Origin of the sequence: Rheinheimera metallidurans (assembly GCF_036983985.1) — a bacterium.
Classification (GTDB): Bacteria; Pseudomonadota; Gammaproteobacteria; order Enterobacterales; family Alteromonadaceae; genus Alishewanella; species Alishewanella metallidurans.
The window spans coordinates 706,048-763,718 of record NZ_JALAHQ010000001.1; the positions used below are offsets into that span (position 1 = coordinate 706,048).

Annotated in this window: 52 protein-coding genes (2 of these 52 only partly in view); 29 read left to right on the top strand and 23 right to left on the bottom strand. The window is 44.2% G+C overall.

Annotation, left to right across the window (positions count from 1 at the left end; genetic code table 11):
* From MN199_RS03390 to MN199_RS03430, 9 genes are all read right to left on the bottom strand, one after another.
* A protein-coding gene (locus MN199_RS03390; RefSeq protein WP_335738407.1) for a transglycosylase domain-containing protein crosses the window boundary here: on the bottom strand, positions 1–2,308 show its 5' portion. 764 nt of this gene lie to the left of the window's left edge; the window shows 2,308 of its 3,072 coding nt (coding positions 1–2,308); the start codon lies at positions 2,306–2,308; its stop codon lies beyond the left edge, outside the window.
* A 5-nt stretch (positions 2,309–2,313) separates the two neighbouring features.
* On the bottom strand, positions 2,314–3,402 hold the full coding sequence (gene hemH, locus MN199_RS03395) for a ferrochelatase (protein ID WP_335738408.1): 1,089 nt from the start codon (positions 3,400–3,402) through the stop codon (positions 2,314–2,316).
* 191 nt (positions 3,403–3,593) lie between these two features.
* Positions 3,594–4,085, bottom strand: a complete 492-nt coding sequence (locus MN199_RS03400) for an FKBP-type peptidyl-prolyl cis-trans isomerase (RefSeq protein WP_335738409.1) — start codon at positions 4,083–4,085, stop codon at positions 3,594–3,596.
* A 139-nt stretch (positions 4,086–4,224) separates the two neighbouring features.
* On the bottom strand, positions 4,225–5,025 hold the full coding sequence (gene trpA / locus MN199_RS03405) for a tryptophan synthase subunit alpha (RefSeq protein WP_335738410.1): 801 nt from the start codon (positions 5,023–5,025) through the stop codon (positions 4,225–4,227).
* Entirely contained in the window at positions 5,022–6,212 is a 1,191-nt protein-coding gene (trpB, locus tag MN199_RS03410) for a tryptophan synthase subunit beta (protein WP_335738411.1), read from the bottom strand. Before trpB ends, trpA begins: the two co-directional genes overlap by 4 nt.
* Positions 6,205–7,605: a bifunctional indole-3-glycerol-phosphate synthase TrpC/phosphoribosylanthranilate isomerase TrpF gene (gene trpCF, locus MN199_RS03415; protein ID WP_335738412.1), complete on the bottom strand. Its 1,401-nt coding sequence runs from the start codon at positions 7,603–7,605 to the stop codon at positions 6,205–6,207. Before trpCF ends, trpB begins: the two co-directional genes overlap by 8 nt.
* Complete coding sequence (gene trpD / locus MN199_RS03420) at positions 7,595–8,617, bottom strand: anthranilate phosphoribosyltransferase (RefSeq protein ID WP_335738413.1); 1,023 nt, start codon at positions 8,615–8,617, stop codon at positions 7,595–7,597. Before trpD ends, trpCF begins: the two co-directional genes overlap by 11 nt.
* Positions 8,614–9,204, bottom strand: a complete 591-nt coding sequence (locus tag MN199_RS03425) for an aminodeoxychorismate/anthranilate synthase component II (protein ID WP_335738414.1) — start codon at positions 9,202–9,204, stop codon at positions 8,614–8,616. The genes trpD and MN199_RS03425 overlap by 4 nt, the downstream gene beginning before the upstream one ends.
* Before the next feature lie 3 nt (positions 9,205–9,207).
* The gene (locus tag MN199_RS03430; RefSeq protein WP_335738415.1) at positions 9,208–10,806 is read right to left on the bottom strand and encodes an anthranilate synthase component 1; all 1,599 of its coding nucleotides are present in this window, start codon (positions 10,804–10,806) and stop codon (positions 9,208–9,210) included.
* A 362-nt stretch (positions 10,807–11,168) separates the two neighbouring features.
* Between MN199_RS03430 and rnm the strand changes: the two genes are divergently transcribed.
* From rnm to MN199_RS03460, 6 genes are all read left to right on the top strand, one after another.
* A complete protein-coding gene (rnm, locus tag MN199_RS03435; RefSeq protein WP_132586695.1) occupies positions 11,169–12,023 on the top strand; it encodes an RNase RNM in 855 nt (284 codons plus the stop codon).
* A 31-nt stretch (positions 12,024–12,054) separates the two neighbouring features.
* Positions 12,055–12,675: an L-threonylcarbamoyladenylate synthase gene (locus MN199_RS03440; RefSeq protein WP_335738416.1), complete on the top strand. Its 621-nt coding sequence runs from the start codon at positions 12,055–12,057 to the stop codon at positions 12,673–12,675.
* Positions 12,676–12,696: 21 nt separating this feature from the next.
* Positions 12,697–13,524, top strand: a complete 828-nt coding sequence (locus MN199_RS03445; protein ID WP_132582395.1) for a segregation and condensation protein A — start codon at positions 12,697–12,699, stop codon at positions 13,522–13,524.
* Positions 13,524–14,108, top strand: a complete 585-nt coding sequence (gene scpB / locus MN199_RS03450; protein WP_335738417.1) for an SMC-Scp complex subunit ScpB — start codon at positions 13,524–13,526, stop codon at positions 14,106–14,108. The genes MN199_RS03445 and scpB overlap by 1 nt, the downstream gene beginning before the upstream one ends.
* Positions 14,108–15,118, top strand: coding sequence for a 23S rRNA pseudouridine(2605) synthase RluB (gene rluB / locus MN199_RS03455; RefSeq protein ID WP_335738418.1), 1,011 nt, complete (start codon positions 14,108–14,110; stop codon positions 15,116–15,118). Before scpB ends, rluB begins: the two co-directional genes overlap by 1 nt.
* Positions 15,119–15,422: 304 nt before the next feature.
* Positions 15,423–15,797 carry a hypothetical protein gene (locus tag MN199_RS03460; RefSeq protein ID WP_335738419.1) on the top strand — a complete coding sequence of 125 codons (375 nt, stop codon included), beginning with the start codon at positions 15,423–15,425 and terminating at the stop codon, positions 15,795–15,797.
* 33 nt (positions 15,798–15,830) lie between these two features.
* On the opposite strand, the gene MN199_RS03465 is transcribed toward MN199_RS03460, so the two are convergent.
* Positions 15,831–16,595, bottom strand: a complete 765-nt coding sequence (locus MN199_RS03465; protein ID WP_335738420.1) for a DUF2306 domain-containing protein — start codon at positions 16,593–16,595, stop codon at positions 15,831–15,833.
* Between the two features lie 128 nt (positions 16,596–16,723).
* Between MN199_RS03465 and MN199_RS03470 the strand changes: the two genes are divergently transcribed.
* Entirely contained in the window at positions 16,724–17,866 is a 1,143-nt protein-coding gene (locus MN199_RS03470; protein WP_335738421.1) for a sensor histidine kinase, read from the top strand.
* Complete coding sequence (locus tag MN199_RS03475; RefSeq protein WP_335738422.1) at positions 17,859–18,515, top strand: response regulator transcription factor; 657 nt, start codon at positions 17,859–17,861, stop codon at positions 18,513–18,515. Before MN199_RS03470 ends, MN199_RS03475 begins: the two co-directional genes overlap by 8 nt.
* On the opposite strand, the gene galE is transcribed toward MN199_RS03475, so the two are convergent.
* Entirely contained in the window at positions 18,512–19,528 is a 1,017-nt protein-coding gene (gene galE / locus MN199_RS03480; protein WP_335738423.1) for a UDP-glucose 4-epimerase GalE, read from the bottom strand. The two genes, MN199_RS03475 and galE, sit on opposite strands and share 4 nt — an antisense overlap.
* A gap of 23 nt (positions 19,529–19,551) precedes the next feature.
* Entirely contained in the window at positions 19,552–19,851 is a 300-nt protein-coding gene (locus MN199_RS03485; protein ID WP_132582411.1) for a YciI family protein, read from the bottom strand.
* A 190-nt stretch (positions 19,852–20,041) separates the two neighbouring features.
* Between MN199_RS03485 and MN199_RS03490 the strand changes: the two genes are divergently transcribed.
* Positions 20,042–21,454, top strand: coding sequence for a sodium-dependent transporter (locus MN199_RS03490; protein WP_132582413.1), 1,413 nt, complete (start codon positions 20,042–20,044; stop codon positions 21,452–21,454).
* A 60-nt stretch (positions 21,455–21,514) separates the two neighbouring features.
* Here the strand turns inward: MN199_RS03490 and MN199_RS03495 are convergent, their stop codons facing one another.
* The 4 genes from MN199_RS03495 to can form a co-directional block, all read right to left on the bottom strand.
* Positions 21,515–23,242: a proline--tRNA ligase gene (locus MN199_RS03495; RefSeq protein WP_335738424.1), complete on the bottom strand. Its 1,728-nt coding sequence runs from the start codon at positions 23,240–23,242 to the stop codon at positions 21,515–21,517.
* A gap of 60 nt (positions 23,243–23,302) precedes the next feature.
* Positions 23,303–24,370 (bottom strand): Kelch repeat-containing protein, encoded by a 1,068-nt coding sequence (locus tag MN199_RS03500; RefSeq protein WP_132582417.1) that lies wholly within the window; start codon positions 24,368–24,370, stop codon positions 23,303–23,305.
* Positions 24,339–25,049, bottom strand: coding sequence for a tRNA (N6-threonylcarbamoyladenosine(37)-N6)-methyltransferase TrmO (tsaA, locus tag MN199_RS03505; RefSeq protein WP_132582419.1), 711 nt, complete (start codon positions 25,047–25,049; stop codon positions 24,339–24,341). Before tsaA ends, MN199_RS03500 begins: the two co-directional genes overlap by 32 nt.
* Before the next feature lie 78 nt (positions 25,050–25,127).
* Positions 25,128–25,784: a carbonate dehydratase gene (gene can, locus MN199_RS03510; protein WP_132582421.1), complete on the bottom strand. Its 657-nt coding sequence runs from the start codon at positions 25,782–25,784 to the stop codon at positions 25,128–25,130.
* Positions 25,785–26,129: 345 nt separating this feature from the next.
* Here can and MN199_RS03515 point away from each other — a divergent pair, with 345 nt between their 5' ends.
* The gene (locus tag MN199_RS03515) at positions 26,130–26,657 is read left to right on the top strand and encodes an H-NS family histone-like protein (protein ID WP_335738425.1); all 528 of its coding nucleotides are present in this window, start codon (positions 26,130–26,132) and stop codon (positions 26,655–26,657) included.
* A gap of 55 nt (positions 26,658–26,712) precedes the next feature.
* On the opposite strand, the gene MN199_RS03520 is transcribed toward MN199_RS03515, so the two are convergent.
* Positions 26,713–27,456, bottom strand: coding sequence for a YciK family oxidoreductase (locus MN199_RS03520; protein WP_418338067.1), 744 nt, complete (start codon positions 27,454–27,456; stop codon positions 26,713–26,715).
* A 221-nt stretch (positions 27,457–27,677) separates the two neighbouring features.
* Between MN199_RS03520 and MN199_RS03525 the strand changes: the two genes are divergently transcribed.
* The 3 genes from MN199_RS03525 (at position 27,678) to tmpT (ending at position 31,898) form a co-directional block, all read left to right on the top strand.
* Positions 27,678–30,155, top strand: a complete 2,478-nt coding sequence (locus MN199_RS03525) for a VolA/Pla-1 family phospholipase (protein ID WP_335738426.1) — start codon at positions 27,678–27,680, stop codon at positions 30,153–30,155.
* Between the two features lie 97 nt (positions 30,156–30,252).
* Complete coding sequence (gene sohB / locus MN199_RS03530; protein WP_335738427.1) at positions 30,253–31,251, top strand: protease SohB; 999 nt, start codon at positions 30,253–30,255, stop codon at positions 31,249–31,251.
* Positions 31,251–31,898, top strand: coding sequence for a thiopurine S-methyltransferase (gene tmpT, locus MN199_RS03535; RefSeq protein WP_335738428.1), 648 nt, complete (start codon positions 31,251–31,253; stop codon positions 31,896–31,898). Before sohB ends, tmpT begins: the two co-directional genes overlap by 1 nt.
* 44 nt (positions 31,899–31,942) lie before the next feature.
* Here the strand turns inward: tmpT and MN199_RS03540 are convergent, their stop codons facing one another.
* Positions 31,943–33,277, bottom strand: coding sequence for a dicarboxylate/amino acid:cation symporter (locus MN199_RS03540; RefSeq protein WP_132582433.1), 1,335 nt, complete (start codon positions 33,275–33,277; stop codon positions 31,943–31,945).
* A gap of 171 nt (positions 33,278–33,448) precedes the next feature.
* Here MN199_RS03540 and MN199_RS03545 point away from each other — a divergent pair, with 171 nt between their 5' ends.
* Positions 33,449–35,692, top strand: a complete 2,244-nt coding sequence (locus MN199_RS03545; protein WP_335738429.1) for an Ig-like domain-containing protein — start codon at positions 33,449–33,451, stop codon at positions 35,690–35,692.
* 52 nt (positions 35,693–35,744) lie between these two features.
* Here the strand turns inward: MN199_RS03545 and astB are convergent, their stop codons facing one another.
* On the bottom strand, positions 35,745–37,088 hold the full coding sequence (astB, locus tag MN199_RS03550) for an N-succinylarginine dihydrolase (protein WP_335738430.1): 1,344 nt from the start codon (positions 37,086–37,088) through the stop codon (positions 35,745–35,747).
* A gap of 224 nt (positions 37,089–37,312) precedes the next feature.
* On the opposite strand from astB, the gene topA reads away from it, so the two are divergent.
* A complete protein-coding gene (topA, locus tag MN199_RS03555) occupies positions 37,313–39,898 on the top strand; it encodes a type I DNA topoisomerase (protein ID WP_335738431.1) in 2,586 nt (861 codons plus the stop codon).
* Between the two features lie 82 nt (positions 39,899–39,980).
* Here the strand turns inward: topA and MN199_RS03560 are convergent, their stop codons facing one another.
* A complete protein-coding gene (locus MN199_RS03560; RefSeq protein ID WP_132582443.1) occupies positions 39,981–40,745 on the bottom strand; it encodes a hypothetical protein in 765 nt (254 codons plus the stop codon).
* 76 nt (positions 40,746–40,821) lie between these two features.
* Complete coding sequence (locus tag MN199_RS03565) at positions 40,822–41,514, bottom strand: sensor histidine kinase (RefSeq protein WP_132582445.1); 693 nt, start codon at positions 41,512–41,514, stop codon at positions 40,822–40,824.
* Positions 41,515–41,677: 163 nt separating this feature from the next.
* On the opposite strand from MN199_RS03565, the gene cysB reads away from it, so the two are divergent.
* The 13 genes from cysB to purF all read left to right on the top strand — a co-directional run bounded on the left by cysB (position 41,678) and on the right by purF (position 55,617).
* Complete coding sequence (gene cysB, locus MN199_RS03570) at positions 41,678–42,655, top strand: HTH-type transcriptional regulator CysB (protein ID WP_132582447.1); 978 nt, start codon at positions 41,678–41,680, stop codon at positions 42,653–42,655.
* Positions 42,656–42,775: 120 nt separating this feature from the next.
* The gene (locus tag MN199_RS03575) at positions 42,776–43,405 is read left to right on the top strand and encodes a PepSY-associated TM helix domain-containing protein (RefSeq protein WP_335738432.1); all 630 of its coding nucleotides are present in this window, start codon (positions 42,776–42,778) and stop codon (positions 43,403–43,405) included.
* A gap of 34 nt (positions 43,406–43,439) precedes the next feature.
* Complete coding sequence (locus MN199_RS03580; RefSeq protein ID WP_132582451.1) at positions 43,440–43,937, top strand: DUF2271 domain-containing protein; 498 nt, start codon at positions 43,440–43,442, stop codon at positions 43,935–43,937.
* A 35-nt stretch (positions 43,938–43,972) separates the two neighbouring features.
* Positions 43,973–44,773, top strand: a complete 801-nt coding sequence (locus MN199_RS03585; protein ID WP_335738433.1) for a DUF4198 domain-containing protein — start codon at positions 43,973–43,975, stop codon at positions 44,771–44,773.
* 120 nt (positions 44,774–44,893) lie between these two features.
* Positions 44,894–46,012 carry a 4-phosphoerythronate dehydrogenase gene (locus tag MN199_RS03590; RefSeq protein WP_335738434.1) on the top strand — a complete coding sequence of 373 codons (1,119 nt, stop codon included), beginning with the start codon at positions 44,894–44,896 and terminating at the stop codon, positions 46,010–46,012.
* A gap of 17 nt (positions 46,013–46,029) precedes the next feature.
* Positions 46,030–47,049 carry an aspartate-semialdehyde dehydrogenase gene (locus MN199_RS03595; RefSeq protein ID WP_132582457.1) on the top strand — a complete coding sequence of 340 codons (1,020 nt, stop codon included), beginning with the start codon at positions 46,030–46,032 and terminating at the stop codon, positions 47,047–47,049.
* Positions 47,050–47,274: 225 nt separating this feature from the next.
* A complete protein-coding gene (locus tag MN199_RS03600) occupies positions 47,275–49,782 on the top strand; it encodes a FimV/HubP family polar landmark protein (protein ID WP_335738435.1) in 2,508 nt (835 codons plus the stop codon).
* A gap of 61 nt (positions 49,783–49,843) precedes the next feature.
* A complete protein-coding gene (truA, locus tag MN199_RS03605; protein ID WP_335738436.1) occupies positions 49,844–50,629 on the top strand; it encodes a tRNA pseudouridine(38-40) synthase TruA in 786 nt (261 codons plus the stop codon).
* A 140-nt stretch (positions 50,630–50,769) separates the two neighbouring features.
* The gene (accD, locus tag MN199_RS03610; RefSeq protein ID WP_132582463.1) at positions 50,770–51,645 is read left to right on the top strand and encodes an acetyl-CoA carboxylase, carboxyltransferase subunit beta; all 876 of its coding nucleotides are present in this window, start codon (positions 50,770–50,772) and stop codon (positions 51,643–51,645) included.
* A gap of 7 nt (positions 51,646–51,652) precedes the next feature.
* A complete protein-coding gene (gene folC / locus MN199_RS03615) occupies positions 51,653–52,930 on the top strand; it encodes a bifunctional tetrahydrofolate synthase/dihydrofolate synthase (RefSeq protein ID WP_335738437.1) in 1,278 nt (425 codons plus the stop codon).
* Positions 52,927–53,538 carry an SPOR domain-containing protein gene (locus MN199_RS03620; RefSeq protein WP_335738438.1) on the top strand — a complete coding sequence of 204 codons (612 nt, stop codon included), beginning with the start codon at positions 52,927–52,929 and terminating at the stop codon, positions 53,536–53,538. The genes folC and MN199_RS03620 overlap by 4 nt, the downstream gene beginning before the upstream one ends.
* Positions 53,539–53,597: 59 nt before the next feature.
* A complete protein-coding gene (locus tag MN199_RS03625) occupies positions 53,598–54,086 on the top strand; it encodes a CvpA family protein (protein ID WP_132582469.1) in 489 nt (162 codons plus the stop codon).
* 19 nt (positions 54,087–54,105) lie between these two features.
* Complete coding sequence (gene purF, locus MN199_RS03630; protein ID WP_132582471.1) at positions 54,106–55,617, top strand: amidophosphoribosyltransferase; 1,512 nt, start codon at positions 54,106–54,108, stop codon at positions 55,615–55,617.
* Between the two features lie 58 nt (positions 55,618–55,675).
* On the opposite strand, the gene MN199_RS03635 is transcribed toward purF, so the two are convergent.
* Both MN199_RS03635 and MN199_RS03640 read right to left on the bottom strand, forming a co-directional pair.
* Positions 55,676–56,275, bottom strand: coding sequence for a Yip1 family protein (locus MN199_RS03635; RefSeq protein ID WP_335738439.1), 600 nt, complete (start codon positions 56,273–56,275; stop codon positions 55,676–55,678).
* 177 nt (positions 56,276–56,452) lie between these two features.
* Positions 56,453–57,052, bottom strand: coding sequence for a Yip1 family protein (locus MN199_RS03640; protein WP_335738440.1), 600 nt, complete (start codon positions 57,050–57,052; stop codon positions 56,453–56,455).
* A 195-nt stretch (positions 57,053–57,247) separates the two neighbouring features.
* On the opposite strand from MN199_RS03640, the gene miaE reads away from it, so the two are divergent.
* Positions 57,248–57,671 carry the 5' portion of a tRNA isopentenyl-2-thiomethyl-A-37 hydroxylase MiaE gene (gene miaE, locus MN199_RS03645; protein WP_335738441.1) on the top strand. Its footprint extends 341 nt past the window's final position, so 424 of the gene's 765 nt are visible here — the first part of the coding sequence; the start codon lies at positions 57,248–57,250; its stop codon lies off the right edge, out of view.

The following is a 57,671-nucleotide window of genomic DNA, read 5'->3' on the forward strand; positions in this document are numbered from 1 at the left end:
ATAGCTCTAATGGGTGGCTACGTGATAAATACGCGCGGTCGGGTAGGCTAAAGGCATTAGGCTGATACTTATCGTACAGTTTAAGCGTCTCGCTTTCGCGCGCCACGCCGTTGTTAATGTGCTCTTGCAATAGGCTGTTAAGCTGTGCCGGGGTAGCTTTAGGGTTTATATAAAGAAAGGCTACAGCAAGCCGTTCAGATGTTTGTCGGCTACTCGATATATAAAGTTGCAAGCGTTGCTCGGCAGTTTTACCTTGGTATTTTTGCCAGAATCGCCGCAAAAAGGTACTGCCTTCGCGATCAGCAAAACGCCGCAAATATTGATCACGCCGCGGGTTATCATCGTCGGCAAGTAATTTATAGCTGCTATTCTCGCCGTGATAAATACTGTAATTGACGATATCTTGCAATAAGCGCACAAAGGGTAAATTAACTGATTGCTGTAATGCCTCGAGAATACTGGGGGTTAATGTATTTTCTTCTTTTTTAAAGTTACCGAACGTATGTAAGCCGCCACCGGTATAAAAACTTTCGTTAGGGTTGGCGCTGTAGCGTCGTTCTAATGCCGCTTGCAACATACTACTTAGCTCAGCGCGTGGCTGCTCTGTTAAATAGCTTATTGCCCAACTGGTTAGGTTATCTTGTGGCGCAATATTAACAAATTGCAGAGTTTCGGTGTTTTCTTCTGCATAGAGCCGATGCAACTCGGCCACGATTTCTAAATAGGTTGTTAGTACACGTAGTTTTGCCGTAGAACCTAGCTCAAGCTTGCTAGAATCGTTCATATCAAAGGGTTGATCGGTATTGTCGGTTTGTACCCGCACTTTATTACCGCTATCTGTACTTTGATACAGCGTAAAACTATAGCGCACTTTGCTTTGTTGCCCAGGCTTTAATAAACGATCAGCAAATAAACCGGCATTTTCCGCACCATCATAAGTATTTAACTGACGTAAGTGCTTACTAATCTCATTTTGTAATTGATGATGTAGCGTGGTTTGGCTGGTTAAATCAAGGCGGTCAAGCTGATACAGATTTAGCTCTAATAACTGGCTTAAACGGTTACGCACCATGGTGGTGGCTTTAAAGTCTTCGCCTTGCGCGGTGGCTGCTGCGACTTTGCCATTAAAGATTAATTTTTGTTGTATGGCTTTATGAGCCAGTTCCGTCGGCAGTACGCCTTGTTGCTGCATTAAACTAAGGTGACTATTACTTAGTTGCTCTAAATCGGCGTGACCTTGTAGCAAATAGTACGACGGGCGACGCTGAGCAATAATAAGCGCCATCACTTGTTTTAACGCTTGGCCTTGCGCATCAGTATAGGGTGCAGCTTGTTTAAGTAGCTGATTCACTTTAGCTGGGTTACTGCCAAACCATGCGTACAAGCCTTCGCCCATACCATTTACTTCGCCGTAAGTCGCTGTGGCGGCCAAAGGTACAGTATTTATATAGTCCAACACGGTTTTTTGTCGGCTGGCGCTGGTATCGACACCGGCTTGATAAGCTCTAATGCTGGCTGAGACTAATTGGCGAAATTTATCGGTAACATCAGACGTTAGTCCTTGCGAGCTGTGCCGATATTTTTCTAACTGCGTTGCCAAGGTGCTACCGCCTGCTGCTGCGGCTGGCAGCCCCACTGCACGCTGCAGTTGCGACCACACCGCTGCGCCTAAGCGAGGTAAATTAATAACCGGGTTGGCGCGAAGGTGGTCAGGGGTCAACAAGGTTCTATCTTCAACAAATAGCAAGCTTTGTACTATTAGTGGGGCAACGTTGGCTAGGTTGGTAAACTGCATAGCCGGTGCTTGGCTGCGATAAAATTGCTCTTGCTGACAACCATTGATAACCAACCCTGCACTATTTTTTTCTTGGTAGGGTGGGTAAAAGCCGTAGCTGGTAAAACGAGCTAACTGATCTGAAAACTGGCTTTGCTGAGTAATTTGAAAACCTGCTTGTTGCAGTTTTTCACTCCAACGCGGCAACTGAGTATAACCAAAGCGCTGATCAAATGGCCCTGCCGCAGGAAAGTTGATTTGTGTGGCTGCGCCCGGCTGCACTTGATAGTTAAGTTGGCTTGCCAAACTATGCCAAAGCGTAGATTGATAAAAATGATTACGGTTTTCTTGATAAACGGCCAGTGCTAGCAGTAATAAAAAGATTAATAATAGCCAAGGTAAATAACGCACCGGTGGTTTTTCCGGCGCAACATAAGGCGTTTCGCGCACATTGTCGAACTTCATCCGTTGCAGTAACGGCTTGCCATGTAAGGTGGGTTCAGTTCTTTGTTGTTTACTTTCTGGTGCGCTCATACCCGCTAATTGGTCTCTTGTTGGTCTTGCTGCAAACTCGCCGCACGTTGCTGACGCTCTGGTTCGTGGTTAATTTGCCAGCCATGTAAATTATCTTTTATTAACTGACATAGCGCCGAAATATGCTGCGGCTCAGCATTTAATGCGCTGATATATTCATAACGCTCACCACCGGCATGCAGAAAATATTCCTTATTTTCTTCGCCAATTTCTTCAATGGTTTCTAAGCAATCGGCAGAAAACCCCGGACAAAATATTTGTACACTTTTCACGCCCTGTGCTGGCAACGCTTTTAGCGTCATATCCGTATAAGGTTTTAACCATTCCTCGCGACCAAACCTAGATTGAAAAGTGGTGAGGTACTGATCTTTACTTAAGCCTAGTTGCTCGGCAATTAAGCGCGATGTTTTGTAACACTCGCAGTGGTAAGGGTCGCCATTGGTTAAATAACGTTTCGGAATACCATGATAAGAAAGAATAAGCTTGTCGGCTTGGCCGTGCTGTTGCCAATGCTGACGAATTCTATCTGCCGCTGCGTTAATAAAGGGCGCGTAATCTGGGTAGTGTGAAATAAAGCGTAAGTCGGGCAGCCAGCGTCGGCGCATAAAGTTCTGTGCCAGCTCATCAAAAGTAGAGGCTGAGGTTGCGCCAGAATACTGAGGGTACAGTGGCAGCACTAATAATTTACGCACACCTTGTTTTAGCATATTGTCAATTACGCTATCAAAGCTGGGGTTGCCATAACGCATAGCAAAATCGACTACTAGGTCGTTAACGCCATCTTGTTGTAACTGTTGGCGTATGGCATCGGTTTGCGCTTGGGTATGAAATAACAGTGGCGAGCCTTGTTCAGTAAACACCGTGGCATAAGCTTTGGCCGAGCGACGCGGACGAATTTGTAAAATCACGCAGTTGAGTATTAACCACCACAGTAAACGCGGCACTTCTACTACGCGCGGATCAGATAAGAATTGCTTTAAATAGCGTTTTAGCGCTTTGGGTGTTGGCTCGTCTGGTGTACCAAGGTTGGTGAGTAAAATGCCAATTTTGTCGCTTTGCTGGTGGTTAAAATTTGGAGTATTGATATAGCGCATAACAGGACGGCTGCTCTTTTTTATTGAATGAACTGATGTTACGTCAATTAGACACAATCAGTTTACATGACTAAAGGCCTGAGCCGATCTTAGCAGTTTCTGTATCAGATAAGTAAGGCAGGTAAAAAAATAATCTAGCGGGGCGAAAAACACTGGACCGTTATACTAACAGCCCAGTGCAGTATTCTTAATTAATGGTTATGGCCACCTTCGCCATGAGCATGGCCATGTGCCAGCTCTTCATCAGTTGCCGCGCGTACTGATAATATTTCTACCGCAAACTGCAAGGTTTTACCGGCTAATGGGTGGTTGGTGTCAACATCGGCTTTAAACATGCCCATTTTAACAATAGTAACCTGACGTTGACCTTGCTCAGTTTGGATCACGGCTGTCATTCCAGGTTGCCATTTTTTGGCACCCATCAGGTGTTTTACCTGTACGCTTTGAATGGCGCCTTCATTACGCTCACCGTAGGCTTGCTCTGGCGTTAAGGTAATATCCAGCTTATCACCTACCACTTTGCCACTAAGGGCTTGCTCTAGTGCTGGCAGCATTTGTTGATGGCCGTGCAAATAAAGCAATGGCTGATTACCGTTTGAACTTTCTAGTTCAATTGGCGTGCCGTTGGTTAAGTCAGATAAAGTGTAATGAAACTGTACTACGCTATTGTCGCTAATTTGCATAAAAAAGGTCCGTTAATCGTAAAGTGGCTATTATCCCGTGCTGGTTAGCAAAAATCGACTTAATTTAGTAAAAAACCCGCTACGCGGTATAAAAACAGGCTACGCAGTATAAAACGTGGGTAGCCTTTGGTTATTTAACTTAGCTGGCTGCTTTCATGCTGCTAACAAATTGCTTCAGTGCGGCCAATAGTTGGCTTGGCTGATCTTTATATTGCTCAATCAGTTTTACAATAGCCGAGCCAGATATTGCCCCTGCGGCACCACTTTGAATAGCGTCTTTGACATGCTCTGGCGTTGAAATACCAAAACCTAATAATGGTGGTGCTGGGTTATAACTGCGCATGCGGGCAATAAGTTCACTGGTTGGCATTGATGCTACGGTTTCAGCTCCGGTTACGCCAGCACGACTTAACAAATAGGTATAACCACGGCCGTAAGAGGCTATTTCACGTAAGTCGTCGTCATCAACGTTTGGCGGTACGATATAAATCGGTGCAATGCCGTATTTAGTTGCACTTAGGCGAAAGGGTTTACTTTCGTGCAGCGGTACATCGGCTATCAACACCGAGTTTACGCCGGCTGCAGCGGCCTGTGCATAAAAATTATCAATACCGCGCGCCATTACTAAATTGGAATACAATAATAAACCGATAGGAATAGTGGCGTTATAAGCACGAATTTTTTTAATAATATCAAAACTAATAGCTGGCGTTACACCCGCGGCCAGCGCGCGAATATTAGCACCCTGAATAGTTGGGCCATCGGCGATAGGATCAGAAAAGGCAATACCAAGTTCTAACGCATCTGCGCCGGCATCAATAAGCGTTTTAATAATCGCAAAAGATAATTCAGGGTTTGGATCACCAATAGTAACAAAGGGCACAAAAGCACCGCGGCCTTCGCTTTGCAAGCGAGTAAACATCTGTTGGTAAAGTTTCATAATGAGCCTCCTGCTAATACGCTATGTACGTGGGCTAAGTCTTTGTCACCCCGGCCAGATAAGTTAACCAGCAACACGGTAGGTTCGGTGGCTTGCTTAGCAAATTTTAACGCATATGCTAGTGCGTGCGAGCTTTCTAGCGCCGGTATAATACCTTCAGTTTTTGCTAATAGTTGAAACGCGGCTAAGGCTTCATCGTCGTTAATAGCAATATATTGCGCACGCCCAGTTTGTTGCAAATGCGTATGCTGTGGGCCAACGGCTGGGTAATCTAAACCGGCAGAAATAGAATAAGACTCTTCAATTTGGCCGTCTTCAGTTTGCATAATCGCGGTATAAGCACCGTGCAAAATACCATAACTGCCAGTAGACAGCGCAGCACCATGCTGATGAGTGTCAGTACCTTTGCCACCTGGTTCAATACCAATTAGCTTTACGTCTGCCTCTTCAATAAAGTCAGCAAAAATACCAATGGCATTGCTGCCCCCGCCAACACAGGCAATAACTGCATCGGGTAATTTGCCTTCAGCCTTTAAAATTTGCTGCTTGGCTTCTTCACCAATCATTTTTTGAAAGTCGCGCACTATAGTGGGAAACGGATGCGGCCCCGCAGCGGTACCAAGCATATAATGCGTAGTATCGTAACTTGCTGACCAGTCGCGCATTGCTTCGTTTACCGCATCTTTTAAGGTACCGCTACCGCTGGTAACCGGTATTACCGTGGCGCCCATCAGTTTCATACGAAACACGTTAGGTTGCTGGCGTTCAATATCTTTAGCACCCATATAGATACGGCATTTTAAGCCCAGCAGGGCGCAAGCTAAGGCGGTGGCGACACCATGCTGACCGGCGCCTGTTTCGGCAATCACTTCCTTTTTACCCATGCGCTTGGTTAATAGCGCTTGGCCGAGTACTTGGTTAGTTTTATGTGCGCCGCCGTGCAGTAAGTCTTCACGTTTTAAGTAAATTTTCACCAGCGGGTTTGGTGAAATATTACGGCACAGGGTCAATGGCGTTGGCCGGCCAGCGTATTCAGTTAGTAACTGTTGAAATTCGGCATTAAACGCCGGATCAGCTATCGCATCGACATAAGCTTGCTCTAGCTGTTTTAGTGCGGGCACTAATAGCTGCGGCACAAACATGCCGCCGTATTGGCCGAAATAGGCGTTTAGTTTTAACTTACTCATAATGAAAATTCCGTATTTGTGAAAAGGCGTGCTGAATTTTGCTGGCATCTTTAACACCTGGCGCAGACTCCAGCCCTGAATTGAAATCAAGCCCAACTATTGGCAGCTTAAGTGCAGCGCTGCAGTTTTCGCCATTTAGGCCACCGGCTAACATAATTGGCGGTATATTCTGCGTTTGCTGTACTTGTTGTAGCAACTGCCAGTTAAAGCACTCGCCAGTGCCGCCGGGCTGCGCTTCGCTATAGGTGTCTAATAAAATACGATCGGCTAATAAGCTAAATGTGGGTAGCTGCTGTTTTATCCGATAGGCTTGCCAAATTTGACAGCCGTTTGGCAGCAGCGGCTTAAGTACGCTGATATAGCTATCGTCTTCATCGCCATGTAATTGCACTGCATGCAAGTTAAGGCTTTGCGCCAGTGTGGCAACTTCGACTGGCTCGGCATTCACAAATACACCGACAAACTTTAACGGAGCGCTTTGGCTTAAAGTTTGGGCTTGTTCTGCACTAACATAGCGCGCTGATGGCGGATAAAAAATAAGACCACCGTAGCTAGCGCCTGCTGCACAAGCGGCTTTTACATCTTCTGGCCGCGTTAGGCCACACACTTTATGCTCACCTAGTACTAGCGCACGGCAAGCCTCGGCTAAGTTGTCTTGTGACATTAATGAGCTGCCAACTAAAAATGCATCCGCTACTTGCGATAAATGTCGTACCTGCTGGTTAGTATAAATGCCAGACTCAGATACTATAGTAACGCCCGTTGGGATCAGTTTTGCTAAGTTAAAACTGGTATTTAAATCAGTACTAAGATCGCGCAAATCGCGATTATTAATGCCAATCAGTGTAGCGCCCAGCTTTACCGCCCGCAGCGTTTCTGCTGCATTACTTACTTCAGTTAGTACTGTCATATTTAATGTAGTGGCCACAGCGGCCAGTTCACGATACTCTGCATCGCTAAGTACCGACAGCATAAGTAACACTGCATCAGCACCACAGTGGCGGCCAAAATAAACTTGGTAGCTATCAATAATAAAGTCTTTATGGAGTAACGGTACTTCAACCAAACTACGCATAGTACGCAGATAGTCGTAGCTGCCTTGAAAAAATTTTTCGTCGGTCAGCACCGAAATACAGTCGGCATACTGGCTATACACTTGTGCTAATTGCGGTAAATTAAAATCGGCACGAATTAGCCCCTTTGATGGCGAGGCTTTTTTACATTCTAAAATAAACCGCGGCCCAGGTTGTTTAAGCGCCGCAATAAAGTTTCGTGTTGTAGGTTTAACGTCATTGATAAAGCTTGCCAAAGGTTGTTGCTGTTTTAGTGCTGTTACTTCACGACGTTTGTGCGCGACTATATTGGCCAGCACATTAGGCATATTAGTTTGCATGGCTTAGCTCCTTAAATTTTACCAAGGTGTTAAAGGCAGTGTCGGTTGCTAACAGCGCTAATACGGCTTGGGTATTAGCTTTTAAATTGTCACCCTTACCAGCAATTTTCAGCATTGCGGCGACATTAATTGCGACTGCAGCGTTATGGGCGTGTTGGCCTTGGCCTTGTAAAATAGCCAGTGTTGCGGCTGCGTTCTCAGCAGGCTCGCCACCGGCCAGCGCGCTAAGCGGTTGAGGTTCAACACCAAAATCTGCTGGGCTTAGGCTAAATTCGGTAATAACACCGTGTTCTAGTGCGCAAACATTAGTGGTGCCATGCAAGGCAATTTCGTCACAACCACTGCCATGTACTACCCAGGCGCGCTTTACGCCAAGTTGCTTTAACGCTTGGGCCATAACGCGGCATAATTTAGCATCGTATACGCCAAGTAACTGAAAGTCAGGCGCGGCAGGGTTAACTAAGGGGCCAAGTAAATTAAATAAGGTGCGGCTTTTTAGTGTATTGCGTACCGCCATCGCGTGCTTAATGCCGGCATGGTAAAGCGGTGCAAATAAAAAGCTACAGTTACTTTGCTCTAGTGCCTTGGCCGCTTGTTGTGGTGGCATCTGAATATTTACACCCAGCTGTTCTAATAAATCGGCTGAGCCAGAGCGCGACGACACACTGCGATTACCATGCTTAACCACTTTTAAGCCCATCGCTGCGCCAACAATGGCAGCGGTGCTAGAGATATTAATGGTATTGCTGCCATCGCCACCTGTGCCGCAGCAATCAATAGTGCCAGCCGGTAACTTAGGAAAGGCAGTGGCCGCAGCGCGCAGCGCACTGGCTGCACCGGCCATTTCGTCGGCGGTTTCGCCACGCATTTTTAGGGCAATTAGTAGCGCGGTTAAATGCACCGCATCAACGTCACCTTGTATTACCGCATTAAAAAACTGCTGCGCCTGTAAAAATGATAGTGGCTGACCGCTTAAGCTATGTTGCACTGTTTGTAATAGCGATTCACTCATTGGGGACCTCGCAGTAAATAACTGACGCTTTGTTGCAATAGCGGCTTACCCAGTGTGGTTAAAATAGATTCAGGGTGAAACTGAAAACCCAGCATGCGTTTGTTCTCGTTTATGACTGCCATCGGAATATGCCGCTCATTAGCTAGCAATGTTAGGGCTTCAGGCAGCTTATTGGCCATTAATGAGTGATAACGTGCTACCGAAAATGGGTTGGGTAAGTTAGCAAATACACTGTGCTCGGTTAGGGTTATGGCTGACGTTTTGCCATGCACGGTTTCGCCCGCTTGGCCAACGGTGCCGCCAAAGTGTTCAACAATAGCCTGATGCCCAAGGCAAATACCCAGTACCGGAAACACACCGTCACATAGCTTTAATAATTGAGGCATACAGCCAGCGTTGGCTGGGCTGCCTGGGCCAGGTGACAGTACTAACAGCACAGGGGCCGTTTCAGTTTGCATTTGTTGAAAAATATAGTCTGCCGGCAGGGTATTACGATATAACTTTACGCCGTAGCCAAGCTGGGCAAATTCATCTACTAAGTTATAAGTAAAGGAGTCGATGTTATCTAGCAAGTAAATGACACTCATGTATTACTCCTTATGTGCAGCGATAATGGCACTAATTACGGCTTGGGCTTTGCTGCGTGTTTCATCGGCTTCGGCTTGAGCAACCGAGTCAAATACCACGCCGGCACCCGCTTGAATATACGCGGTGTTATTTGCCACATAGGCTGAGCGAATAACAATACAGCTATCAAAATCACCATTGCCGGATAAATAGCCAACAGCACCACCGTAGCTGCCGCGGCGTTTACCTTCTACCTGACGAATAAGCTCGGCAGCTTTAACCTTGGGTGCACCAACTAAGGTGCCCATGTTCATACAGGCTTGATAAGCATGTAGGGCGTCTAGCTCGGGCTTTAATTGGCCGACTACGCGTGATACCAAATGCATAACGTAAGAGTAACGGTCTACTTTAAGCAGTTCTTTAACGTAGCGACTGCCGGGTACACTAATACGCGCCACGTCGTTACGGGCTAAATCGACCAGCATTAAGTGCTCAGCTTTTTCCTTGTCATCTTGGCGCAGCTCTAATTCAATACGGCTGTCTAAGTCGCGATCAATACTGCCATCAGCGGCAAAGCCACGGCGACGCGTACCGGCAATGGGATAAATTTCTACTTGGCGACTTGCTGCGTCAAACTTTAATGCCGACTCTGGCGAGGCGCCAAATAGCGTAAAAGCGCTATCTTTTAAATAGAACATATAGGGGCTGGGGTTTTGTTGCTTTAGCTTTGCATAGGCGGCCAAAGGGTTAGCGCAGGCCAGAGTGAAGCAACGTGATGGCACTACCTGAAAAATATCACCGGCGACAATATGCTGCTTTAGTTTTTCGACCTGTTCGACAAAATCAGTATCGCTAATATCGACATGCACTTGGCTACTACTTGGCGTGGTAAGTGATGACGCCGGTGTCGCTTTATATAATGGTGTTAGCTGCGGCTGCTGTAACTGCAGCTTTAGCTGCTCTAAGCGTTTGCCAATAACAAAGCAATTTGTCATTGCTTGCTCGCCACAAAATACATTACCAATTAGCCGACTTTGTTTAGTTTGGTGATCCATCACCAGCAAGGTTTCAGCTAAATAAAACACGTAATCGGGGCAGTTATTATCGAGGCTTGGCACACTGGGTAAATTTTCAACAGTAGCCACCATGTCGTAACCGATAACGCCGCCCAAAAAGATGGCAAAGGGCTCGTCACTCTGGCTGTTTAGCTGTTGTTGAATAGCGCGCAGCACACTAAATGGATTTGCAGCTTGTAGCCGAGCATTTTCTTCTAACAGCAGCGCTGGGCGCTGGTAGGTTAGGTTTAGGCTGTTTTCTGCCAAAGTAACCGTGGCATTGCTACTAAGTTTTTCTGCTAAATAAGGCAGTAAGCTAGCGCCATTGTCGCTAACAGCAGTAATGCTAACGCTTTGGTCGTTACACTCTATACGCAGCGCGGCATCGATTAGCAGTAAACTTTTTAAATTATCTTTACTGTCTATCTCAGCCGACTCTAACAACAACGCGTACGGGCTTTGTAAAGTTAGTGCGGCAAAGTTACCTAAGGCATCGCTTTGGTACTCAACTGGCATGGCAATACTTGCTACCTCGCCAGGAGAGTCTGTGATATGGCTAAAAATCATGTTTAAATTTACCCTTATAATTCAACAATGTTTTGCTTAGCCGGTTCCAACAATTTTGCGCGCCCATAAAAAAAGCCCGCTTCTTGTGGAAACGGGCTTCGGTAATTAAAGCTAATACAACGCCTACACACGCCCGTTGGGAATGTGCCACCACCAATTAGTTACGTTTAGGGTTGTTATAAATTGCATTAGCTTTAATCACTTTATATTTGTTGCCTACATAAAACCGCAAAACCCTAGTAGCCGTCAAGTGCTTATTTGCTATAAGTTAAAATTAAAACGTATAAGCTTCTGGATGGCTAATGCCTTGCTTTGCGATATTGCCGCTGTATGCGATAATAACCGGCTATTTTGAGGTATTAATGAAAATTGATTTACATAGCCACACTCTGTGCTCTGACGGCGTATTATCGCCAGCTGATTTAGTGGCGCGCGCGGTAGAGCGGGACGTGAATGCGTTGGCGATTACCGACCATGACACTGTTGCCGGTTTAGCGGCAGCACAGCAAGCTATCGATGAATTGCAGCTACCACTGACGCTGATTAATGGCGTAGAAATTTCTACTTCTTGGCAGCAACAAGAAATTCATATTGTCGGTTTAAATATAAACCCACATTGTCCGACGTTGTTATCGCGCTTGGCTATACAGCAGCAGCGGCGGTTTGAGCGGGCAGAGGAAATGGCGCGGCGCTTGGCGAAAAATCAGATCCCTGATGTTCTGCCTGCAGTATTAGCACTGGCAAATGGGGCGGCGGTAACGCGAACGCATTTTGCCCGACATTTGGTTGATATTGGTCAAGCTAGTTCGATGAATAATGTTTTTAAAAAATATTTAGGCCGCGGTAAAATTGGTTATGTACCCAATAACTGGGTCGATTTTGCTGAAGCTATACAGTGGATCCAAGATGCTAATGGTGTGGCAGTACTGGCGCATCCGTTAAAATATAAGCTTAATGGCAAGTGGTTAAGGCGTTTAGTTGAGCAGTTTGCCGAGGCTGGCGGTGATGCGATAGAGGTTATTTCTCCCCAGCAAACGCCTGTGCAAAAGCGTGAATTATGTGCTCTTGCTCAGTTGCATGGCTTAACGGCATCAGTAGGTTCAGATTTTCATCAGGTTACAACTTGGAATGATTTAGGAAAAAACCTATATTTAAGTGACGATGTACCAACGGTTTGGGCTAGTTGGCCGCAAATACCAGCTTCGCCACAAGTGTGATAAGCCCCAGATAATTGAAAGAAGAACAATAATGAGCCAATTTTTTCATATTCACCCAGATTCGCCACAACAGCGTTTATTAAAACAAGCGGTGCAAATTATTCAGCAAGGTGGCGTAGTAATCTACCCAACCGATAGCGGTTATGCGCTGGGCTGCCACGTGGGTGATAAGGGCGCTATGGAGCGCATTTTACAAATTCGCCAAGTAAGCGGTGACCATAACTTTACCTTGCTGTGTCGTGATTTAACCGAACTATCGGTATACGCTAAGGTAGAAAATACTGCGTTTCGTTTAATTAAAAACAATACACCAGGCCCTTATACTTTTATTTTGCGCGGTACCAAAGAGGTGCCTAAACGCTTGTTAAATGATAAGAAAAAGACAATTGGTTTGCGAATCCCTGAAAATAAAATTGCCTTAGCATTATTAGAAGAACTCGGTGCACCACTGCTTAGCACCAGCTTAATTTTACCCGGTGAGCGGTTTGCAGAGAGTGATCCTGAAGATATGCGGCTGCGTCTAGAAAAACAGGTCGACTTAATTTTACACGGTGGGGTTATTGGCGAAGCGCCAACCACCGTAATTGATTATTCGAACGATGAACCTGTGGTAGTTCGCGAAGGACGCGGCGACCCAACCCCATTTCTATAATGTGGTTAGCCGAAGCATAAAATGTTAGACGACATAGTGGTAGAAAATTTAACCGTACAGCAGCCGCTGCCCTTGGCCTTTGTTCGTGGTGAGGCGGTGCTGGAACGGCCTGATGATTTATATATTCCGCCCGATGCGTTAGAAATATTACTTGATGCCTTTGAAGGCCCGTTAGACTTTCTGCTGTATCTTATTCGTAAACACAAATTTGATATTGTTGATTTGCCGATTAATGAAATTACGCTGCAATATATTGAATATATAGATTTAATGCAGGGTTTAAACTTTGAGCTGGCAGCCGAATATTTAGTAATGGCGGCAATGTTGGCCGAAATTAAATCGCGGCTATTACTACCACGCCATAGTGAAATTATTGATGAGGAAGTAGACCCTCGGGCAGAATTGATTCGGCGTCTGCAAGAATACGAAGTGTTTAAACAAGCTGCTACAGAACTTGATTGCTTGCCGCGCGATGAACGCGATCATTTTAAAGCCACTGCCGCACTGCCAGATAATTTTTCCCCGCTGATTATTTTACCTGAAGTTGATTTAGCCGAGCTGACCTTAGCGTTAAAAGATATTGTAAAACGCGCTAAAGATTTTCAGCATCACCATGTTAAGCGCGAGCATTTATCTACCCGCGAGCGGATGAGCCGGATCTTAGATTTACTTAGCGCCCATCAGGGTTACTTGACGTTTTCGGCCTGTTTTGATGTTAGCGAAGGCCGGCAAGGGGTAGTAGTAACGTTTTTAGCCATGCTAGAGCTAACTAAAGAAAAATTAGTCGATATTATTCAGGTCGAAGCCTTTGGGCAAATTCATGTTAAATTGAAACAAGCTGAGGCATAATGGCGGCGAAAATTAATGACGCACAGTTATTGCAATTGGTTGAAGCGGCGATTTTTGCTGCGGATAAGCCATTAAGTGCAGATGATATGCAAACAACCGTGCTAGATGAGTTTAATGTCAGCAAAAAACGCTTAGCCGACACGCTACAGCAATTGCTACAAGATTATGCTGGTCGAGGTATTACGCTAGTTGAAACCGCTTCCGGTTATCGTTTTGTTACCAAACCAGAATTAAGTGATTATTTAGCTAAGCTATGGCCAGAACGTTCGCCGCGTTATTCGCGAGCGGTGTTAGAAACGCTATCGCTTATTGCTTATCGTCAGCCTATAACCCGTGGCGAAATTGAAGATATTCGTGGCGTATCGGTTAGTAGCCAAATAATCCGCACCTTGCTGGATCGTGGTTGGGTGAAAGTCGTTGGCCATAAAGAAGTACCCGGTCGACCTGGGCTATACGCGACCACAAAAGAATTTTTAGATTACTTTGGTTTAAAACATTTAAACCAATTACCCCCTTTGCCAGAATTTCAGACGCTAAGTTTGGATTTGGCTGACACCGTCGTGACGACAGGAGAATTACACTAATGAGTGATAAAGCAGGTAGTGAAAAACTACAAAAAGTATTAGCCCGTGCCGGCGTGGGTTCGCGCCGTGAAATGGAAGACTGGATCAGCGGTGGTCGCGTCACCGTTGACGGTAAACCTGCGGTATTAGGTGATCGGGTTGGTTTGAAACAACAAATTCGCGTTGATGGCCATCCGGTACAGATAGCCAGCACAGAAGAGCAAATTTGCCGAGTACTAGCCTACCATAAACCTGAGGGTGAAATTTGTTCACGCACCGATCCTGAAGGTCGGCCAACCGTGTTTTCGCGCCTACCTAATATTAAAGGCGCACGCTGGATAGCTATCGGCCGCTTAGATATAAATACCTCGGGTTTATTGTTATTTACCACCGATGGTGAATTAGCTAACCGTTTAATGCATCCTAAGTTTGAAGTAGAACGTGAATATGCCGTGCGCGTATTTGGCGAAGTTAACGATGCCATGGTACAGCGGCTGCGCCTTGGCGTTGAGTTAGAAGATGGTAAAGCTAATTTCAAAAAAGTTAAAGCACTACCAGGTGAAGGCATTAACCGTTGGTTTCATGTGGTGTTAACCGAAGGCCGTAACCGCGAAGTACGACGGATGTGGGAATCGCAGGGCGCGGTAGTTAGCCGGTTAATTCGTATCCGCTATGGTGATTTATTGCTACCAAAACATTTACCTGCCGGTGGTTATGCCGAATATGCACTGGAAGACGTAAACTATTTACGCAAACTCGTTAGCATGCCATTAGAAGTAGCCAGCTTAGTGAAAGATGAAGACCGAGTAGAGCGACGTCGGCGCATGGCCAGCATGAAACGCGCGGTACGTAAGCACGATATCGCCGCGAAAACACCTGAGCGCACGCCAAAAGAGCGTAAACCAAGTGAAGCCAGGCCGGCTAAGCCAGACGCCGCCAAACCAGCAGGGCGCAGAGGCCCGGCCAAGCCCAAAGGTAAGCCGGTACGGCAACCTAATGGTAAAAAGCCCAGCCGCGAAGGCAGAGGTTAATATCAAACAACAAAGGCGCGAAATGCGCCTTTGTTGTTTTTAAGCATAAATTTATATTGCTTGGGTTAAGTTCAATCCAGGTATTACTGATACTCTATCTTGTGTTTAGTATTTATCTTATTACATTTTTTCGTTGCAATGGTGTCTTTTGGGTTGCAATAATGTCGACAGCTCAAGGTTGTTAGTAGTAAGGCGATTGATGAGAAAAACAAATATATTTAGAAACCTTAGACCGGAAAATAAAGTCAGCTTTCTAGTTGGTTGGCGGCAATTGAAACGGCATAGACAAATTTTTGCGTTACTCGTGTTAACTCTCTGGCTAATCAGTCCGATATTAGTGATGGTTGGCGGCGATTTTATTAACGTACAACTGATAAATTTTTTTAGCGGGCCAATACTTTTCTACTCTTACGTTACCGTGTTTTCTGTATCGCCTAATAGTCGGCGTAGTATTGTTAATCAGTTGTCAGTACAAGATGACCGGTTAAGCATTGCCGGTGAGGTTTTACCGGCCAATGTGAAAAAGTTGGTGCTGGGTAAAGACCCTGACCGTGGCGTTGCTTTTATTCAACTGGCCTGGAATAACGGTGACGAGTGGCAATTTGCAATTGACGAATACCAAGCCGTGGCAGACTACCTGGCGCAGCATCTGCCACAGCTTAATGTCGTGTATGAATAGTCAATGCACAGTGCTTTTGCGCACCCTTCATATTTAACCCTGTGGTAAAGCCTTGTTATGCTGCACTTTATATTTGCGTTTGTAATAACCGGTCAGCAATATCAAAGCTGTTAGCCCAAGCACCGGCGCCGCCAGCCAGCTAACCAGTTGCCAATTTCCCGGTAACAAGTCAGCCAGCATTCTGCGGCCACCAGCGGCGAAAAATGCGGTGTAGACAGCAATACCGCTGCCAATCATGGCGCTAAAGTGTTCAATAATCCAAGCGCGTGGTGCTACTTCAGCTTTATAAACATAAAGGCTGATGGTAGTTGCGGTGATAAGACTGACGATAGCGAAAATAATCAGCAGTGGCATACCCACAGTTATGCCTTGATAGGCAACATACAGTGCAGTTGGAACCAGCAATAGCACAGGCCCCTGATAAAACCAACGCCGCAGTATAAGGCGATCTGTTTTGGCACGCAGCACGCCAATGGCATGACGCACAGTGACCCAGGTTAGCAGACTAAGCAGTAGCAAAAATTGCGAAAATGGTACCCGCCATACCAGCATGCGTTGGATTTGTTCGGCACTCATTTGTCGTCCTGCGGTGTAAATGCCAACAGGGTCGTATAGTCCCATCAGGCTCATTACGATGCCTGAGCTGGCGACGATTAACATAATGTAGTAGAACGCTTTGCCAGCGTTGATATGCAGCTTGCTGCCTTTACGGGCAATAACAGGCAGCCAATATAATAGTAAGGCAACAGCGCCTAACGCAATGTGCAAATACAGCAATGAAGTGTGAAAAACTGACATAAAAACCTCCTTGATTAATAGCCACAGCTTACGCGTTGGCAGATGCTGGCACAGGTGCCGAAAGTCAGGATTTGCAGATATGACTTCTGGCCTATTGCGGATAATTTCTTGTTGCGCATAATGCGCTGATGAAAACAAAAATTGATTTCGCCACTCTGGCCGGTTTGCTGACCTGGCTGCTGGTGTATGGCATCAGCATTTTTCTGCTGCAAAAAATCCAGGCTGGCCAAAGCCAGTGGCTGGTGCATCTTTTATTTCTGCTGTACGGCGGCTTGTTTGTCGTGCTAACGCGGGATAATTGCGATTTTGGCCTGCGCGGCCGTTTTGGCCCGCCATTGTTGTGGCTGCAATTGCTTGTTGCCTTTGCGCTGCTCTGGCTGTTACCAGCGCGCAATTTTGAATTTGTGATAATTCTGACAGTGATCTGGGCGGCGATGTTGCCTTTTGTGATGCGTACCGCTTTGGCACTGCTATTGGCACTGTCGGTTATCGCGCTCTGGTATTGCATAGTGGCGTGGCAATCTGGCAAAGCGGTGTGGATCACTGCGCTGCTATACGGTAGCTTTCATTTGTTTGCTGTGCTGGTACAAAGTGCCAGCCGCGATGCCGAAGCGGCCAAAGAAGAGCTGGAGCAAAAGCATCAGCAATTACAGGCAACGCAGCAATTGCTGCAAGCGGCTTCCCGCCAAAGCGAACGTACCCGCATTGCCCGCAATTTACATGATGTCGTTGGCCATCATTTAACGGCGCTGACGATTCAATTGCAGGTTGCCGGCCATTTAACCGATGGTGAAGCCAAGCTGCAGGTAGATAAATGCCACCAATTGGCCAAGTTGTTACTGGCAGATGTACGTGAGGCGGTAAGTACTATGCGCCAGTTTGCTGATATGGCGTTATTGGATGCACTACAACCTTTGGTGTCGTTATTGCCGGAAAAGCTTGCGGTAACATTGCAGATCCCCGCTGATATTATGCTTAACGATTTACAGCAGGCGCAGCATTTACTGTGTATTGTGCAGGAAGTATTAAGCAACAGTTTAAAACACAGTGGTGCCTCTGAAATTCAGCTCAATGCCACTGTTAACGACGGCAAATTACACCTGACAATCTTTGATAATGGCCGGCTGCCTGCAAGCTGGCAGCCGGGTAACGGCATTAAAGGCATACAGGAAAGATTGGCTGAATGTGGTGGTAGTTTGACGTTAAGCGCGCGACAACAGGCGATGCAACTTAGCATAACGTTACCATATAAAGAGAGTGACAATGCATAGGGTATTACTGGTAGACGATCAGAAGTTGATCCGTGATGGTATTAAAAGCTTGCTCGGCTTGAGCGGCAAAGTTGAGGTAGTAGGAGAGTGTGCCGACGGCAGCGGCGTAGTAGCAGCATGCCAGCAGCTGAGTCCGGATATGATCTTGCTGGATTTATCTATGCCGGTAATGAATGGTGTACAAACCCTGGCAGCGTTAAAACAGGCTGGGATTAGCGTACCGGTGCTGATTTTAACCACTTTTGATGAGCACGAGCTGGTGTTAAAAAGTATTACGCTGGGCGCGCGTGGCTTTTTGCTAAAAGATGTGTCGCTGGAAACTCTGGTAGAAGCCATTACAACTCTGGCAGGCGGTGGTAGCTGGTTTGCGCCGAATATTACCGAGCGTCTGTTGGGGGCAATGCGCAGTAACGAGGCCAGTGAAAAGGGCGACTTTACTATGCCGGCACAACTTGAGCCGCTAAGTGATAAAGAGCTGGAAATTCTGCAGTTAATGGCGGCCGGCTACAGCAACAAAGAAATTGCTGCTGCGCTGTATAAATCGGAAGGCACGGTAAAAAACCAGTGCTCGGCGATACTATCAAAGCTTGGGGTGCGCGATCGCACCCGCGCTGTATTGCTGGCACTTGAGCTGGGGTTGATTAGCTAGCTTTTGTAACCATCGGGGTTAACCGACTGCCAGCGCCAGCTATCGCGCACCATATCATCCAGCGTTTTCTCTGCCTGCCAGCCCAGCAAGGTTTTGGCTTTTGACGGTTCGGCGTAACAGGTGGCAATATCACCTGGCCGGCGAGCGACAACCTGATAGGGCACCGCTACCTTATTTACTTTGCTAAAAGCATTTACCATATCAAGTACGCTATAGCCTACGCCAGTGCCTAAGTTTATCGCTTCAATACCGTTATTGTGCTCTAAATATTGTAAGGCTTTTACATGGCCTAAAGCTAAGTCAACTACATGAATGTAATCGCGCACGCCAGTGCCATCATGGGTTGGGTAATCGTTACCAAACACACTTAGCTGTTCACGTTTACCTACGGCAACTTGTGAGATAAATGGCATTAAATTATTGGGTATACCGTTGGGGTTTTCGCCAATACGACCGCTGCTGTGCGCGCCCACTGGGTTAAAGTAACGCAATAGCGTAATGCCCCAGTCAGGCTCTGCTGCAACTAAATCTTGTAAAATATACTCGACCATAAGCTTACTTTGGCCATAAGGGTTAGTGGCTGAACGGGGCGCTGTTTCAGGAATGGGCACGTGCTTGGCATCGCCGTACACGGTAGCAGAAGAGCTAAAAACTAACTTTTTAACGTTAAATTCGCGCATTACACGACACAGAGTAACGGTGCCTGTAACGTTGTTATCATAATAATGCAAGGGTAACTCGGTTGATTCACCTACCGCTTTTAAGCCAGCAAAATGCACTACGGCTTTAATATCATATTGGCTAAATAGCTGTTTTAACGCTTGTTCATCGCGAATATCGCCTTTAATACTAATAGCGGCGTTGTTCGTTAATTGCTCTACGCGGTTTAAGGCTTCATCTGAGCTATTGCTAAAGTTATCGAAACTAATAACTTTGTACCCGCTATTTAATAGCTCTAACGCGGTGTGGCTACCAATATAGCCAGCGCCGCCAGTTAGTAATATATAGCCCATTGTACTCTCCTTGTTACTAGACCTTACGGCAATACTTTTTTAAACGGCTTTACTGTTGAGCGAGCATAAACCCCTGCCGCTAAGTAAGGATCGGCATTCGCCCAATCTTTTGCCGCGTTAAGCGAGCTAAATTCAGCGACAACTAAAGAGCCGCTAAAGCCGGCGCTACCAGGATCATTGCTGTCAATTGCCGGTAATGGCCCTGCGATTAGCAAACGACCTTCGTTTTTTAATTGTTCTAAGCGGCTTAAGTGGGCCGGACGTGCGGCTAAGCGCTTATCTAAACTCTCTGCTACGTCTTCAGAATAAATCATATAAAACATACTAGTGTCCTTGCGCCGTGCGAATAAATACTGCGCGAACCTTAGCAGAAAGTCGGCTTTTCGCCAATGGAATTCAGCGTATAAGGCCGGTTCAGCACTAGGATTTACCCCAACACCCTGTTAGCATGCAGAGCGCTTAAAAAAATAATAATCAATTCTAATAAGAAATTTTCAGGGAGTTTTCGCCGCGATGAAACGTGAACAATTCAGTTCAAGCCTCGGTTTTGTGCTGGCAGCCGCCGGCTCAGCAGTAGGTATAGGTAATTTAGTCGCCTTTCCGGTTATGGCCAGTAAAAATGGCGGTGCCGCCTTTTTAATCATGTATGCCTTTTTTGTATTTTTTATCTGCTTGCCAATAATGTTGGCGGAGATGAGCTTAGGCCGTCATACCAGACAAAATCCATTGGGTGCTTACACCGACATTGGTAAAAATGCCGCTTGGCGCACTGTGGGTTGGATGTCGGTGATTACGCCGTTTATGATTGGTGTATTTTATTTAGTTATTACCGTGTGGATCTTTGGCTATTTAGGTAAGTCGGTGTTGGGGCAACTAACTGAACTTGCTGATCCAAGTAGCTTTGGTGCTTTTATTAATAGTAACGAGCTATTTGTCTATATGGCCATTGTTGTTGGCTTAACTTTTCTTATATTACAAGGTGGCGTTAAACAAGGCATTGAAAAGGCCGCTAGAGTATTAATGCCAATGCTGTTTGTCATGCTTATTGCTTTGGTTATTTATGTTATGACCTTAGATAATGCCATGTTAGGTGTTAAGTTTTTCTTAATTCCTGAGTTTGATAAGTTAACGGGCAAGGTACTAAACGGCGCATTGGCACAAGCATTTTTCTCGCTGTCGCTGGCTATGGGTATTTTAATTACCTACGGCTCTTATATTCAAAAAAACAATAATATTGTCCACGCCGGTAAAATGGTGGCGGGCTTATCTTTGTTGGTAGCCTGTTGTTCAGGGTTGTTAATTTTACCTGCGGTGTTTTCATTTAATCCAGATATTCAAATTAGTACCTTATCTGAATCTAGTATCAGTATGATTTTCACCTTTTTACCGAAAATATTTTTAGCGATGCAGGCAGATATTGGTTATTTTGGTGCGTCCTTCGTTGCTAGTTTTTTCTTCTTACTAGTGTTTTTTGCTGCGCTAACCTCACTGGTATCTATTATCGAAGTGCCGGTAGCCAGTTTAATGGATAGTAAAGGTGTAAGTCGTCGCTCGGCATTATGTGTGCTTGGTGGCGCGATGATTGTACTGGCTATTATTTCTGCTTTGTCTTTTGGTCGGGTTGAGCTGTTTAGTAACTTGCTAAGCTACGGCGGGGTAGATAAGTCATTTTTCGATCTGGTATATGATATTTTCTACGAAACTATTCTGCCGCTAAATGGTTTCTTACTGTGTCTGTTCGTTATTTACCGCTGGAAGAAGCATAACCTTGACGCGGAGATTAGTCAGGGGAACCCTAGCTTTAGCGGTTCGTTACTACAAAAGTATGTTAACTTTTCATTAGGTACTTTTATTCCGCTGATTTTGGCGGTGATCTTTATTAATACCGTATCGACTATTTTCTTTGGTAAAAACCTACTGTTTTGATCATGCAGTAGATAAAAGAAAGGCCGCAAATTGCGGCCTTTCTTTATCGGTATAAGTAAATTACTTTACTAACTTTTGCTGCATTGCTGCGACAACGCCAGGAATATCTAACATTGCTTTTTCACCGGTGCGGCGGTTTTTGTATTCTACTTGCTGGTTATCTAAGTTACGTTCACCAATTACAATGCTGTGTGGAATACCAATCAGCTCCATATCAGCGAACATAACGCCTGGGCGCTCTTTACGGTCGTCAAATAGCACTTCAAAGCCTGCAGCAGTTAACTCGTTATATAAGCGCACGGTGGCTTCTTCAATGCGTACCGACTTGTGCATGTTCATCGGAATTAACGCAATTTGAAATGGTGCTATCGCATCTGGCCAAATAATACCGTACTCGTCATTATTTTGTTCTATGGCCGCGGCGATAATGCGTGACACACCCACACCATAGCAGCCCATGGTCATAATTTGATGTTTGCCTTCTTCATTCAGTACACCGGCTTTTAATGCCTGAGAGTATTTGTCACCTAATTGGAAGATATGACCTACTTCGATACCACGCTTAATAACTAATTTACCCTTACCACAAGGGCTGGCATCACCTTCAACGATATTACGTATGTCGGCTACGGTATAATCTTGGATGTCCCGCTGCCAGTTGACGCCAGTTAGGTGATAACCGTCTTTGTTTGCGCCGCAAATAAAGTCGGTAAGGTGGGCGGCGCTGCGATCAACAATCACCGGTATCTTGCTAGCAACTGGGCCTAATGAGCCTGGGCCTGCGCCGATTGCTGCGCGAATTTCCTCTTCTGAGGCAAATACTAATGGGCTTTGCACCTGAGGAAGTTTTTCCGCTTTAATTTCGTTTAATTCGTGATCGCTACGTAGTACCAAAGCAACCAGTGTTTGTGTTGCTTTTGCATCCGCCTTTGTTGCGTACACGACTAAGGTTTTACACACTTTGGCGGAGCTTTGATTTAGTAGCGTGGCTACATCAGCTACAGTTTTAACATTCGGGGTGGCTACTTCAGTTAATACTTCGCTAGGAGCTGCAGGTTCGCCTTGTGGCGCTAATGCTTCGGCCATTTCAATGTTTGCCGCGTAATCGCTAGCATCTGAAAAAGCGATAGCGTCTTCGCCAGAGGCCGCCAATACATGGAATTCGTGCGACATACTGCCGCCAATAGCGCCGGTGTCGGCGAGTACTGGACGAAAGTTCAAGCCTAAACGGGTAAAGATATTACAGTAGGCTTGATACATTGCATCATAAGTTTGCTGCAAACTGTCTTGTGATAAATGAAATGAGTAGGCATCTTTCATCAAAAATTCCCGTGCACGCATTACGCCAAAACGTGGCCGACGCTCGTCACGAAACTTAGTTTGAATTTGATATAAGCTCAGTGGTAGTTGCTTGTAGCTGGTAATTTCGCGACGAACTAAATCGGTAATAACTTCTTCGTGGGTTGGCCCTAAAACAAAATCGCGAGTGTGCCGGTCTTTAAAACGCAGTAGCTCTGCATCCATTTGCTCCCAGCGCCCAGATTCTTGCCATAGCTCAGCTGGCTGTACCATTGGCATTAATACTTCAATAGCACCGGCTTTATTCATTTCTTCACGAACAATTTGCTCTACTTTACGCAGCACGCGCACACCAGTAGGTAAGTAGGTATACAAACCTGATGCAACACGGCGCACCATACCGGCGCGCAGCATTAATTTATGACTAATAACTTCAGCGTCGGCTGGCGTTTCTTTAAGGGTAGATAATAAGTACTGGCTGCTGCGCATGGCATTCTCATATTGGTGCTAAAAAATAGCCGCCATTCTAGCAAGGCGGCAGTGGCAATTCTATTGGAGTTTTAATTGGTGTTGGATCAGCTTATTGGTAACGTGCTGTTCGGCTGTCATGCCACCGACAGAGTATATACTGCCATCAATATCTATTAAGCCGCGCAAGTCCATTACTGCCGTAGTATCGGCCGCTTTTAACCAGCGCTGTTCTGTTAAAGAATAAAGCCATACTTTACTATTGGGTGCTGACGCGACGTTGTTATAGCCAATACCGTTGTAGTTATATGGGTTAGTGCTGCCACCAACAAAAGCAATAACATCTTTACCATCTACTTTACTGGCAATAGCGGCCATACGATAGCGCGCCGTGCCAGTCGGATGCGGCACCTTTCGCCAGTCTATACTATTCGCGTTGTCACCAACACTACCTAAATAACAGGCTGGTTCGCTTACAAACTCGCGTTTGCGGTCAGTATAATATTGTAAGGTTACGCCATCACAGAGCAACATCTTATTGTTTAGCATTGCACCGGCTAAGCCAAATACGGGGTTACCGGGGAAAGGCGTTGCTTGAGACCAACGTTGGGTATAATTATCAAAGAGTTGGACTAAATTAACGTTGCCATTGTCGCTCCAACCACTGACTAAATAGATGTAGCGGTTCTGGTAGGTTAGTGCCACTGCATCATCTACTGGCACGGGTATATCATTAAGTTTTGTATAACGTTTGGTTATCGGGTCAAGCCGATAGCTATCTGCCACCGTTTGCTCGCTACCGTCGGTATTTACGCTAAAGCCACCAAACACAAAGAAGTTATTATTCAACGCCACGGCACTGGCCGCAATGCGCCCTGATAAACGTTGCTGGCTGGGTACTGCTGGCATATCGTGCCAGCCGAAATCACCTAGCGTGTGCATAAATACTTTGTTATGAATATCCGCTTGCTGCTTGCCTTGGCCAATACCCATAAAGCTAGCAATGTAAGTTTTGCCGCGAATATGCACGCTGGCTACTGCATTATTGCTTACCGGTTCGGGTAAATCGGGTAAGGCTGCTGCTGATACGGCAATACAGGTTGTTGCAGCTGCCAAACTACTCAGGTAGCTGATGTATTTCAGTAACATGGTTATGTTCCCCGTTAACGGTCCATTTTATATTGTAGTTATATAGTGTCATGCCATAACTTTGTTCGCCGTCACGTTGTTTTTTATACGACGGTCGTGGATCTTGTTTTAGTACTTTTTCAATAAATAACTGTAAATCTGGATACTGAATTTGCTGTTGGCAAAAAATACTGGCGGTTTCGGTAAAACTGACGGTCATTGCGGTGCTAGGCGCGGCATCAGCAAAGCCACCAGCGGCGTTTGGTAGAGCGTCAGAATAGGGTAGGTAAGGCTTTATATCAATAACGGGTGTGCCATCCAGTAAATCGATACCGCTAATTTTAAGCATTAGCTTACCGTTTTTACGTTCTACACCGTCTAGCTTTACCACTGATAAGCCAATTGGGTTGGGCCGAAAGGTTGCCCTCGTCGCAAATACGCCTTTACGGGCATTACCACCTAAGCGTGGTGGGCGTACCATCGGTGACCAGCCTTTATCTGCAGTTTCGTGAAAGACAAATAACAACCATAAGTGGCTAAAGCTGTCGATACCGCGCAGTATAGCCTCATCGTTATACTCATTTTCCAACACCAAATAACCTGTAGCTTCTGCTATAAGACCCGGCTGGCGCGGAATGGCAAATTTTTGTTTGTAGGGCGATTGAATATAGCCAACTACATTAAATTGATAAGCTGCCATAGGCTCCTGAGGTAAAACACTAACGTGCGTAATGTGCTAATTTATAAAAGCCTAAAGTAGCATATTGTTTTTAAATAGCTATTTTTCGTTAAGGTGGCAATCGCTTAAATCAATAGTATAAATATTATCCAACTTGTCGATAGAAGAATGGCTAACGCTTAAATCTTTTACCCGGCCGTTGCGCAGACTATAAACCCAGCCATGAATAGTTAAGGGTTGGCCGCGCTCCCATGCTTCTTGCACAAAGCTGGTATGACATAAATTGCGTACCTGTTCCATCACGTTTAATTCAATCAATCGATTAACGCGATCGTCTTCATCAGCAAAGGCGTCTACATCATCGCGGTGCATGGCATACACATCTTTTACATTACGTAGCCAGTTATCAACAAAGCCCACGCGTTGCTTGGTCATAGCCGCCTTAACACCACCACAACCATAATGACCGACGACCAATATATGCTTAACTTTAAGAACTTCAATGGCATATTGTAATACTGACAAGCAGTTCATATCTGAATGTACTACTAGGTTTGCAACATTACGGTGGACAAACAGCTCACCTGGCAATAAGCCCACTATTTCATTAGCAGGAACACGGCTGTCTGAACAACCTATCCACAAATACTCAGGAGCTTGTTGCTCTGAAAGTTGCTTGAAGAAGCCTGGCTGCTCTTTTTCGATGCGGTCAGCCCAGTTTTTGTTGTTAATAAACAGCTGTTTAAAAGCAGGCATAGCTCTACCTTGAGTGTAGGTTGACGAGGAGAATACTAATTTTACCTGCTTTTTTTACACCGGCAATGATTAATTTGGAAAAGTTTCGCTTAGCTCGGTGGTAAACAAACTATTTGGTCATGTTTATTGCATTAGCAAGAATATAGTAAAGTATGTTATACAATGTTTAAACGTTAAATGTAATATGCACTCTGTGTGCTGCTTATTATATCTAGAATGTAATTTGATATTATCATTAACCTAAGCTGAATGAGCGTGGTGTTTTTATATAATACAATTTCAATAATATCTTTATTTTTTTCTATAATTTAATTATTCTGATCCCAATTATGATAGGAGGTTACAATGTCCATTTTGTTAGATAAACGCGAGCTGAGAAAAGCGGCGAAAGAGGTCACACTGGCTAAACTGACCGATATTATTGAGACCTTAAATGCGGTTATGGTTGAACGGCAAAAAGAAGTTGAGCTTATTACACAGCTAGAGCAATTAGCAAAATCACAAGGTTTCACCTTAGAACAGTTAGGCTACAAACTTAATAATGATGCTGCAGTAGTGCCGATGGATAGCGCAGTTAAGGCTGATAAGCGGCCAACAAAGCCTAAATTTAAAACCATTAATAAAGAAAATCAGTACTTCTATATTGAACATGGTGAATTATTGCTATTGCGTACTCATACGATGAAAAAGAGCCTGCAAGATCGTGGCATTGATGTTATGCCTTTAGCTAAAGTTGACAAAAAGCACGCTAAGCAAATAGATACCTTAATTGCTGATGCCACAGTGCAAGCTGTTGAAAATTTTAATGCTAAAGTTGACGCGTGGAACGAATGGGCGGCAGCGAATGGTGAAGAGATTTTAAGCAAAAAATAAAGGTTATTAAGCAAATAATAGCTTAATAAATAAAAAACCGGCTATTGCCGGTTTTTTATTTAGGTTGTGCGTCTAAGGATTGACCATTGACGTGTTTACTATCATTACTCATTAAGTATAAATACAGCCACATTAATTGTGCTGGTGTTTTCAGTAAACTAACATCTTCGCCTGGGTAAGCACGGCTGCGCATTTTAGTGCGGGTGGCGCCAGGGTTGATACAATTTACTCTAATGCTGCTGTTTTCAAATTCATCAGCCATTACCTGCATTAAGCCTTCTGTAGCAAATTTTGACACTGCATATGGCCCCCAATATGCTCGGCCTTTTCTGCCAACACCCGATGAAGTAAATACAATAGACGCATTACTTGAACGCTTTAGTACCGGTATCAAAGCCTGACTCATCAGCATGGCAGCAGTAACGTTAACCTGCATAATATCTTGCCAAGTATCTAGGTCAATGTGTTCAAATGGGCTAAGCACACCCAAAATGCCGGCATTATGTAATACGCCATCTAGCTTGCCAAATTCAGCTTCAATGGTGCTGGCCATATCTCGATAATGTTTCGCTGTGGCACCCTTTAAATCTAATGGGATAATAGCGGGTTCATTGGCACCCATAGCAATAATTTCGTCGTAAACAGCGGTAAGCTTACTTACGGTTTTACCCAGTAATATAACCGTTGCACCATGGCGAGCATAAGTCATGGCTGCTTCTTTGCCTATGCCATCGCCTGCGCCGGTGATTAATATTACTTTATCTTTTAGTGCATCAGTAGCTGCTTGATAATCTTGCATAAAAATTTACCTGTTGCCGCAAAAACGGCGCAAGCATACGCCCAATTAGTCAACTTTGCACCTTTCTTCGTGGATTCTGTATTTTACAGCTAGCGAATTGCGAAAGTTTGAGTTAACTTTAACTGGTCGTAGCTGTTGCAGCTATATATAAAAATTTCCAATATATAAAGCATAGGTTTGCTTTATATAAAAAAAGACAAAATAAGGATAGGGGAGAAACTATGAACAAGCTGACACTGAGTGTGGCTGTTGCTCTGGCACTGGGGTTAACCGGGTGTGGTGAGTCTTTAGATGATATTAAAGCTGATATTGGTGATAACACTGCAAAAACTTACTCTAGGGTAGTGTTTGATCCGGGTGCCGCTACTCCGCGTTTATCAGTGCCAAACGACTTGTTATTTCAAGGCACCACTGATGGTACATTAACCACTGATAGTGGCGCATCACCTGATTATTCTGATCCTCAGGTGGCATTAGGTGCGCTTGATGGTTGGTCAACACAGAACCCTTTTGCTATTGATATCGATTTTGCCCCGGGCATTAGCCTTGATCCTGCTACCGCATCTTTGCCTGGCGCAGTAAAAATATTTGAAATTATATCTGGCGGTGCTACCTCTGCCGATGCCGATTGCCGGCCGGTTACGCAAGGCCATGCTTGCAAAATTGTTGGCGAGTTAACCTTCGGTGTCGATTTTCTATCAGGCGCTAGCGGTAAAAGCGTCGCTGTTATTCCACTTAAACCGCTTAAAGCTGCAACAACCTATATGGTGGTGTTGACCTCAATATTAGAAGACAGTGCTGGCAATGCTATTGCGCCATCAACGACTTATGAATTAGTAAGACAAGATAAAGATAGCCTACCGCTTGCAACGCCATCACAGTTGGCCTTACAGCAACTCATTAATAGTTTTGAAAATGTGGTTGAAGCTGAAGGTGTAGATCGCGACAGTATAGTTTACACGGCGGCTATAACGACTCAGTCTACCGATATTGTATTTAACACCATTAAGCAAATGCTTACTCAGCCAAGCTTGCGGCCTACAATGGGCTTAGCAGCACAAGGTTATACTGTTGCTGATGCATTGGTTCAGGCTGGTGCTATTCCTGCTAATCAAGCAAACTTAAGCAACCCCGCCTATGCTGCAGCAACCAGCGCACAGGTTTATGGTGGCGTAATTAAACTACCTTATTTTAGCGGTGTACCTACAGACGAAAACCCGTTAGCACCATTAAATAGCCGCTGGATGGCGCAATTTGATAGCCCTGTTACCTTGTTGGGTGCTATTCAAGCTGGCTTGGTTAACCTTGCAGATTTAGGTTTAACACCAGCTGACTTACAAAACCCAGCAAACTTACTTGGTTTTAATCTGGGTATTGATAAAGCTCGGCATATTACAAAGTTCAACCCTGTACCTAAGGTAAATCAAATTGCTGATGTGCCGGTATTGATGACAGTGCCGGATTTAGCGCAAATTAATATGCTTCGCGCTTTACAACAACAACCGGCGATGATTATGCCTGCTGGCGGTTGGCCCGTAGTGATATTCCAACATGGTATTACCGGTAACAAAACTAACGCGCTAGCTGTAGCCGGTGCGTTGTCGATGGCTGGTTATGCCGTTGTGGCTATTGACCACACCTTGCATGGTGATCGTGGTTTTTCGGTTGATGTAGAAACCGATGGTGTGACAAAAACGGTAGTTATTAACGCATCAACACATGACGCCACGGATTATATGAACTTACAAAGCTTGCTAACCACACGTGATAACGTGCGTCAGAGTATTAGCGATATTCTCGGATTACGTGCGGGGCTTAACTTCAGTAACTTAGCGCAAACAGGTGTTATTAATCCAACAGATGTGCAGTTTATGGGGCATTCATTAGGTGCAATTTCTGGTGCATCTGCGGTTGGCGCCGCAAATACGCCAGTACAAAGTGCTACGCTTACCGACGAGCAAAAAGCGCAAATTGATGGTTTATATGCACTAAAAACCGCCACCTTAGCTATGCCTGGTGGCGCTATTGCTAATTTCTTGCTTGAGTCAGCGCAGTTTGGTCCATTGATTAAGTCATCGGTATTATTCAGTGTTGGTACGCCTGAACTTAAAGCCGCATACGTTCAGTTTGCTACGGCACAAACGGGTTGTGGTGGCGCCTTAATTCCGCCATTTGCATCGTGTTTTAATGCGTTTGAAGGCTACTTGCGTGCTCAAGGTCAAGATACAACGGTAGCTGCGTTGTATTCAGGTTTCAGTAAGTTTGCTTTTGCGGCACAAACGGTAATTGATGCCGGAGATCCAAATAACTACGCGCAAAAATTAGTAAGTAGCGCAACGCCGGTGTATATCATTGAGGTTGCAGGTGACGGTGCAGATGCCCTGCCAGATCAGGTTGTGCCCAATGGCATTTTCTCGGCAATTCAAGCGGTAAGTAAAGGTAAAATGCCGTTAGCTGGTACCGAGCCTTTGGCGCGTTTATTGGGTGCAACTGGCATTGAAAATACTGCGGGTGCTAAATTAATTAACGGCAGCAACTCAATAGGCCGTTTTAATATTGGTAACCATGCGTCTATATTAGATCCAACGGCAAGTGCTGCGGCAACAGCTGAAATGCAGATGCAAACGGCAAGCTTTGTTAGCACCAAAGGTGCGGCTATTGTTGTAACTAATGCGAGTGTTTTAGCACCAGCAAACTAAACAATACCGAAACGTCTTACAAGCCCAGCTATAATGCTGGGCTTTTTCTTTTGCAATAAACCGATACAATGGCAAAAAACTAATTAAGGAGACTGCGTTGGAATTTTTATATGAGTATGGATTGTTTCTTGCCAAAATTGCCACGCTGGTGCTGGCCATTGCATTAGTGGTTGGCTTAATTGCCGGTGCAGCAGTAGCGAAAAGTCGGCCGAAAAAAGGCCAGCTACAATTTACTGATCTCAGCAAACGCTATCAGTTAATGATCGAAGACTTACAGCAACAAATGCTAAGCAAAAAGCAGTTAAAACAATGGTATAAAGCGCAGCGGGTAGCTAAGAATGAGCCCAAAGCCAGCAAGCTGTATGTTATTGAATTTAATGGCAGCATGGATGCGCGCGAAACTGAATCGTTAAGAGAGGAGATAACCGCCATATTAGCAATAGCAACCAAACAAGATGAGGTGTTGCTGCGTTTGGAGAGTGGTGGCGGTGTAGTACATGGCTATGGCTTAGCCGCATCGCAGCTTGATAGGTTACGAAAACATGAGGTTAAACTCACCATAGCCATAGATAAAATAGCCGCCAGCGGCGGTTATATGATGGCGTGTATTGGCAACACTATATTATCTGCACCCTTTGCCATCGTTGGTTCTATTGGTGTTATTGCCCAGTTACCGAACTTTAATAAGCTGCTGAAGAAAAATAATGTTGATTTTGAACAGTTTACTGCAGGCGAATTTAAGCGCACCGTAACAGTATTTGGCGAAAATACGGATAAAGGTCGGCAGAAATTTCAGCAGGAATTAGAAGATACCCATTACCTATTCAAACAGTTTGTACAGCAACATCGGCCAAAATTAGATATTGATGCAGTAGCAACTGGTGAGCATTGGTTTGGCCACCAAGCATTAGATCTGAATTTGGTTGATAGCATACAAACCAGTGATGATTATATTGTGTCACAAATGACAGAGAAGCAGGTGTTTGGTGTTAGGTACCAGTTACGCAAAGGCATTGCAGAAAAAGTAGGTATGGGCACGGCTAGCGTTATGTCGCACTGGTGGCAAAAGTTAGCACAACATTATTGGATACGTTAATGGACGCTAATTTTTGGCATGAACGCTGGCAAAATAATGAACTGGGTTTTCATCTTGAAGACCCGCATCCGTTATTGCAGCAGTGCCTTAGCGCGGTGTTGCCCGGTAAGCATAAAGTGCTAGTGCCACTATGTGGTAAATCGCCCGATTTACACTATCTTGCTGGTTATTTGCCGGTGGTTGGCGCTGAATTGTCGGCAATTGCTTGTAACGATTTTTTTGCCGAGCGTTCAATACCTTTTGAGCAGTGGCAAGCACATGAATTTGTTTGTTATCACAGCGATACTATTCGTTTGTGGCAGGGTGACTTTTTTGCTTTAACGCCCGAGCAGATTGTCGGCTGTAATTTAGTTTACGACCGAGCAGCATTAATTGCTTTGCCACCCGCTATGCGAGCGCAGTATGCAGCTAAGCTACAACAGTTATTACCTAGTAACAGCACTATTTTGCTAATTAGCTTGGAATACCCAAAGCATGAGAAGCAAGGGCCACCGTTTAGTGTAACGCACACTGAAATTGAGCAGTTGTTTTCTGGCGCTGAAATAGAGTGCCTTGCTCGGTTAGATTTAACCGGCAAGGGCTTTGCTAAACGCCGGTTTACGACCACAAGTTTAGTTGAAACAGCCTACCGTATTACTCTACCTTAATAGGTAGCTTAATACGGTAGCTGATTGGTCAAGATTTTCGTCACCTAACGTAAGTGGTGAAAATCAACATTCTCTTCTTTAGTGCCAGCATTGATATCGTCAAATATCGCTTGGTCAAACGCGCCTTCACTTTTACCGACAATACAAGACACCATGGCATCACCGGTAATGTTAACTGCGGTTCTGGTCATATCCAGTAAACGGTCAACACCAATAATTAACGCTATGCCTTCAACCGGTAAGCCCACCTGTTGTAATACCATCGCCAGCATAATAAGGCCAACACCAGGCACACCAGCGGTACCGATTGACGCTAAGGTAGCCGTAAGTATGACCATTAAGTAGTCAGACATAGTTAAATCGACTGCAAATACTTGGGCAATAAATACGGTAGCTACACCCTGCATAATCGCAGTACCATCCATATTAATGGTCGCGCCCAAAGGCACAGTAAAAGAGGCAACGCTATTTTTAACGCCAAGCTTTTTAGTTACGGTTTCCATAGTAATTGGCATGGTAGCGTTGCTGCTAGAGGTGCTAAAACCAAATAATGCGGTATCGCGCATTTTACGGAAGAAAATAAACGGATTAAGGCCAGATAGTAATTTCAAAATAACGGCGTATACAACAAAACCATGTATTAATAGGGCGGCTAGCACAACTGCGAAATATTTAGCTAAGCTAGCAATAGTTTCAAAGCCTAATGTCGTGAACAGCTTGGCCATTAAGAAAAATACCCCATACGGGGCAAGGTTCATTAATAGGGTAACCAGCTTCATGATCACTTCGCTCAGATCAGTAAATATCGTGGCTAAACGCTCACCTGATTTACCGCTAATAGCCATCGCTAAGCCAAATAACACCGCAAACACGATAACTTGCAGCATGTTACCTTTAGCCATAGATTCAATAGGGTTACTTGGGAAGATATTAATAAATACTTGTGATAACGCTGGCGCTTCGCTGATATCGAAGGTAGCGTCGGATTGCATTTGCACGCCTTCGCCAGGGCTAACCAGTAATGCAGCGAAAATGGCAAGGCTAATAGCAATTGCTGTGGTTACTAAATATAAACCGATGGTTTTGCCGCCAAGCCGACCCAATGCTGAGGTGTCAGACAGCGAACAGGTGCCACATACTAAAGAGACAAACACTAATGGCACCACTAGCATTTTTAAGCTGGAGATAAATATTTCACCGCCAATATGAAAGAAACCATCAACAAATAGTGCTTTAAGAGCAATATCGAAACCGAGTAAATGCAGTATTCTTTCTTCTTGCCCTGCGAGTATAAACTTAAAAATAAAACCAACCGCAATACCTGCAACCATACCAATTACAATACGGGCGGTTAGGCCCAGTTTTTTATTTCTTGCCATAACATCAGACTAGTATTTAGTTTTCAATGGCACTAAGACTAACAGGTTGAGGCGGTGAAAGGCAGATTAAGGCGAATTTTTTTTAAAATATGCTATGACGTTTGCAAGAATAATGGTTTAAGATACAGTATTAACAAAATTATATAATAAAAACAGCTAGGGAGAGGTTTCATGCGAAACATCCAGCAACTATTTGTTGCATTAATTATTACAATGTTGGCTGCTTGTGGCGGTGGTGGAACCTTAGACTCAGGTGGAAGTACTGGCGGCGATAATGGTGGTTCAACAGCGGCATATAGCCTTAGCGTCACGTTAGCCAATGCTAATGGTCAAGCATCAACCAACTTGTCACAAGCTAGCCCACTTACAGCAACTGTTACATTAACTGCAACCAATGGCGGCGCAGTTGCAAATAAGCTAATTAGCTTTTCAATTAGCGACAATGGTTTAGCAACTTTAAATAACACAGCCGGTACAGCATTAACCAATGCTGACGGTGTGGCAACTATTGGCCTGTTAGTTGGTAATAAAAGTGGTGCCGGTAATTTAGAAGCCACATACAGCAATGCTACAGCTTCAACCGGCTTTGTGTCTGCAGGTGATGGTGGAGATAGTGTCGATGTTAGTATTGGCAGCGTTACTCTAATTGCAGACTCATTGATGCTGGGCTCCGGTTCGGGTAGTAAGGTAGAATTAAGCGCCTTAGTGCGCGACAGCAATAATGTGGTGCTCGCCAATATCCCTGTAATCTTTGCTACTGATTCCGGTGAACTGGTGCAAACCGATACAGTAACTGGTGATAACGGTGTAGCAAAGGCGGTACTAACCACGCAAACCGATAAGCAATTACGCGATATAACGGTTACTTCACGTGTGCAGCAGCAAAACTCTACACTAAGCATTAGTGTAGTAGGCACTAAGTTACAATTAGCTGCGCCAAAGTCTGTCGTGCTCGGCGACACAGCTACCATTGATATCTTTTTAACTGATTCAAATGATACGGGTATCCAAGGCCAAGTAGTTGAGGTTAAATCGTTACTAGGTAATACGATTAGTAACGTTGCTCCACAAACCTCTGGTTCTGCTGGTAAAGCTAGCTTTACTTACACTGCAGTTAACAGTGGTTTAGATAAGATCACTGTAACGGCATTGGGGACCTCAAATGTTTCAGAGATTAATATCAGCGCGGATGCGTTTGCTTTTATCGCTGATACAAACGAAGTAGATGGTCTTTTGGAGGTCCACTTAAACACGCCTAAAGTTCTGAACTTAGAGTGGTTGGTAAATAACACGCCTAACATCGGTGAAACGGTAACGTTTAATACTACTCGTGGTGATATCGCCGTCAGTGCAGCTGCGTTAAATGGTGCCGTCACCGCGCAAGGCGTAACTGATGCTGAAGGTAAAGCTGAGACTGTGGTTCGTTCAGAGTTTGCAGGTATAGCGACAATTAGCGCTACTGGTGGCACTAATCAAAATTCGGTAAGCGCAACTAAAGTTGTTGAATTTATCGCGGTTAACCCAACAAAAATGGAAGTGCAGGCATTTCCTGCCCAAGTTGGCCCAGGTGAAACTAGTGCTGTACGCGCCATAGTGCGCGACAGCAAAAATAACCCAGTTAAGGGGCAAACAGTAGTATTTAGTTTAGATAACTCAGCTGGCGGCGTAATTAGCGCGGGCACTGCAGTGACCAACTCTCAAGGTGTTGCCTCAACCGTATTTACTGCTGACACCAATACCGGCGCGGGAATTGATGGGGAGAATTTACAAATTAAAGGCGCTTTACAAACTGACAATTCGATTACTGGCATGACTGATATCGCAGTTGGTAAGCGGACATTATTTTTCCGCTTTGGCACCGGTAACGTTATTAGTAAACCCACCGCTAGTTCTTACGCTAAAGAGTTCGCTATTATCGTCACTGATAGCTCAGGTAATGCTGTCGCGGGTCAAAAGCTTAACGTTGCAGTTACCTCAGTTAACTACCGTAAAGGCCATTGGGTAGCATTTCCTGAATCGCCGGCAACATTCAAGCGGTGGATACCTTCAGGTACCCGCCCGAATATAACTGACCCCGTTGAATGTGTAACTGAAGATACTAACTTTAACGGTATATTAGATTCAGGTGAAGATATAAATAATGATGGTATGTTAACACCAGGCAATTTTGTGGTAGTACCAGGTTCAGTTACTTCCGATGAAAATGGAATCGTGACATTTAATGTAACCTATCCGCAAGATGTAGGAAGTTGGTTAGATGTGCGTTTACAAGTCTCAGGTTTTGCAGCAGGCACAGAAAATATAAGTTTTAGAAACTATGGTTTACCAACTGCTGCAGAGGATCTAACGAAGGAGACTTCGCAACCTGCGAGCAATCCATTTGGTGCTATTCAATCATGTGCTATTAATGGTTAAGAATACTTAATAAAAAAGGGAGCATAGTAGCTCCCTTTTTGTTTGCCAAAAACTAACCTTGTTGAAACTGATATACCGACCCTAAATCTAAAATTTGCGTTAGCTCATCCAGTGCGGTGCGTGATTCGAGCAATAATTGTGGATCTGCTAAGTCAGCTTCGCTTATTTCATCGCGGTAGTGTTTATCTACCCACTGGTTTAACGTGCTAAATAGGTTGTCGCTCATTAGCACTTTTTGGTTAACCGCGTTTTTCTCTTGTTCACTCATAGCCACGCGTAAACGCAAGCAGGCTGGGCCGCCGCCATTGCGCATGCTTTGTTTTACATCGTAATAGTGGATCTGTTTAATTGGGCTATTGCGTGTTGTAAGCTCGGCTAAATATGCAGATACCGCAGCGCTTTCTTGGCATTCAGTTGGCGCGATAATAGCCATTTCGCCTGATGACAACGTAATAACTTGAGTATTAAATAAATAGGTTTTTATTGCTTCAGCCACAGATACTTCAGTATCTTTTACCTCTATTAAATGCAAGTCGGCTTCACTACCAAATTTACGTTTTAATTCATTAAGTTTGCTGGCGGTGTCAACAAAAGCTTGCTGATGATAAAATAGTACGTTCTCGTTACCTACAGCTATTACATCGTTATGAAATACGCCTTGGTCAATCACGTCGGGGTTTTGCTGCATATAAACGACATGCTCAGCATTTAAACCGTGTAACCGCGCTACCGCTTCGCAAGCTTCAAGGGTATGTCTAGCTGGAAAACGTTTTGGTGCCGGTTGGCTAGTATCAAAGGCATAGCGACCAAATACAAATAGCTCAACACCACGTTTGCCATAAGTGCTACAAAGTCTGGTATGATTTGCCGCACCTTCATCTCCGAAGTGATCATTGTCCGGTAAATGTGTATGATGCGCAAAATGCGAAGTGCTGCGAAACATAGCTTGCAGAATTTTGCCCGTCGTTACCGGTTCAAGTGAACGATGAAATTTGTTGGTAAGGTTAGCTGGGGTAAAATGTATTTTACCATCTGCGGTATCAGCACTAGGTGAAATAGTGGCTGCATTGGCAGTCCACATGCTAGACGCAGAGCACACAGCTTTAAACACTGCTGGAGCCTGTTTTGCCGCTTTTTCGATAACTTGTGTGTCTGTGCCAGTAAAGCCAAGACGACGCAGTGTGTAGGTGTCTGGGCGCTCTTGTGGTGCTAATACGCCTTGCACTAAGCCTAAATCATGTAAGGCTTTCATTTTGCTTAGGCCTTGTTTTGCTGCTTGGCGCGGGCTGGACGTATTTTTAGCGTTAGATAAAGAGGCAACGTTGCCAACAGATAACCCGGCATAGTTGTGCGTTGGTCCTACCAGACCATCAAAATTGGCTTCAAAGAATTTCATTTTTGCTTTATATCCTTTAGTTGAAATGGGCACTGTTTTTATTATTTTTGCGGCCACATAGGATGCTTCATTTGGTTTGGCGAACCTTTCGCCAGGCAGCTCGGAAAATGAGCCGGTTTGCATAATAATGAGTTTATTCACTTGTCACAACTGCGGTTTACGGATATATGTTAAAAAAGCAGCGTTGATGACATGCACAAAAAGTTAGGGATCTCAGGATTAAGATGGCTAAATCACTGGTAATAGTAGAATCACCGGCAAAAGCAAAAACGATCAATAAATACCTTGGCAATGACTTTATTGTAAAGTCGAGCGTGGGGCATATTCGTGATTTGCCAACCAGCAGTACTAAAGAGAAATCCGCAGCTAAAAAATTGCTCAGTAAAGAAGAAAAAGAGTATCAAGCTTTAGTCGACCGTATGGGCATTGACCCTGTAAACGGCTGGAAAGCACGTTATGAAATTCTTCCAGGTAAAGAAAAAGTTGTTAAAGAGCTCAAAGCGCTAGCTGATAAAGCCGACACCATTTATTTAGCAACGGACTTAGACCGTGAGGGTGAGGCAATAGCGTGGCATTTACAGCAAATTATCGGCGGTGATGAGCAGCGCTTTAAACGTGTGGTATTTAACGAAATTACCCAAAATGCTATTCAAAACGCATTTAAAGAACCGGGTGAGCTTAATGTTGACCGAGTTAACGCCCAGCAAGCGCGGCGCTTTTTGGACCGTGTGGTAGGTTTTATGGTGTCCCCGTTATTATGGAAAAAAGTAGCTAGGGGCTTGTCAGCCGGCCGAGTACAATCTGTTGCAGTGCGTTTAGTGGTAGAGCGCGAGCGCGAGATTAAAGCTTTTGTGCCAGAAGAATACTGGACACTAGTTGCCGATACACAAACCCAAGCTAAGCAAGGCTTACTATTAGATGTTACGCGTCAGCAAGGCAAAGCCTTTAAACCGGTTAATAAAGCTCAGGCTGATGCTGCATTAGCGCAATTAAATAATGCTGATTACAAGGTTGTAGAACGCGAAGATAAACCCAGTAGCAGCAAACCGCAGGCGCCGTTTATAACGTCAACGTTGCAACAAGCTGCCAGTACGCGGTTAGGTTACGGCGTAAAGAAAACCATGATGTTAGCACAGCGTTTGTATGAAGCCGGCCATATTACCTATATGCGTACTGACTCAACAAACTTAAGTGCCGATGCCGTAACGGCTTGTCGCGATTATATTGTTGAGCAGTTTGGTAAAAAATACTTACCCGAGCAGCCTCTTAGTTACGGCAGTAAAGCCAACGCACAAGAAGCACACGAAGCCATACGCCCATCAGACGTTAGTGTTATGGCGGGTAGTTTGGCAGATATGGAAGCCGATGCGCGTAAACTATATGAGCTGATCTGGCGCCAGTTTGTTGCCTGCCAAATGCCACCAGCACAATACGATGTTACTAATATTATTGTGCAAGCGGCTGATTTTGAACTAAAAGCCAAAGGCCGAGTATTACGTTTTGATGGTTGGACTAAAGTACAACCGGCACAAAAACGTAAAGACGAAGAAGACAACGTATTGCCTGATGTGAAACCAGGTGAAGTGTTAAGTCTTACTGAGCTGCAAAGCGCTCAGCATTTTACTAAACCGCCAGCACGCTTTAGTGAAGCAAGTTTAGTAAAAGAGTTAGAAAAACGTGGTATTGGTCGCCCATCAACCTACGCATCAATTATCTCTACTATTCAAGACCGCGGTTATGTTCGGGTGGAAAATAAGCGTTTTTATGCTGAGAAAATGGGCGAAATTGTTACCGATCGCTTAGTTGAAAACTTCAACGATTTAATGAATTACGACTTTACGGCCAATATGGAGCTAAAGCTTGACGATATTGCTAACGGCCAAGCCCAATGGCGTAAAGAGCTAGACACCTTTTATGGCGATTTTTATCAGAAATTAAAGACCGCAGAAAACGATCCTGAACAAGGCGGTATGCGGGTTAATCAATTTGTGTTAACCGATATTCCTTGTGCAACCTGTGGTAGGCCAATGGGCATACGCACGGCGTCTACCGGGGTGTTTTTAGGTTGTTCAGGTTATAACCTGCCACCTAAAGAGCGTTGTACCACGACCATGAATTTAGTGTCGGGTGACGATGCGGTGGCGGTGACTAATGACGAAGAAATGGAAACTGAAGCTTTACGTCAGAAGAAACGCTGTGTTAAGTGCGGCACCGCAATGGACAGTTATCTGATTGATGAAGGCCGTAAACTGCATGTATGTGGTAATAACCCTGCTTGTACTGGCTATGAGGTAGAGCAAGGTAGCTTTAAAATTAAAGGCTACGACGGCCCACTTATTGAATGCGATAAATGCGGCTCTGATATGCAGTTAAAATCTGGCCGGTTTGGCAAGTATTTTGGTTGTACTAATGCAGAGTGTAAAAACACGCGGAAATTACTGCGTAGTGGCGAAGCGGCACCACCGAAGGAAGATCCGGTACATTTGCCTGAGCTAAAATGCGAAAAATCAGACACCTACTTTGTATTACGTGATGGCGCAGCTGGCTTATTTATGGCAGCTGCAACTTTTCCAAAATCGCGTGAAACTAGGGCGCCGTTGGTAGCTGAGTTAGCACAATATCGAGAGCGCATTTCGCCGAAGTTTTATTACCTTGCTGATGCACCGGCCAAAGATCCTGATGGTAATCCGGCTATCGTGCGCTGGAGCCGTAAAACCAAGCAGCAGTACGTTATGTCGGAAAAAGACGGTAAAGCCAGCGGCTGGTCTGCATGGTACGAAAACGGTAAGTGGATAGTTACTAAAAGTTAAAGTGTAATAATTGATATGAAAAAAAAGGGGCTAACTGTGTTAGCCCCTTTTTTATGGTAAAATGTAAACCAATACTAAACTGCTACCATTTGCGTTTGGGTGCAAATAACTCATCCAAATCTTTGTTTTCTTTTTCTTCTTTTTTCTCTCGGTCTCTAAGATTGCCCTCTTTTAGTTGGGTGGCAATATCTTCTAGCGCCTGTATTACTTCTGATTTTCTTGTTAGTACGTAATCATCTTGATGCGGAGTCGCACCAAGTGCGGACAGCGCTTTTTCAAAGTACTGTCGGGCTGAGCCTAACATACTATTATTACGAGCTTGATTTCCGCGTTTAATTTGGCTTTCTACATTAATTTTTAATTGCAACGCTTCAAGTCGTTTATCTTCTTGCACCACCATTTGTGTATCAACGTTACCCCTAGCGTGTTCTGCACGAAGTACCGTACGAAGCCTTTTAATGGCTTTAATCATGCCGATAAGTTGCTGATCATTGTCTGGTAAGGTTATTGATTCAGCAACGACACCTGCGTCAGCCGCCGGCTCAGCAAGGCGCTTTTCTGTTTCTTGTAAACGTTGTTTTATGTCACGACTGCCGGATTCTAATTCAACCATTGCCTTTAATGTCAACGCAATGCGCTTTAATAACATATTGCTAAGCGTAGGCGACATCGGCACGTTAGCGGAATTAACTAATAGTTCTTCAGTGTCTTCCAGTACGGTACGTAATTTACCAAACTCGGCGCGTTTTAACGTAGCAAGGCGTTCTTTATGTTGTTGAATTGCATTTACTATTATTGCGATAACTACCAGTGCAATAACGAGCGTTATAATTAAGGTTAACAGCATTTAAACCCCATTTTCACCTGCGCATTTATTATTATATTAATCACAAAACGGCTGAAATAACAGCTATCAGTATTTTTCATGGCAAAGATACGCAGAATACACCACCACCGAGTTTGCCACCATTGCTTAAATTTACGGTGCCGCGCTCACCTTTATTAAAGTGCGCGGCAGCAATGAGTTTGGCAAAAAATATGCCTAACCCTGTGTGGTTATTGGCAAGATCGGGCGTATTCATATCAAAATCGGTGTTACTGAGCATAAATGCCGGAAAACCTGGCCCGTCGTCATGCACCTCTATAACTAATTTATTATCTTGCTGCTTAATGTGTAACAAAATTGCGGATTTGCAATAACGTAAGGCATTAGCCACCGCATCATTAATTAGATTTATAATGAGGTCGTAATCAAAAAACCAACGTAAATCTGGTTCGTGGTCTACCGTAACCGTTAAACGTTGTTGCTCGGTAAAAAACTGATTTTTAAGCAGTACCTCTTCGGTAATATCAGACAGATAATACTCATCAACCTGCACTGGCATTTGGTTGCGCTCAAAACGATACAATGACAGCAATTGCAGTAAGTTGGAGTTTAGCCGGTTAGCTTCATAGCTTAACCGTGCTAGTTCATCGCGCGCCGTTTCGGATAGCTGTTGGCGTTCCTGTTGAATAAGCTCGGTAGACTGAATAAGCATGCACAATGAGTTTTTCATATCGTGTACTGTTGATGCCAAGACCGAGGCAAAATCAATGCTTGGGATGCTATTATGCATATATTCTCCATAATGGTGTATCACGCGTAATGCTTGTTATACCGCGGGCTCGTTTTTTTTAGCTATGATTTAGTTATAACGCACCGCAAATTAAAAATAAGTTGGAATATCTTACTATAGATGTATATTAAACAATGATATGCCATTACCGGACCAGTAACACATGAAATTGCAGCAGTTGCGCTATATTGTTGAAGTTTTAAACCATAATCTGAACGTATCTTCTACTGCCGAAGGGCTTTTTACCTCACAGCCGGGCATTAGTAAACAAGTGCGTATGTTGGAAGATGAATTAGGTATTCAGGTGTTTGGCCGAAGCGGCAAACATTTAACGCACGTGACGCCTGCTGGGCAGGAAGTTATAGAAATTGCCCAGCAAATTCTGGCAAAAGTTGAAAGCATTAAGTCAGTAGCGAAAGAATATACGCTACCTGATCAGGGTAAGCTAAATATAGCGACTACCCATACACAAGCGCGTTATGCACTGCCGCCGGTTATTAGTGGTTTTATGCAGAAGTTTCCGAAGGTGTCGCTGCATATGCACCAAGGAACACCGCAACAGATTTCTGAAGCGGCATCTCGCGGAGATGCGGATTTTGCTATTGCTACTGAGGCGCTGCATCTATACAACGATTTAATTATGTTGCCTTGTTATCACTGGAATCGCAGCGTTATTGTGCGTAAAGACCATCCATTGTTGCAGTTGGGTAAGCCGGTAACGATAGAAGATATTGCCCAGCATCCGATTGTAACTTATGTTTTTGGTTTTACTGGCCGCTCAGAGCTAGATCGTGCTTTCGCTGCTAAAGGCTTAGAGCCTAAAATTGTTTTTACCGCTACTGACGCAGATGTAATTAAAACCTATGTCCGACTTGGTTTAGGCGTGGGCGTGATAGCGTCAATGGCAATGGATAAAGAGTTAGATAAAGATTTAGTAGCAATAGATGCTAGCCACTTATTCGATGCGTCGACGACAAAAATTGGTTTTCGAAAAGGGACTTTTTTACGCACCTACATGTATGATTTTATAGAGCGCTTTGCCCCACATTTAACCAAAGATGTGGTAGAAAAAGCTAACTTGCTGCGTAATCAAGATGAAATAGACCGTATGTTTGCCCGCTTTAGCTTACCCATCCGCTAGTTTCCTGCGTTAATTCAGTAGCATCAAGCCGTTTTATCTAATGAAACGGCCTTGTCTAGTTGCAAATAAGAATAGTTATCAGTATCATGCTCGCCATGTTTAGTTAATCGTAAATTGTGTATGAGCAAATTTTCGCGCGGCCCAGTATTAGCGAAGTTTATACGGGCAACGCATAGCTATAGCTCGATGTTGGTGCTGGTATTACTGCTATTTTTCGCCATAACAGGCATAACACTCAATCATCCTGAGTTAATACAGAGTAAAGCAGGTCAACATAGCCAGCAGCTTGAGCTTACGCTGCCTACGCATTTACGTTTCGCCAGTTTACCAAGCGCAAGTGAAGAGCAGTATAAAATAGCTGAGCAGTTTCGCCAGTGGTTAAGTGAAACCTATCAGGTACAAGCGTCGGTATTTAGTTACCAGTTTGAACCTGACGATATGCTACTTGAACTGTATTTTAAGCGCCCAGCGGGTTATGCCAGTGTGGTAGTTAATTTTAGCGAAGACAAAGCCGAGTTAGATAGCGAGTTTTCTGGTTACTTGGCATTGCTAAATGATTTACATAAAGGGCGTGACGCAGGGCTTAGTTGGTTAGTGCTAATTGATTTAACGGCGTTGGCTTGCATTATCTTTGCGCTTACGGGGTTCTATTTAATTTTAAAACAACCTTCGCGCCGTTCTATAGGTAATAGTTTGGCGATGATAGGCGTATTTATAACGCTATTTGCATATTTTTTATCAGTACATTAAGTCGACTTAAGCATAATTTAAACAGGAGTGAGTTATGAGGTTAGTTAAAACCAGCTTGTTGGGATGTGTTATTGCGTTGCTATGGGCTAATAGTATTAATGCTGCGGCAACTGAAATAAGTTTGCAATTACCACAAATAGAGACAAGCCAGTATCATCGGCCTTATGTTGCAGTTTGGGTGGAAGATGCACAGCAGCAGCCAGTAAAACTGATTGCTTTGTGGGTGCAAAAGCCGGACTGGCTGAAAGATTTACGTCGCTTTTGGCGCAAAATTGGCCGCAGTGATACCGCATTAGTTGATGCTGTAAGTAGCGCGACGCAAAAGTCGGGTAGCTATACGTTGCAGTGGGACGGTAAAGATGATCAAGGCCGAGAACTGACTGCCGGAACATACACTTTGTTAGTTGAAGCAGCAAGAGAGCAGGGCGGCCGCAGTTTGGTAAAACACGAGTTTAAGTGGCCAGCAACAGGCGCTTTTATTGAGATTGCGGCTGAGGGCGAGCTGGGCAATATTTCTGCGCGTTTACGTTAATTAAGCACAAGTTAATTTATAATAAGGACGAATTTATGTTAAAAAAAGCTGTAGTACTTCTGTCATCTTTATTGGTTACAGGTAGCTTAAGTGCACACACCTTATGGGTTATGCCGAGTCATTATGTGTTATCTAAACCCAAGAGTTGGATTGCCGTTGATGCGTCTGCCGGTAATATGACCTTTGTCGCAGATAAAGGCATCGCGTTAACCGCTTTAAAAATGTATCAGCCAGACGGTAGTGCTAAAGTGATTACCGATGTCTATCAAGGTAAGCGTAAATCGATGGCCGACGTGCAACTGGGCGGTGACGGCACCTACCGTTTAGAGCTAGCAAATCCAGTACGTTTTTTTACTAGCTATGAGTTAGCTGGTGAAAAGAAACGCCTAATGGCAAATAAAGCCGAGCGTAGCGCACAGTTACCTAAAGGTGCCACTAACGTTGAAACAGTGCAAATGCGTAGCCGCAATTTTGCTTATATTACCGTTAATGCGCCAACAAACACCGTGTTAAAATTGCAAGGTGAAGGCTTAGAGCTTAGCAGCAAAAACCATCCGGCCGATGCCGTGGCCAATGAAGAGCAGCAGTTTGTTTTTAACTTAAATGGCAAACCGCAAGCTGGAGTTAAAGGCATATTGTCTTTTGATGGCGAATTATACCGTAACGAAGCCGGACGCATAGAGTTTGAAACCAACAGTGAAGGCCGTTTTAGCTTTACGCCTGAACAGGCTGGGCGTTATTTAATAGAAGCATCTTATTCAGCTGATATGGCAACTGATGTTGCTGATAAGGTACGCGAGTCTATTACCTATAGCTTTGAGGTCGCACTACCATAAATTCGCAATTATATAACGCGTTATAACAAAGCCAGCCTAATGTATTAGGTTGGCTTTGTGCTATTTGTTACACTGTGCATTATCTTATTTACTCTTTAAAACGGTAATATTAGGAAAACCATGCGCATTTATGCTGACGAAAATATGCCGTTAGTGTCACAGTTTTTCTCCGACATTGGCACTGTAAGTTTGTTTAATGGCCGCACTGTTAGTGCACAACAGCTCAATGACGCCGATATTATACTGGTGCGCTCAGTTACCGACGTTAACGAGGCACTATTACAATTAAACACTAAAGTGCGTTTTGTCGGCACCGCCACTATTGGCACCGATCATATCGATCAGGCTTATTTAGCGTCGCGTAGTATTGCCTTTTCCAGCGCCCCGGGTTGCAATGCGCAGTCGGTTACCGAATATGTGCTGGCTAGCCTTTGGTGCTTGGCACAAAAGTACCAATGGGATCTTAGTCATAAAACGGTTGGCATTGTCGGTGTGGGTAATATTGGTAGCCGTTTGGCTAACACGCTGCAAGCATTAAACATTACTACGCTACTTTGTGATCCGCTGCGTGCTGCACAAGAGTCCGATTTTGCCCATTCCGATTTTCAGCAATTATGTCAGCATTGCGATATTATCAGTTTTCACACGCCGCTTTGTACTAGTGGTAACTTTCCAACAAAGTACCTGCTAAATGCACAAACATTGGCGATGTTAAAGCCAGATTGCGCCATTATTAATGCCTCGCGTGGTGCAGTAATTGATAACAATGCCTTGTTGCACGATTTACAAACGGCGCAACAACGCCGTGCCGTTGTGCTTGATGTGTGGGAGCATGAACCCAACATTATGACGGCGCTATTGCCTTATGTGGATATTGCTACGGTGCATATTGCTGGTCATAGCATAGAAGGCAAAGCTCGAGGCACAGAAATGCTGTATCAACGCTGTTGCGAGCTGTTAAATATCCCTATTACCAAGCAGTTGACACAGTTTTTACCTGCTCCTGCATTTAAAGATATTCATATTAGTGAAAACTTTGGGCTTCCAGATGTCCAAAATATAGCAAGACTGTTATATGATGTGCGCCGTGATGATGCAATACTGCGCCAATATCTGCATAAACAAGGTTTTGACTGGCTGCGTAAAAATTATCCACCGCGGCGAGAGTTTAGCTCATTACAAATTCGCGCTAGCGTAATACCTGATTACCTAAGGCAATTAGGGTTTGGCATAGCATAATAACTAGAGGAACGGTCATGGCTTCGCAATATAACATTGCTGTTTTAGGCGCAACAGGTTTAGTTGGGCAACATATACTTGAAATTTTAGAGCAGCGCGACTTTCCCGTTGGCGAGCTTTTCCCGCTGGCAAGCAGTCGTTCAGCTGGTGGTACAATAACCTTTAAAGGTAAGAAAGTTAAAGTTATTGATGCCGATACCTTTGACTGGTCGCAAGCTCAAATTGGCTTTTTTTCCGCCGGTGGTAATGTTTCGGCTATCTATGCACCAAAAGCTGCTGATGCCGGTTGTGTGGTTATAGATAACACCTCGCACTATCGGTATGAGCCTGATATTCCCTTGGTAGTGCCAGAAGTTAATGCACACGCTATTGCCGATTATCGTAACCGTAATATTATCGCTAACCCAAATTGTTCAACGGTACAAATGCTGGTCGCATTAAAACCAATTCATGATGCCGTTGGTATTAGTCGTATTAATGTGGCTACTTATCAATCAGTAAGCGGTGCTGGACAGGACGCGGTAGAAGCTTTAGCGCATGAAACCTCACAATTGCTAAATGGTCGCCCCATTGAAAATGGCGGGCAATTTGCACGACAAATAGCGTTTAACGTTATTCCGCAAATCGATGTGTTTATGGACAACGGTTACACCAAAGAAGAAATGAAAATGCACTGGGAAACCCAGAAAATTTTCGGTGATAGCAGCATTTCTGTTAACGCAACGGCAGTAAGGGTTCCGGTGTTTTTTGGCCATGCTGAAGCTATACATATTGAAACGCGCATGCCCATTAGTGTAGATCAGGTAAAAGCCTTACTAGCTGATGCACCAGGGGTAGTATTATTAGAAAACAATGCTGACTTTCCAACCCAAGTGTGCAGTGCTGTGGGCAAAGATGACGTATTTGTTGGCCGTATTCGCCAAGATATATCGCATGAAAACGGCATTAATTTGTGGGTTGTTGCTGACAATATCCGTAAGGGTGCTGCGACAAATAGTATTCAAATTGCCGAGCATTTAGTTCGAGATTATTTATAAACCTTATCAGGGCTCTCGTTTAGAGCCCTTTTACTTTGCGCACAAATAACCTCATCTTGTTAACAAAGGTTATAAAGACTAGTCAGAACCCGTTTAGTGCTTTATATTTTGCCATAGAGATACAACGCCACTAGTTGGAACATTGCTTGCATTGAAACTAAAGTCAGGTGGTTAAGCTGCCGATATTCTATGTATATGCGCCTGAATTTGGGGTAGGGACCGTTAATGCCTTTGTTATTTTTGTTCGTAATTGCCGTGTCTGTCAATTTTCTGTCATTCGTCCAGGCTCAGGAAAGTACAGTACAAATTCGCGGCCCTCGTAGTACCGATGCTGCGCCAGCGCCTTTAACTATTGGCCCGCTAAGCCCATCTGACACCTTATGGCGCGTTGCTGAGCGTATTAAACCTGAAGGAAATATTAGCCTGTATCAGGTTATGTATGCGCTGTATTTGAAAAACCCAGATGCCTTTTTAGATAATAACTTAAACCATTTACGCCCTGGAGTTGTGCTTGTTTTGCCAAGTTTGCAAGATATACAGCAAATTGACATAAATGTTGCGCGACAGAAATCTGAGCAGGACGACAAAGACTGGGCAAAACGGCAAAAAGCGGCCGTAGTAAAAAGTGTAACGCCGAAAAAACCAGAACCTATAGAGACAGTTGAACCTAAATGGCAAGCCGAGCTTGAGCGAATAGGGCAGCAGCGGCGTCAAGATTTAGATAGCTTGCGTGGGCAGTTTGCTGACTCAATGCAGCAAGTTACGGCGATAGTAGAAGAAAATCAGCAGTTAAAAAACAGCTTAATAAGCGTAGAGCAAGAACTTGCTCTGATTAAAGCCCAGTTAGGCGAAGACAGCGAGTTACAGCTGCAAATTAAACAACTGTTAGCGCAACAAGCCGAGCTACTGCAAGCAAAAGTTAAACAAGATAGCGTTGCTGCTGAGCAAAGCGACTGGCAGCAATGGTTCAAAAATCCAATAGTCTGGATTTTAGCGGCATGCGCGCCAGCCCTACTTATCTTATTTGGTATTTTGCTTTGGGTTAAAAAACGCGGCCAACGCACAGAAAAAGTATTAAGTGCGGCCGCAACTGAACCCGTAATTGACCCTTCATATCATTCACCTTTACCGCCACTGGACGAGAGTAGCGATTTAGACGAAAGCTTATTTGAAATAGATGATGCCTTATTAGAGGACGCCTTTAATGACGTAGCAGATTTACCTAGCGACCAGTTACCTGATGATATGCTCACTTTTGATGATGCGCTGTCTTTTGAAGATGACAGCTTATTGCCAGCAGACATCAATACTGCAGAGCAAGATGCTGTGCCCGATTTTGATCCAGACAATATCTTGTCTGACACCGATTTATCGGCGCTGTTAGCGGCAGACGATGATGACGATGACATCATTGAACTGGCAGACGAACATTTTGATATTGACGATGTACTTGACGCTACTCAGAAGCAAACTTCGGCACCACCGGCTGATATCGAAAACATTGACGTTATTGATACGCCAGTAAATGAAATTGAGCTAGAAGATAGTGAAGAGTTTGATATTGATGATCTGATTGATGACATTAACTTTGAGCAACAAGAAGATGAGCAAACTTATCCTGAGCTAGCTGAACCTGCGTTGCAAGAGCTGCAATTAAAGCAAGCACTCACCGACACAACGCCCGTTGCAGAGCAAGATGTTGATAGCATTGATGATATTTTAGATATCGATGTTAGCGACATGGTTGATAATAGCGTGCAATTAGACCGTTTTGATAGCTCAGAATTAGATGAGTTTGCCGAAAGCCTTGCGGCTGAGAGTGATGCGTTAAGTTTAGCTGAATCACTACAAGAGCACACAGCTAACGAACTTACTGATAGTGATGAGGCAATGCTTAACGCTGAATTGGCCGAGTTGCTGGATCAGGTTGACAACAATGCTGCTGATATAAAGAGCGAACAGTTTGTTGCTGATAACGACAACAGTATGGCGAATGATGAGCCAGAAGACGCATTGTTAGCATCTTTAGATTTGACAGAAGCTGATGATGCGTCTGTGGTGAAACCAACAGAAGCCGCACTGTCGGTAGAGAACCCAAGTAAAATATTGGCGCAGTATCCTGAACTAGAACTTACGGATGAGTTAACTAATGCTGATGAGTTTGCCGAATTATTGTTGGATGACGAGCTACCCGCTGATGATGATCTAACAGAGTTAGATGAGTTAGATGATTTAGACCAAAATATTCTATCTGAGAATGACGAAGAGCTAGAGCTTGACCCCATTCCTGATGCCCAATTTGACTCGCTAATGTCTGAATTAGAAGCCATGGCTGATAACCTTGAAGCCATGAGCGCGGAGCAAGACTCGTCGATTGAACCGCAGGTTATAGCGCCGCCTAGTGCATCAGAAGACGGCGGATTTGATTTTAACGATGACGATTTTGTGGAAATAGACAGTTTACTAGCCAATGCTGAGCTGCAAGAGCACGATGTAGATCGCTTTAATCAGCTAAATGTTGATGTTGGCTTAGATGATTATGCTGACATTATTGGTGAGCATGAGCGTAGAGACGTAGACCGAGAAGATAATGGTTATTCGGCTAAGCTTGATTTAGTGCGCGCTTATATTGAAATGGATGATAGCGAAAATGCCGATTTATTATTAGATGACATACTGGCCTCAGATGCGCCAGAACATGTTAAATCTGAAGCACAAAGCCTAAAGCAATAAGTCAGCTGCGCTAAGCGGTAGCATACGTTATAATCGCTACCGTTTATTAATAGGGGGCGGCATGCGCATTGCGTTGGGTATCGAATATGACGGTTCTGCATTTTATGGTTGGCAACGTCAGCGTGAAGTAAATAGCGTACAGCAAGAACTTGAAACGGCGTTAGCAAAAGTAGCTAATCAACCGATTGAGTTGTTTTGTGCCGGCCGCACCGACGCGGGTGTGCATGCGACAAGTCAGGTAGTGCATTTTGATACTAATGTAATGCGTGATAATAAAGCCTGGGTAATGGGCACTAACGCACAGTTACCGGATGCTATAGCGGTGCGCTGGGCAACAGTGGTTGCAGATGATTTTCACGCGCGCTTTAGCGCAACCGCACGACGTTATCGTTACATTATTTATAACCATAAATACCGGCCCGCTATTTTGCGTTCGGGGCTTAGCCATTATCATCAAGCGCTGAATGTTGAATTAATGCAGCAAGCCGCGTTATCATTATTAGGTGAACACGATTTTACCGCGTTTCGCGCTATGCAATGTCAGTCACACAGTCCGTTTCGTAATGTGCATCATGTGAAAATTAGCCGTAGTGACGATTTTGTGGTGATTGATATTAAAGCAAATGCATTTTTACACCATATGGTACGCAACATTACCGGTAGCTTATTGGAAGTTGGTATGCAAAACCGACCTCCGCAGTGGATCGCTGAGTTGCTCGCGGCAAAAAACCGTAGTTTAGCGGCCGCTACGGCTAAGCCAGGTGGCCTATACTTAGTCGATGTAGATTACCCTGCACACTTCGAAATACCCAAGACGATATTAGGCCCGTTGTTTCTGCCAGACTAACAACGACTACTAAGACCAGTTTTCTGTATTCGATGTCATAGGTTTTGTGCTTTAATAGCGCCGAATTAATGAATTTTGGCGTTTTTTAACGTTATTTCGGCATGGTCAAGTGCGGTGCCGCAGTCAATAGGACATATTTTATGAGTTGGTTAGAAAAAATCCTGCCCAGAACATCCTCTTCTTCTTCACGTCGAGATATACCTGAAGGTGTTTGGACAAAATGTGCTTCCTGTGATGCCGTATTATACAAGGCAGATTTAGATCGTAATTTGGGCGTTTGTCCTAAATGTGATCACCATATGCGCGTAACTGCGCGTGCGCGTTTAACCGGCTTTCTAGATAGCAACACCGTAAAAGAGTTAGCTGCAGATTTAGAGCCACAAGATTTACTTAAATTTAAAGACAGCAAACGCTATAAAGACCGGCTTAGTGCTGCACAAAAAGATACCAATGAGAAAGATGCTATGGTGGTTATGCATGGCACGCTAAAAGGTATGCCTATTGTTGCCGCCGCGTTTGAGTTTGAGTTTATGGGTGGTTCGATGGCCTCAGTGGTGGGGGCTAAATTCGTTGCAGGTGTTGAATATGCAATGAAACATAAAGTGCCTTTTGTTTGCTTCTCTGCCAGTGGCGGTGCGCGTATGCAAGAAGCTCTGTTTTCGTTAATGCAGATGGCCAAAACCAGTGCGGCGTTAGCAAAAATGAGTGAGCAAGGGCTACCTTATATTTCTGTGTTAACCGACCCGACAATGGGTGGCGTATCAGCAAGTTTAGCGATGCTAGGTGATGTAAATATCGGTGAGCCTAAAGCGTTAATTGGTTTTGCTGGCCCGCGGGTTATCGAACAAACGGTGCGTGAAAAATTACCTGAAGGCTTCCAGCGCAGTGAATTTTTATTAGAACATGGTGCTATTGATATGATTGTTGACCGCCGTAAAATGCGCGATACAATTGCACGACTAGTCGCTAAGTTTATGCAGCTGCCTGCTCCGGTATCAGAGCACGACGCCGCTTAAGGTGTTAATGTCTAAAGTTATTTTGCAAAGCCAATCATGCCAAAGTCTGGCCGATTGGCTTTGTTATATCGAACAAAGCCATCCCATTCATCAAATTGAACTCGGTTTAACACGAGTACTTGATGTTGCGCAGCGTGCTAACTTACAGCAGTTACCCGGTAAGGTTATTCTTATTGGTGGCACTAATGGTAAGGGCACCACTGCTCGAGTATTAGAACAACTATTAGCGGCGCAAGGTTTTAGTGTCGGCGTATATAGCTCACCACATTTGCTTAAGTTTAATGAACGTTTGCGTATTGATGGTGCCGACTTACCTGATACTGATTGGTTAGATGCGTTCGCTTTTATTGAACAATTACGTGGCGACATTGCGCTAACTTATTTTGAGTTTACGACACTAGTTGCCTTTCGTATTTTACAGCAACAGCAACCTGATTTTTGTTTAATTGAGGTCGGCTTGGGCGGTAGGTTAGACGCGACAAACATTGTTGCCCCTGACGTTAGCGTTATTACAACCATTGGTTTAGACCACCAAGATTGGCTAGGCAATGACAGAGAAAGTATTGCTACAGAAAAGGCGGGTATTTTCCGGGCAGGTAAACCTGCAGTAATTGGTGAGTTACAACCACCGCTATCTTTATTGCAACACGCTAAAAAATTAAATTGTCAGCTGATGTTAGCCCAGCAGGATTACAGCTATATTGAGCAAGCTACACAGTGGCAATGGCAGTCTAAGCATTATCAGTTTTCCGAGTTACCGCTACCGGCCATGCCAATACAAAATGTGGCATCGGCATTAGCGGTGCTTGAACAGTTGAACCTATTACCTGATTCTGCGCAGTTAAGTGCGGTGTTATCTGGGTTAAGCCTACCAGGGCGCATGCAGTGGTTGCAGCAACAGCCAGCGATTGTTTTAGATGTTGCGCATAATCCGCAATCGGCAGCTTATTTAGCAACGCAGCTGGTTAAATTGAAACCTAAATTTAGTCGGGTATCTGCGCTAGTAGGTATGTTAAAAGATAAGGATATTCAGCAAACTCTGTTACCCTTGACGCCATTGTTTGATCAATGGCATCTTGTAACGCTAGGTGGTGCAAGGGGCGCATCAGCGCAGCAATTGGCTGATAAGTTAACTAATCATACCGGTACCTTGCAGTTACACGACGATGTATTACAAGCATTTAAGCAAATTAGCCTTAAATTACAGCCTGATGAGTTATTGGTTGTGTTTGGTTCTTTTTTCACTGTATCCGCCGTATTAGCCGGTCAGCAGGAGGCAAAGTGACACCTGCATTTAAACATCGTTTATTGGGCACTGCGATACTGGTTATGGCAGGTGTTATTTTTTTGCCCGATTTATTGGATGGCGAAAAACAAATCGTAAAAGACGATTTTAAAGTTATTCCTAATCGTCCGGAATTTAAAGGTGTGCAACAGCAACAAGTATTGCAGCAACAGCCGTTTACCCAGGCTGAAACTGAAATTGAGCAGCAATCTATCAATGAACAGGCCTTAGATAATGACGATGTTGCTAACACAGCAACAGAGCCGACGCTTTCAACCCAGCAATATGCTCAGGTAACCGCTCCCGTGGTAAACCAGCCCGTCACTCGGGCGAGTAACATTGCGTTAGCGCAAAGCGGCTGGGTAGTGCGTGTAGGCTCTTTTAGTAAAGAGCAAAATGCCAATGCATTAGTGCTAAAGTTGCGCCAAGCTGGCTTTGTTACCTTCACGCGTAATATTTCCAATGCTGATGGCGTTAAGTTAACCAGCGTACTAGTTGGCCCAGAGCTGCGAAAAGACAAGTTAGAGCAGCAGTTAACTAAGTTACAACAGCTTACTGGTATTGAAAAGTTATCAGTAATGAACTATCAGCCCACCGAAAATAATTAGCCAAGCAGGCGCGTAATTTGTTAGAATACGCGCCGTCCTCAAGCAACCTTTGGAAGCAAATGGTCTGGGTTGATTATGCCATTTTGGCAATCATAGCGTTATCATCCGTTATTAGTTTGGTGCGTGGTTTTGTTAAAGAAGCCATATCACTAGCAGTTTGGATTCTGGCATTTTTTATCGCCAGTCAGTACTATTCGCATCTAGCTGGTATGTTTAGTTCTATTCAGGACGAAACACTACGTAACGCGTGTGCAATAGCAATTCTGTTCGTTTGTAGCCTAATTCTTGGCGCACTTATTAATTATATTATCGGCAAACTAGTGCAATCTACCGGTTTGTCTGGCACCGACCGACTGCTTGGTTTGGTGTTTGGCGCGTTACGCGGCGTTTTGGTTGTTAGCGCTATCCTATTTTTTATGGATGCCTTTACCCCAGCAGCTGGCGCTGATTGGTGGCAAAGCTCAGTATTAATCCCTGAATTTGGTTTTATTATTGAATGGTTCTTCGATTATTTGAAGAGCCACTCTAGTTTTATGCAAAAGCCTTAACGCTGGCGAGGAAAAACCCATGTGTGGTATTGTTGGTATTGTTGGAAAAGTTCCTGTTAATCAAGCACTTTATGATGGTTTGATCGTGCTGCAGCACCGTGGTCAGGATGCTGCTGGTATTGTTACCTTAGACAACAACACGCTGCGCTTACGTAAAGCAAATGGCTTAGTAAAAGACGTGTTTGAACCGCGCCACATGCAGCGTTTAGCTGGTAATATTGGTATTGGCCATGTGCGTTATCCTACCGCAGGCTCGGCAAGTACCGCCGAGGCTCAACCATTTTATGTTAATAGCCCGTTTGGTATTGCGCTGGCACATAACGGTAACTTAACCAATTCACATTTACTCAAAGAAGACATTTTTTCAGTAGCTCGTCGCCACGTTAATACTACGTCTGATTCTGAAGTGTTATTAAACGTACTCGCACATGAGTTGCACAACAGTGGCGTAATGGCGTTACAACCAGAGCATATTTTCCGGGCCGTTGCTAATGTGCATCGTAAAGTTAAAGGCGCATATGCGGTAGTAGCGTTAATAATTGGCCACGGTTTATTAGCATTTCGTGACCCAAATGGTATTCGACCATTGGTAATGGGTAAGCGCGAAACTGAGCTTGGTACTGAATATATGGTAGCGTCTGAAAGCGTGGCCTTAGACGCTGACGGCTTTACAGTATTGCGTGATATATCACCAGGCGAAGCCGTCTACATTACGGAACAGGGTGAGCTACATAGTTTTCAATGTGCCGAAAATCCAAGTTATACCCCCTGTATTTTTGAATATGTGTATTTTGCCCGACCGGACTCTACTATTGATAACATTTCGGTATATGCATCTCGTGTTGCTATGGGCACCATGTTGGGCCATAAAATAAAGCGTGAATGGGCACATTTAGACATTGATGTAGTAATACCTATTCCTGAAACAAGTAATGATGCCGCGCTGCAAATTGCCACTGAACTTGGTTTACCTTATCGCCAGGGGTATGTAAAAAATCGCTATATTGGTCGTACTTTTATTATGCCAGGGCAAGAGGCGCGTAAGAAATCGGTTAAACGTAAACTTAACGCGATTAAGCAGGAGTTTAAAGGCAAAAACGTGTTGTTAGTCGATGATTCTATTGTTCGAGGTACTACCTCGCAACAAATTATAGATATGGCACGTGAAGCGGGAGCAAAGAAAGTGTATTTTGCCTCTGCAGCACCAGAGGTGCGTTTTCCGAACGTTTATGGTATCGACATGCCATCGGCAAATGATTTAATTGCTCATGGTCATGACGTCGACAGTATTTGTAAAATTATCGGCGCTGATGGTTTAATTTTTCAATCGTTACCTGATTTAATTGAAGCCGTACGCCAGGGTAACCCAGAAATTAAACGCTTTGAAACCTCAGTATTTGATGGTCATTATGTTACCAATGATATTGATCAGGATTATTTAAATCGACTAGATCAAATGCGCAGTGATGATGCCAAAGCCAGGTTAAATGAGGCGATGGCTACTAATTTAGAAACCTACAACGAAGGTTAAACTACGCACGTTAATAAAAAAGGAGCATTTAGCTCCTTTTTTATTGTCATATTATTAGCTAATGGGTGAAGGTAGGGCCGAAACCTGAACTCCATAGCATGGCCGTAGAGGTTAAAACGCACACCAGCAATATTAAACCGCTGGTCACCACTGAGCTGGCATAAATAAAACCACGCTCCTCTGGAATATGCATCATTATTGGTACGCCAACGTACAATAAATAAATTGAGTACGCCAAGCCAATAAGGCCAACAACCATTACTACCCATAGCTCAGGATACAAACCGGCAAAGCCAACCATAAATAACGGCGTTGCGGTGTAAGCGGCAAGTTCAAGAGTTTGTGTATAGGAAGGCGCGGAACCAAAAGTGCGAGCCATCCAGTGGGCAAGTACGGCTAAGGCAAATACCCCAGCAACCAACGCAACATACATTGCGATTGATAATAGTAAAGCACTGTCGGGAGTAAGCATAATGCGATTACCAACGCCGATGCTCCAACCTAAATGTACCGCGGAATAGTAAGCGCAAACTGAGGGTATTAATGCTATTAGTAGAATGTGGATTAAGCTATAACGAAAACTTTCATGTCTTGCATCTATCGTATGCCATTCCTCTTTTGGATGAGCATACAGTCCCCATAAGTGATTCAATATCATAATTATTATCCTTGTCACTAGGTGTAACATCGGGGTTATCTTAAGATAACTTCAGCATCAGTTATGACTAAAATATTCTACTTCGTCAAGTAGCTTGATAGCTTTCATAATCAACTTTTTAGTTTAAGTATCAATAAAAAAAGGAGCCTTGGCTCCTTTTTTGTTTTTAGCGCTCAGTTAATTAGTAAATATCGGGCCAAAGCCGGAGCTCCATAACATCGCTGTTGCCGTTAATACACAGACCAACAGCACTACGCCGCTAGTGACAACAGAAGTGACATAGATAAAACCACGCTCTTCTGGAATATGAATTAGTATTGGTGTACCAACGTATAACAGGTAAACGGAATAAATTAAGCCCAGCAGACCTACAACCATTACTACCCAAAGTTCAGGATAAAGAGCCGCAAAACCAACCATAAATAGAGGTGTTGAGGTATAAGCCGAGAGTTCAAGCGCTTGCGTATAGTTAGGTGTTGCGCCAAAGGTTCGAGCCATCCAGTGCGCTAATACGGCTAAAGCAAATACGCCGACAACTAAAGCGGCATACATAGCTACTGATAGCAATATTGCACTATTAGCCGTAATCATAATGCGTTCGCCAATACCAATGCTCCAGCCTAGGTATACAGCAGAATAGTAAGCGCATACTGAGGGTATTAATGCGATAAGAAGAATATGAATTAAGCTGTAACGAAAGCTTTCATGTCGCGCATCTATGGTATGCCATTCTTCTTTAGGATGAGCATATAATCCCCATAAGTGGTTTAATATCATAATTATGATCCTTGTCACTAGGTGTGACATCGCTGTTATCGTAAGATAACTTTAGATCAGTTATGGCTAAAATGTTTTATTTCGCCACGCATGTTAAGTAAAAATAAGTCAACAAATTACTATCACTACGATAATTTGGTACCAGTTAGTAGATCCGTTATACTGCGAAGCCTGTTTAAAAGCTGAAGTTATCTAATGCTTAACGCTGAAATTCAACAACTTATATTCCCAATACAGCAGTTTTTACATTGTGAAACGCCTATTGCATGGCTAGATGTAGCGGCACTGCCAGAAAATTTAGCTGTGTTATTACAAGACCATTTAATTTGTGAATTAAAAGCAGCGCAATCGGCTATGTACTTAATTCGCCGTTATGCTGCAGATGAGCAAAGTGGTGAGGCTTTGCTGCAGTGGCTTAAACCGTACGAAGATTTTACCTATCGCCAGCAGGGTGATTGGCGTGTACTTGCTGGTTTAAGTTTAAAAAAGTCGATGATAGCGCAAGCTGACACGAAATATGCTCAAGACATTATTGATAAAATGGTGTTGCTGATTAAAGAGGAGTTGCATCATTTTTACCAAGTACTCGAAGTGATGTTTGAGCAAGGTATTAGCTATG

Bases quoted from the DNA above. Each gene is read 5' to 3' on its own strand.
- MN199_RS03545 (WP_335738429.1), top strand. From the start codon at position 33,449: ATGCGAAACATCCAGCAACTATTTGTTGCATTAATTATTACAATGTTG.
- MN199_RS03475 (WP_335738422.1), top strand. From the start codon at position 17,859: ATGCATAGGGTATTACTGGTAGACGATCAGAAGTTGATCCGTGATGGT.
- trpCF (WP_335738412.1), bottom strand. From the start codon at position 7,605: ATGCAAACTAATATGCCTAATGTGCTGGCCAATATAGTCGCGCACAAA.
- MN199_RS03465 (WP_335738420.1), bottom strand. From the start codon at position 16,595: ATGTCAGTTTTTCACACTTCATTGCTGTATTTGCACATTGCGTTAGGC.
- trpD (WP_335738413.1), bottom strand. From the start codon at position 8,617: ATGAGTGAATCGCTATTACAAACAGTGCAACATAGCTTAAGCGGTCAG.
- accD (WP_132582463.1), top strand. From the start codon at position 50,770: ATGAGTTGGTTAGAAAAAATCCTGCCCAGAACATCCTCTTCTTCTTCA.
- astB (WP_335738430.1), bottom strand. From the start codon at position 37,088: ATGAAATTCTTTGAAGCCAATTTTGATGGTCTGGTAGGACCAACGCAC.
- MN199_RS03540 (WP_132582433.1), bottom strand. From the start codon at position 33,277: ATGGCAAGAAATAAAAAACTGGGCCTAACCGCCCGTATTGTAATTGGT.
- MN199_RS03445 (WP_132582395.1), top strand. From the start codon at position 12,697: ATGTTAGACGACATAGTGGTAGAAAATTTAACCGTACAGCAGCCGCTG.
- folC (WP_335738437.1), top strand. From the start codon at position 51,653: ATGTCTAAAGTTATTTTGCAAAGCCAATCATGCCAAAGTCTGGCCGAT.
- MN199_RS03625 (WP_132582469.1), top strand. From the start codon at position 53,598: ATGGTCTGGGTTGATTATGCCATTTTGGCAATCATAGCGTTATCATCC.
- topA (WP_335738431.1), top strand. From the start codon at position 37,313: ATGGCTAAATCACTGGTAATAGTAGAATCACCGGCAAAAGCAAAAACG.
- MN199_RS03440 (WP_335738416.1), top strand. From the start codon at position 12,055: ATGAGCCAATTTTTTCATATTCACCCAGATTCGCCACAACAGCGTTTA.
- purF (WP_132582471.1), top strand. From the start codon at position 54,106: ATGTGTGGTATTGTTGGTATTGTTGGAAAAGTTCCTGTTAATCAAGCA.
- MN199_RS03580 (WP_132582451.1), top strand. From the start codon at position 43,440: ATGAGGTTAGTTAAAACCAGCTTGTTGGGATGTGTTATTGCGTTGCTA.
- MN199_RS03590 (WP_335738434.1), top strand. From the start codon at position 44,894: ATGCGCATTTATGCTGACGAAAATATGCCGTTAGTGTCACAGTTTTTC.
- MN199_RS03635 (WP_335738439.1), bottom strand. From the start codon at position 56,275: ATGATATTGAATCACTTATGGGGACTGTATGCTCATCCAAAAGAGGAA.
- MN199_RS03500 (WP_132582417.1), bottom strand. From the start codon at position 24,370: ATGTTACTGAAATACATCAGCTACCTGAGTAGTTTGGCAGCTGCAACA.
- MN199_RS03640 (WP_335738440.1), bottom strand. From the start codon at position 57,052: ATGATATTAAACCACTTATGGGGATTATATGCTCATCCTAAAGAAGAA.
- rnm (WP_132586695.1), top strand. From the start codon at position 11,169: ATGAAAATTGATTTACATAGCCACACTCTGTGCTCTGACGGCGTATTA.
- galE (WP_335738423.1), bottom strand. From the start codon at position 19,528: ATGGGCTATATATTACTAACTGGCGGCGCTGGCTATATTGGTAGCCAC.
- truA (WP_335738436.1), top strand. From the start codon at position 49,844: ATGCGCATTGCGTTGGGTATCGAATATGACGGTTCTGCATTTTATGGT.
- MN199_RS03525 (WP_335738426.1), top strand. From the start codon at position 27,678: ATGAACAAGCTGACACTGAGTGTGGCTGTTGCTCTGGCACTGGGGTTA.
- cysB (WP_132582447.1), top strand. From the start codon at position 41,678: ATGAAATTGCAGCAGTTGCGCTATATTGTTGAAGTTTTAAACCATAAT.
- MN199_RS03400 (WP_335738409.1), bottom strand. From the start codon at position 4,085: ATGCAAATTAGCGACAATAGCGTAGTACAGTTTCATTACACTTTATCT.
- MN199_RS03490 (WP_132582413.1), top strand. From the start codon at position 20,042: ATGAAACGTGAACAATTCAGTTCAAGCCTCGGTTTTGTGCTGGCAGCC.
- rluB (WP_335738418.1), top strand. From the start codon at position 14,108: ATGAGTGATAAAGCAGGTAGTGAAAAACTACAAAAAGTATTAGCCCGT.
- MN199_RS03485 (WP_132582411.1), bottom strand. From the start codon at position 19,851: ATGTTTTATATGATTTATTCTGAAGACGTAGCAGAGAGTTTAGATAAG.
- MN199_RS03560 (WP_132582443.1), bottom strand. From the start codon at position 40,745: ATGCTGTTAACCTTAATTATAACGCTCGTTATTGCACTGGTAGTTATC.
- tsaA (WP_132582419.1), bottom strand. From the start codon at position 25,049: ATGGCAGCTTATCAATTTAATGTAGTTGGCTATATTCAATCGCCCTAC.
- MN199_RS03565 (WP_132582445.1), bottom strand. From the start codon at position 41,514: ATGCATAATAGCATCCCAAGCATTGATTTTGCCTCGGTCTTGGCATCA.
- MN199_RS03600 (WP_335738435.1), top strand. From the start codon at position 47,275: ATGCCTTTGTTATTTTTGTTCGTAATTGCCGTGTCTGTCAATTTTCTG.
- MN199_RS03520 (WP_418338067.1), bottom strand. From the start codon at position 27,456: ATGCAAGATTATCAAGCAGCTACTGATGCACTAAAAGATAAAGTAATA.
- scpB (WP_335738417.1), top strand. From the start codon at position 13,524: ATGGCGGCGAAAATTAATGACGCACAGTTATTGCAATTGGTTGAAGCG.
- MN199_RS03425 (WP_335738414.1), bottom strand. From the start codon at position 9,204: ATGAGTGTCATTTACTTGCTAGATAACATCGACTCCTTTACTTATAAC.
- tmpT (WP_335738428.1), top strand. From the start codon at position 31,251: ATGGACGCTAATTTTTGGCATGAACGCTGGCAAAATAATGAACTGGGT.
- MN199_RS03595 (WP_132582457.1), top strand. From the start codon at position 46,030: ATGGCTTCGCAATATAACATTGCTGTTTTAGGCGCAACAGGTTTAGTT.
- MN199_RS03430 (WP_335738415.1), bottom strand. From the start codon at position 10,806: ATGATTTTTAGCCATATCACAGACTCTCCTGGCGAGGTAGCAAGTATT.
- trpA (WP_335738410.1), bottom strand. From the start codon at position 5,025: ATGAAACTTTACCAACAGATGTTTACTCGCTTGCAAAGCGAAGGCCGC.
- MN199_RS03495 (WP_335738424.1), bottom strand. From the start codon at position 23,242: ATGCGCAGCAGCCAGTACTTATTATCTACCCTTAAAGAAACGCCAGCC.
- hemH (WP_335738408.1), bottom strand. From the start codon at position 3,402: ATGCGCTATATCAATACTCCAAATTTTAACCACCAGCAAAGCGACAAA.
- MN199_RS03585 (WP_335738433.1), top strand. From the start codon at position 43,973: ATGTTAAAAAAAGCTGTAGTACTTCTGTCATCTTTATTGGTTACAGGT.
- MN199_RS03515 (WP_335738425.1), top strand. From the start codon at position 26,130: ATGTCCATTTTGTTAGATAAACGCGAGCTGAGAAAAGCGGCGAAAGAG.
- MN199_RS03470 (WP_335738421.1), top strand. From the start codon at position 16,724: ATGAAAACAAAAATTGATTTCGCCACTCTGGCCGGTTTGCTGACCTGG.
- MN199_RS03575 (WP_335738432.1), top strand. From the start codon at position 42,776: ATGAGCAAATTTTCGCGCGGCCCAGTATTAGCGAAGTTTATACGGGCA.
- can (WP_132582421.1), bottom strand. From the start codon at position 25,784: ATGCCTGCTTTTAAACAGCTGTTTATTAACAACAAAAACTGGGCTGAC.
- trpB (WP_335738411.1), bottom strand. From the start codon at position 6,212: ATGAGTAAGTTAAAACTAAACGCCTATTTCGGCCAATACGGCGGCATG.